Source organism: Streptosporangium sp. G12, from assembly GCF_052983175.1.
Window position 1 is genome coordinate 113,775 of record NZ_JBRIQO010000017.1, and the last position, 57,284, is coordinate 171,058.

Genomic DNA, 57,284 nt, shown 5'->3' on the forward strand with positions numbered 1-57,284 from the left:
GCCTCGCGTAGCTGCTTGAGCGTCTCCGCCTGCCCTCCGCCCATGTGGGCCAGGATGCTGGCCCTGCGCAGGTAGCCGTCGTCCGTGGGGCCGCCGCTGTCGGTCATCATGGCCATCATGGGCTGGGCGATGTCCAGCCCGCCGTAGTTCTGGGCGGTGATCGCGGCCACCGCCTCCCGGGCCTCCCCGACCTCGGAGCCCGCCGTCCTGGCTCGCTCGGCCGCCTGCTCGGCGAGCTTCTTGACGCGAGCCGTCTTGACCAGCTCCCCGTTGTACGACTCGACGAGCCGCTCCGCCTGGGCGACCAGCTCCTCCAGCCTGGCCTGCGCCTCGGCGACCAGGACCGTGGTCGAGCCGAGCCTCTCACCGCGCTCGCGGGCCAGCGCCCGCGCTTCGGCCACCTCATCGGCCGACGGGCCCGACACGCCGCCCGGCGCGGCGTCGCCCGGTCCCGGCCGGCCAGGAACAGCGCCGGCGGGGAGCCCCGGCCCGGCGATCAGGCAACAGGCGAGGCCCGCCACCGCGGCGGCATGACGGCGCCGTCTGACTGAATGCATGCGTCTCCCCCCGGAGTCCCCTTGAATACCGCGTGTCGCGGTCTCACCGCGTGTCGCGATCCCGCCGCACGACGCGGCGCGTCGCCGCCTGCCAGGCGGCGGCCTATCTCAACATTCCCGCTCGTCACTCTCCGCACACATGCCACTCACACCCCGTAGTCACCGCCCGCCACAATACCCCCGTCGGCAAGGGCCTCGGCCCCCGTATCTCACACCCGATCTCCTGTACGGCGGGTGCGCGGCGGTTTTCTCCCCGGACGTCCGTACGGCCCGCCCGGCGGAGGTCCGGGGCGGGCCGAGAGCAGGGGCCGGAGAGCAGAGAACGGAGTTCGAAGTTCGGAGAAGGCACGGGCCCGGGAATGGGGACGGGGACGGGGAGGGCAAGGGGCAGAAGAGCAGGGGGCGGGGAACGGGGAGGCGGCGGCAGACCGGTGAAGCCGGTCAGATCGATCAGGCCGGTATGGCCGCCGCCCCGGAGGGGGTGGGAGACTCCGGCCGCGAGGGCGGGGCGGCGGGATTCGTACCGGTGGAGGCCTGCGGGGAACCCCCCGAGGACCGGCCCCGGCCTGGATCGCCCGGCGACCGCCCCTGACCCGCGCCGTCCGGGGTCCGCCCGTGACCCGAGCCGTTCGAGATCCGTTCCGGGCTCTGGCCACCCGGGCTCCCCCCGCGGCCCGCGCCGTCCGAGGCCCGCCCCGGACCGGCGGGGGCCGGTCGGGAATCGTCGGGGACCTGCCGCGGACCGGACCTCGGGTGACCGGGGTTCGCCCGCGGGCGTCGCGGATCGGCGTGCGACGGCCGGGGGTTCGCCCGCGGCGGCTCCGGATCGGCCCGCGGCGGTCGAGGGACCGCGCGCGGAGGCCTGTGCTCCCCTCTCGGGGGCCTCGGATTCGCCCGCGGAGGTGCCGGGTCCGCCTGTGGGGAGCCCGGATTCGCCCGCGGGGGCGTCGGGCCCACCGGCCGGTGGGTGAGCCCGCAGCGGCGGGAGGAGTGTCCGTGGTGGTCGCGGGACGGGGGGTGCCTGTCCGGCGTGCCGACCCCGGAAGATCCCGGCGACACGGGCGACACGGGCGACACGGGCGACACGGGCAGGGACGGCTGGGCCGGGTTCTCCGCCGGAGCGGCCGGCCGGTCGGCCGGCCCGTCGGCCGAAGGTCCCTCACGGGCGGGATCGGCCGCTCCGTCGCCGGACGAGCCGTCACCCGGCCGCCGGGGCGAGGCCTCCGTCCAAGGACCGGCCAGGTCCGGCGTCCCCGTCTCGTCGTCCCCGAAGGCGGGTCCGGTGGCACTGACCGGCTCCGTCATCCCGAGCGAACCGATCCGCTCGACGGCCATGCCCTCCCCGACGGGTTCCAGCGGCGCGGACGTGCCGCCCCGCCGGGACTCCCCCGGTATCCGGGTGTCCGGAGGCTCCGCCACCGCCGGGAACGTACCCGAGGCGACGCCGGGACCCGCGCCTCCCGGGTCGGCCACCGACTGGGCGAGGACCAGGGCCAGCGCCGTCACCGCGGCGACCGCGGCCGCCGCGCCGGCCAGCGCGTGGGGCCGGCGGCTTCCGCGCCCCCTGCCGACGGGGAACCCGGCAGCGTCGAGGGGGCCGGCCAGGCGGGCGACGTCGCGCCGGTAGGGGACCCGCTCGGGGTCGGTGAAGTGGCTCATCACCCACTCGCGCAGCGTGGGCGGGAGCGCGACCAGAGGGAGCAGGTCGAAGACCTTGGCCGCGGAGACCTGCCTGACCCGGTGCGGGGCGCAGGTGTCGCAGCGGTTCACGTGGCGGATGACCCGCTCGCGCGCCTCCGGCGTGAGCTCACCGGTGAAGCCGGTGAGCATGCGGGCCCGGCTCGCGCAGTCGTAGGGCCCCTTGCGGACGAGGACCTCCGCGGTGACGACGTCGCGCAGACGCTCCCTCGCCGACTCGTACAGCGCACCGGCGACCTTGGGGGTGACGCCCAGGACCGCGGCGAGGTCGATGGGCCCGAAGCCGTGCCGGCAGCTCAGGTCGAGGACCTCATGGTCGTCGGCCGACAGGCTCCGGGTGGCGTTCCACGCCATCACCCGCAGGTCCGCGTCGCCTCCGGCGGCGAACACCGGGGCGGGGACCGGCGAATCGCGCCCCCCGGCGAGATGACGCCGTACGCACTCCCCCCGAGCGAGTGCGTACAGCCACGCCTCCAGCCGACGGGAGTCGGCGAGCGCGTGAACATGGGCCTCGGCGGCGATGAAGGTGCCGAGGAGCGCCGATTCCGCGGCGTCGGAGGTGGCGAGCATTGAACGGCAGTATCGGTAGACGCTTTCCGCGTATGAGTCGTAGAGATCGGCGAGGGCTCCGGGGCTCCTCGCGCACAACGCCGCGACCAGGACACTGTCAGTCATGTAATCGAAGGTAAACGCCGGGTAACCGGAAATTCCAGCGATTCGCGTACGGTGACTCCGACTGTCTTCGTCACGTCAACGATTCGAGTAAAAACCTGCCACTAATAGCAATCATAAATATCGATAAATAGCCATTTAATCGAACTAATCGTGCCTATTGGTACGCCGAGGAAGGACCGCCGGCCGTGGGCGGACGGTCACGACGAGCGGTCACGGATGAAGGGCCCAGGACCGACGGTCACGGACGAGCGGTCATGGACGGACGGCGCCCGCGAGGGGCGCCTGCCTGCCCCGGTCCTTGACGAACGGCGGCATCTTCGGCTTGACCGTGTTCAGGGGCAGCGAACCGCCGAGGGCGAGTTGCTCGAAGGGGCGGCTGCTCGACCCCCAGGTGCGCGCGGTCACCTCGGCGGAGGCGATGTCGCGGGTGTCCTCGACGCTCTTGATCTGCAGGATGAACCGGCGCTTCTGGCCCGCTTGGACGTTGTCCACGAACGTGCTCCCACCGCCGAGCAGCTTGCCCCGTTTGTCGCGCAGGAGCGCGGTGACGGCCAGGCTGCGGGCCGGTATCACGTACGGGGTGCCGACGTAGCCGGTGACGAGATAGTCGCCGTCGGCCGTGCGGTCGGTCAGCACCTCGCGAACCGGGAAGGGCTGGAAGGCCGAGACGATCCGGCCCGCCTGGTGCCAGCGCGCCGGGCGGTACGCGATGCTCACGGCGGCGGGCTTGTCCTGGGTCACCACCTGGCCGGTGAAGGGGAGCGTCCCCGCGGGGGGCACGGCGTCCAGCGGCTGTTCCAGCCGGACGACCTCCTTGCCCTCGGAGTTCTTGGCCACCACGGTGGCCACGACGTGCTCGCCGAAGTGCCACGGGTTGGTGTTGGCGAGCACTCCGGCCCAGTTCACCACGTACCCATCATCGCCCTTGATGATGGACGAGGCCTGCTCCCTGACCGCGATCGGCTGGAGCGCGGCGGCCTGCTTCGTCTCCTCCTCGTCGTCGGTGCATCCGGCGCATCCGACAAGGAGGAGGAGTGCGAGGGCGCCGACGATTCGGGTGCTGTGCGTCACCTAGCCGTGATAACCGGTGACGGCCTCCCGCCCACCTGGACACGCCGGAAACGGCCCGAGTCTTTACCTCTGCCGGACAACTCTGGCCTCATCCCATACCGGTTCGGATGATTCGTAGACCTTCCCATCCGCGCCGAAGACCAGATACCGGTCGAAGTCATCGGCGAACCAGCGGTCGTGGGTGACGGCGACCACGGTCCCGTCGAAGGCGTCCAGCCCTTCCTGGAGAGCCTCGGCACTGGCCAGGTCGAGGTTGTCGGTCGGCTCGTCCAGCAGCAGCAGGGTGGTGCCCGACAGTTCGAGCAGCAGGATCTGCAACCGGGCCTGCTGGCCTCCGGACAGTGTCTCGAAGCGCTGCTCGGCGATGGTCCCGGCCAGCTCGTAGCGGGACAGCACCTTCATCGCCTCGTTCTTGAGCCGGGCGTGCTCGGTCATCACGATCTCGCAGGGCGTCCGGCCGATGAGCTCGGGGCGGGCGTGCGTCTGGGCGAAGTGGCCGGGGACGACCCGGGCGCCGAGCCTGGCCACGCCGGTGTGCCTGACCTCCTCTCCGGCGATCAGGCGCAGGAAGTGCGACTTGCCCGAGCCGTTGGAACCCAGCACCGCCACCCGCTCGCCGTACCAGATCTCCAGGTCGAACGGTTTCATCAGGCCGGTGAGCTCCAGCTTCTCGCAGATCACCGCCCGCTTGGCGGTCCGCCCGCCCTTGAGCCGCATGCTGATGAACTGCTCCTTGGGCGCCGCCTCCGGCGGCCCGGCCTCCTCGAACCTGCGCAGCCGGGTCTGGGCCGAGTGGTAGGCGGCGGCCATGGTGTCCATGTACTTGGCCTTCTGCTTCAGCATGAGGACCAGGCGCTTGATCTTGGCGTGCTCCTCGTCCCAGCGCTTCTTCAGCTCGTCGAGGCGCTCGTTGCGCTCCCTGCGCGCCTGCGCGTACGAGCGGAAGCCCCCGCCGTGGACCCAGATGTTGCCGGACTCGACGGTGATGATCCGGTCGGCCGCGTTGGCCAGGAGCTCCCTGTCGTGGCTGACCAGCAGCACCGTCTTGGCCGTCTCGCGCAGCGCCCGCTCCAGCCAGAGCTTGCCCGGCACGTCCAGGTAGTTGTCCGGCTCGTCGAGCAGCAGCGTCTGGTCGGGCCCCCGCAGCAGCGCCTCCAGCACCAGCCGCTTCTGCTCACCGCCCGACAGCGTGTTGACCTCGCGGTACTTGCAGTCGTCGTACGGCATGCCGAGGGCGGCCATGGTGCAGGTGTCCCAGAGCACCTCGATGTCGTAGCCGCCCGCGTCGGTGTAGTCGGTGATGGCCTGCGCGTAGCGCATCTGCGCCTTCTCGTCCTCGCGCTCCATCATCACGAGCTCGGCGGCGTCGAGCCGCTCGGCCGCCTCCCGCACGCGCTGCGGGGCGACGCTGACCAGCAGGTCGTGCACGGACCTGCCGTCGCGGATGCTGCCGATGAACTGCCGCATGATGCCCAGGCCACCGGAGCTGGCGACGCTCCCGTCGACCGGCTGCAGGTCGCCCGCGATCAGCCGCATCAGGGTCGTCTTGCCCGCCCCGTTGGGCCCGACGAGTGCCGCCTTGACCCCCTCGCCGACCCGGAAGGACACGTCGTCCAGCAACGGCCGCCCATCCGGCAGGACATATGTCAGATGACCGACCTCAACATGTGCCACTGTGCTTCCCTCTTTCCAAGTCCCCGCGCAGGCTACATGCCGGTTTCAGGTCCGGCATCCCCATTCCAGCCGGTACGGCCTGGCGATCCGGTCGTCATGCCCACGGCGAGCAGACGCCCCGGTACTCGGCGGTTCGTCGCGCTGTCGCGACGATCGGGCACGTCATGAGCTCATCCTGAGCCCGGATGATGTCCGCTACCCGGGGACGTACGGGGTCACTGTCGCGGGCCGCACGATCAGGCACGCAGTCTGAGGCCGCTTCCGCGTCGATCGGTAACCGCAGTTCAGAGCCGTGTCCGTTGGATTTTCGCTGTTTGCCGCGGGACCCCTTGTCAGTCCGTCGACTCCGCCATATGGCGCAAATTTCGCGAACTATCCCTTCATGGACACAAGTAATTAAATACACCCAAGGCGCCTCATTGAGATTTTTGTCAGAAAAAGATGGTCAACCAAAATCATTATCGGTATTACTACTTTCAGTTACGGAACGCCCGACACCAGGACAAGGCCGTACGTTTATCCATCGGTCCGAAAATGTTTAAAATGAGGTATTTATTTCGTCAGCGGCGCTGATTACTCTCCCGATCATGGGTTCTCAACGGGAGGAAAACCTTTGTCACTGAAACTGCGTCGCATCATGTCGGCGATCGCCGCGGGGGGACTCGTCGTCCTGGCGATGGCGAGTCCGGTGGCCGCATTCGCGCCGCCGTACATCGACGAACCCACCGGTCCGTACCCACTGCCGGTGGACGCCGACGTGCCCAAGCGCGGCTGCACCACGACGCTGTCCGACCCCAAGAACGCGAGCGGGAGCACCCAGGCCGTCCAGGTGATCTACGCCTGGCACGACGGCGGCGGGAACAACTACGAGACCCACGTCGAGCAGATCGCCAAGCTGGTCGACCGGATGGACCTGGAGCTGGACGAGTCCACCAACTACGACCAGCACCTGAAGCTGAGCTGCCGCACCGGCTACGACACCAGCACCTACTCCGGTTACGCCCGCGCGCTGGTGATACCGGAGAAGATCGAGGCCGGCGTGATCGGCGGCGAGACCACGATCGACAAGATCACCGATGATCTCGGCGCGGCGGGGTACGACAACGCCAACCGCAAGTACCTGGTGTTCGAGGACTTCAACGGGACCGCGACCGCCTGGTGCACGACGACCTGCGCGGCGACCGCCGACGAATGGTCCAGCGCCACCCAGCTGCACGAACTGATCCACCTCGGCGCGGACGGTTTCTACGTGGACCATCCCAAGGTCACCGAGGCCGTCGACCACCTCAGCTATCCCGACGTCATGTCCAACCCGAGATACGACTGGCAGCTGGACCATGACTTCAACAACTACTACGACCCGAGCGAGACCACGGCGACCTTCTACACCGGCAACGAGGCCGGTGACACCCGCAAGGTGAACGTCGCGGCCTGGCCCTACTTCACCACCCCCACCTGCTGCGACATCGGCTACAGCAACGACCTGCTGACCGCGCAGGAACGCACCGTCGAGGCCGACGCGCCGTACGCCGCCCCGACCGGGTTCAGCGTCTCGGGCGGCGGCTGGATCCAGGTGACCCCGCCCGGCCCGACGTCACAGATCTCGGCCAAGCACTACGACGGCCGCCGGTCGCTCACCATGAACGTGCAGTCGCACGCCGTCGGCGTCGTATCGGTAACCCGCAAACCCGCGGTGACCGCCGGCCAGCCCTACAAGTTCTTCGCCAAGATGACCACCGCCACCTCCGGCAACGTGAAACTGCGCCTGTCGTGGTACAACTCGTCCAATACCCTGATCTCCACCAGTGACAGTTCGACCATCGCGCTGACCAGCACCTGGACGGAATACCGGCACAGGGCGACCGCCCCGGCCGGAGCGGCCAGCGTCCAGATCTCGGTGGTCAGCCCCGCCGGCCAGACCTTCGCCTACCAGCTCGACGCCCTCCAGCTCAACCACTGCAACAACGGCAAGACCACCGACGGCTGCCGCCTGGACACCTGGCAGTGACCTCCAGGTGACGAACTGACCCAGCGCCTCCCGGCGGTGACCCGGTACACCGGAGCCCGCCGGGAGGCGCTACGTCGACCCTTGTCGCGACCGACGAAGTTTCCCCGACACCCGGTTCTCGGCCGCCACCCCTCCATGTGGAACAGCGCTCATGATCCGGAGACGTTCGACTCCGGGGACCGGGGATCGAAGCGCCGGAGTTCATGGGGCCACGGCTTGTAAGCGGGCTGACCAACTTCAACGTGCCCCACGACGATTCCTCTCCAAAGGTCCTCGCGCAGGGGACCCGCCGGTTTCCGGATCAGGCGTCCCGACATCGGCGCCGGCATCGGCCCCCACGCTTCTCACTCCGGCTTTCCCCGGTTCTCTCCCGCCTTCGCCCTGCCCGGCCTCGGGGAGGGGGTGGGCGCCCACATCGACGCCGGGCAGGGCCGAGCAGGGCAGGACCGGGTAAGGCCGAGGCCGGCGGGCCGGGGCCGGGGCCGGGGCCGGGGCGGGGGCGCGGGCGCGGGCCGGAAAATGCGATGGGAAACGGTCGGTGCCCGGTGATAGAAAACAGGTTCGCCCCCCATCCTCGATCTGCTCGGGAGCGAGCTTGTGGTCACCAGCAGTTCGGAGTTCTCCGTATCCGGCCGCCCGTACGACAGGCGGGGTCCGGTGCGCTGGCTCTGGTCCCATCTTCGCCGCCATCCGCTCCAGCTGACCGGCTTCCTCGGCGCATCGCTGATCATGGTCGTGCTCAACGCCATGGTCCCCGGGCTCACCGGCGCGGCCTTCGACGCCGTGCTGGGTGAGGACGGCGGCGGAGCGCGGGCACTGGGCGCGATCTCGCTGGGACTGCTCGCGATCGTGCTGGCGCGCGGCGCCTTCGACCTCGTGGCGCGGCTGGGCAGCGAGGTCCTGGCCAAGCGGCTGGAGCGGGACGCCAGGGACGAGCTCTACGTCAGCCTGCTCGGCAAGAGCCAGACCTTCCACAACAGGCAGCGGGTCGGCGACCTGATGGCGCGGGCGGCCAACGACATCCGGCAGCTCTCCACCATGATCAGTCCGGGCGTCGACCTGATCGTCGACTCCGGCCTGAGCGGCCTCGTGCCCCTGGTCTTCATCGCCACGATCGATCCGCGGCTGCTGCTGGTGCCCGGTGTCTTCGCGGTCGCCTTCGTGGTCGCGCTCCGGCACTACATGAGACGGCTCAACCCGGTGGCGACCCGCATGCGGGAGCAGTTCGGCGATCTCAACGCCGGGCTGAACGAGGCCGTACGCGGCATCGAGGTCATCAAGGTGACCGCTCAGGAGGAGCAGGAGCGGCGGCGGTTCCGGAAACGGGCGCGGCGCTATCGCGACTCCTTCGTCCACAACGGCCTGGTCCAGGCCCGCTACCTGCCGACCCTGCTCTTCGCCTTCGCGATGGCCGGCTCGCTCTGGCACGGCCTCCACCTGCACGCCGCCGGCGCCGTCACGATCGGCGAGCTGGTCGCCTTCATGGGCCTGGTGGCCATGCTGGGATTCCCGACCAGCATGTCGATCTTCACCTTCTCGCTGGCCCAGATCGGCATCGTGTCCTCCCGCCGGATCCTGAGCATCATGAACACCGAGACCGAGCTCGGGCAGCGCGCCGACGGCCACGCCGCGCCGATCGGCGGGGCGATCGTCTTCGAGAACGTGACGTTCGGCTACGGCGAGGACGACCCGGTGCTGCGCGATGTGACGTTCACCGTGCGGCCGGGCGAGACCGTGGCGATCGTCGGCGAGACCGGCTCGGGCAAGAGCACCCTGGCGAAGCTGGTCCCCCGGATCTACGACGTCACCGCGGGCCGGATCCTGGTCGACGGTGTGGACGTCCGCGAGTGGGACCTCGACTCGCTGCGCTCCCAGATCTCCACCATCGAGCAGGACATCGTGCTGTTCTCCCGGTCGGTGGCCGAGAACATCGCCTTCGGGCTGGGCCAGCGGGTGGAGCGGGACGCCGTCGTCCGGGCGGCCGAGGAGGCCCAGGCCGCCGAGTTCATCGGCGAGCTCGACGACGGCTACGACACGGTCATCGGTGAGCGCGGCATCACCCTCTCCGGCGGCCAGCGCCAGCGCCTGGCCATCGCCCGGGCCCTGCTGACGGATCCGGCGATCCTCGTGCTCGACGACTCGACGAGTGCGATCGACTCCGCCACCGAAGACAGGATCCAGCAGGCCATCGGCCGCGTTCTCGACGGGCGCACCACCCTGCTGATCACCCACCGGCTCTCCCAGATCCGCTGGGCGGACAAGGTCCTGCTGCTCCGCCGCGGCGAGCTGGTCGACTACGGCACGCACGACGAATTGCTCACCCGGAGTCGTCTCTACCGGCGGATCTTCACCCACTACGACGAGGCCGACGAGGCCGACGGCACCGACGGCACCGTGTCCGGCAACACCACCGACCTGGCCGTGGTCCTCGCGGGCGAGCAGGGAGCGCAGGGCTGATGGGCTTCATCATGGACGGCCTCGACGCCGAGGACTACGACCGCACCTACAGCGATCGCGACCTCCTTCGCCGGATCATGTCCTACTTCCGGCCGAAGCTGGGATCGATGATCCTGGTCGCAGTCATGATCGTGCTGTTCTCACTGAGCCAGGCGGCCATGCCGTTGCTGGTCAGCTGGGGTGTGGACGGGATCGAGGACGGCACGATCGACGAGGTGGGCTGGCAGCTCACCGCCGGCCTGCTGCTCGCCGGGGTGCTCGGCTGGCTGTTCAACTTCGTCCGCCAGTGGCACAGCGCGAAGGTCACCGGCGACGTCGTCCTGCATCTCCGCCAGGACGCGTTCGACGCCGTGCTCGAACGCGACCTGTCGTTCTACGACGAGACCCCGTCAGGAAAGATCGTCAGCCGGGTCACCTCCGACACCGATGACTTCGCCACCGTCTCCACCCTGACGATGGACCTGATCAGCCAGGTGCTGATGGTCGGCTTCGTCACGGTCCTGCTCTTCCTGCGCAGCGTCGAGCTCGCCCTGCTGACCCTGCTCGTGGTGCCGATCGTTATGGGCATCGCCCTACTGTTCCGGCGGGTCGCCCGGAGCAGCACCCGCAGGGCGCAACGCTCGCTGAGCCGGGTGAACGCCACCCTGCAGGAGACCATGGGCGGCATCACCGTCGCCAAGAACTTCCGCCAGGAGCAGCGGGTCTACGACGAGTTCCGCCCCATCAACCGGCAGAGCTACCAGGTGACGCTCAGGCAGGGGTTCGTCTTCTCCGGCATCTTCCCCGTGCTCTTCCTCGTCGCCGGGCTGGCCACGGTCGCGCTCGTCCAGCTGGGCGGCACCACCGTGCTCGGCGGCGGCCTGTCCGGCGGCGACTGGTTCCTCTTCCTGCAGGGCGTCTCGCTCTTCTGGTTCCCGCTCACCTCCATCGCCGCGTTCTGGTCCCAGTTCCAGCAGGGCCTGTCCGCGTCGGAGCGGGTCTTCGCCCTGATCGACGCCCCGCCCCGGGTCGTGCAGACCGATCCCCAGCCGGTCGGCAGGCTGGCGGGCCGCATCGAGTTCCGCGGTGTCACGTTCGGCTACGAAGCCGAAAGCCCCGTGCTGCGTGACTTCGACCTCACCATCGAGGCGGGCGAGAGCGTCGCACTGGTCGGCCACACCGGTGCGGGAAAGTCGACGCTCAGCAAGCTGATCACCCGGTTCTACGAGTTTCAGGACGGCCGGTTGATGATCGACGATCGTGACGTCCGCACGCTGGACCTGGCCGGATACCGGCGGCAGATCGGCGCGGTGCCGCAGGTTCCGTTCCTGTTCAGCGGCACCGTCGCCGACAACATCCGCTACCCGAGGCCGGAGGCGGGCGACGAGGAGGTGCTCGCCGCGGCCGCGTCGGTCGGCGGGGGCGACTGGATCGACGCCCTGCCCGACGGCCTGCGGACCGACGTCGGCGAGCACGGCCGCGCCCTGTCCATGGGCCAGCGCCAGCTCGTCGCGCTGGCCCGCCTGCTCATCCAGAATCCGGCGATCGTGGTCCTGGACGAGGCCACCGCCAGCGTCGACCCGCTGACCGAGGCCCAGATCCAGGAGGGTCTGGACCGGGTGCTGGCGGACCGCACCTCCATCGTCATCGCGCACCGGCTGTCCACGATCGAGCACGTCGACCGCATCATCGTGCTCGATCACGGCCGGATCGTCGAGGAGGGTGACCACACCACGCTGCTGGCTCGCGGTGGTCACTACTGCCAGGTCTACAACACCTACTTCCGGCACCAGTCTCCCAACTACCGGCCCGGTTCCGGGTTCGTCTCCGTCGCGGGCTCCGCGTGATCGAGGCCGCTCGGCATCCTCTTCGGCACGGTGGACCTGATGTGGGACCGGCCGGCGGCGGAGGCCCGCACCTGGGTCGAGACGCTGCTCGGCCAGGACGACCGGCGATGTACACCACGATCCGCCCGGTGAGCGCCCTGTACCCCGGGGGCACTCCGTCCGGCCAGGCCGTGCTCCGGCGGGCGGCGGGGACGCTGACCGGCGGGCGGGGACGCTAGCCGGCGGGCTCGGCGATCAGCGCCGTGCCGACGCGGCGGAAACCGAGCCTGGCGTAGATCCGGGCGACATCCTCGTCTCCCGCCGACAGGAAGACGGTCTTGACCCCCCGGGAGCGGGCGTCGGCGATCAACACCGCGGTGACCGCGAGCGCGAGGCCGCGACGGCGGGCGGCGGGCAGCGTGCCGATCCCGACGATCTCGCTCACCTCCCCGACCTGGTTGTGCTGGCCCGCGCACAGCGCCGTACCGCCCTCGACAGCCGCGGCGATCACCGTCAGCCCCGCCCGGACCCGGGCGGCGCCGCTTTCCAGGGAGCCGTCACCGGTGCGGGCGAGGACCGCCTCCGCCAGGTCCGCCGTGTCCGCCGCGCCGACGCGCGTGCCGGGCTCGGCGAAGGCGAGGTGGGGGACCACCAGCGCGGAGGGCAGCACCGGGTCGTCCGCCCCCAGGACCCGCACCGCCAGGTGCCCGGGCGCTCCTTCCGGCGCGACCGGCGCGACGTCCGTTCCGAGCACCATCAGCGGGTGCTCGTGAACCGTGAGCCCCGCCTCCTCGACCGCGGCGCGAAAGGCAGGCGTGGTCTCGGCCACCCACTCGAAACTTTCCGGGATCCCGAGCTCGCGCTGCCGGTCGCGGACCCGGGCCACGTCGTCGGCCCGCACCGGGCCGGACCACCCGGAAGCCGGGCGGGCGTAGAAGGGCCACCCCACGCCCTCCCGTACGAACAGGGTGAGCGGCCCGTGGTCCTCGACCCTGGCCTCGCGTCGCGGAACCGCGTCGTAGTAGTGCTCGATCAGGTCCAGCAGGGCCCGGGAGCCTTCGGTGGCAGTCATGTCCCGCATCCAAACAGCGACTCATGGACCGACGCCACTGCATTACGTGCCGGTCACGGCTGCCGCTGCGAGGGCGGCGGAGCCTTCAGGCTCGCTCACCAAGCCCGTAAATATCCCCTGAACATGCATTGAAAACGCCTAAATACCTATTATCGGTTCATGCAGCGGAAAGAGCCCTTTCCGCATCAATGGTCACGATCGAGGCACATCCCCGCGAGCATCCCGCCATCGGGAAACCAGCCCATGCTTACGACAGAAGCATCTTTGTCACCTTATTATTGGTGATTTATATCTTTCGCAGGCCGCATAGCGAGCGATGATGTTGCGATGAGTGGCAACAAGAAATGAACAACGGCGATGAGAACAGCGGCGACGTACGGCGGCGACCACTCCTGTTCGTCAGCTCGCAGTCCCCTCCGGGACCGCTACGTGACCTCAGAGACCTGCTGCACGAGCTGTACCTGGAAGCCGGCGCCCCCACTCTCGACGACATCGCCGAGGGAGTCTCCGGCGACATCCCCGGCCCCGGCGCCCCCGGACGCGACACCGTCCGCCGGATACTGGCCTCGGCGGAGACGCCTCCCAGCCAGGCCGACCTGACGGCGGTCATCACCGTCCTGGCCCGCCTGGCCCGGCGTGATCCCGCCGACGCCGCCGACCGGGGTCGCGAGATCTGGCGGAGGGCCCGCCTGGGTTCGCCGGCCGGACTGCCGATCCGCTCGCTGGCCGACCCGTTCTCGCTGGGGGTGCACCGGGCGATCGAGGCGGGCGCGCAGGCCGCCGGAATGGCCGGCCTGCCCGCCTACGTCCCGCGCCCCCATGACGACCACCTGGCCGCCGTCGTACGTCGGGCGACGGCCGGACGCAGCGCGGTCGCGATGCTGGTCGGCGACTCGTCGACCGGCAAGACCCGGGCCTGCTGGGAGGCCGTGCGACTGCTGCCCGGCGGATGGCGGCTGTGGTGCCCGGCCGATCCCGGCCGTCCCGAGACGACCGCCCTCGCCCTGAGCTCCCTCGCGCCGCGGACCGTCGTGTGGCTCGACGAGTCGCAGTCCTACCTGCTCACCCCGGCCGGCGGCATGGGTGAGCGCGTCGCCGCCGGGCTGCGGGCACTGGTGAGCGACCCGGAGCGCGGCCCGGTGCTGGTCCTGGGCACCCTCTGGCCCGAATACTGGGCCGCCCTCACCGCGGCTCCCGCAGCGAGCGGCGGCACCGACCCCCGTACCCAGGCGCGGGCGCTGGTGACCGGCGCGGCCATCCACGTCCCCGGCCGTTTCACCGGCCCCTCCCTGGAGGCGGTACGCGGCGCGGCGGGCGGCGATCCGCGCCTGGAGCGCGCGTACGCCGGGGCCCGCGACGGCCGGATCACCCAGTACCTGACCGGCGTGCCCGGCATGGTGGAGCGCTACCGCAACGCGCCCGCCCCGGCCAAGGCCGTGATCGAGGCCGCGATGGACGCCCGGCGCACGGGGCACGGTCCCGCCCTTCCGCACGCCCTCCTGAAGACCGCCGCGTTCGACTACCTGACCGACCACGAGTACGGCTCCCTGCCCCGGGACTGGTTCGAACGGGCCCTGGCCTACGCCTGCGGTGCCCACGGCCCCCTCACGCGCGTCCGCCCCCGCCACGACGAGCCGTCCGCGCACCCTCGCTACCGGCTGGCGGGCTACCTGGAACAGCTCGGTCGCGCCGAGCGCCGTACGCGTCCCGCTCCCGCGGCCCTGTGGGACGCGCTGGCCTCCCACGCCGACCCCGAGGACCTGCCGCGCCTCGCCGCCCAGGCCCGGGCCCGCGGTCTCTACCACCACGCCCTCCTGCTGTACGGGGCCGCCGCCACGGCCGGCGACCCCGACGCCCCGAGGCAGGCGATCGCCCTGCTCGGGGAGACGGGACGTACCGAGGAGGCGCTCACCTGGCTGCGGATCCACGGCGGGCCGGACACCGCCCGGGCCATCGGCCGGCGCGCCGCCGTCCTCCACAGGGCCGGACACCGCGAGAGGGCGATCGCCGCCTATCTGCGCGCCGCGGAGGCGGGAGACGCCGATGCCCCGAGGGAGGCGATCGCCCTGCTCGTGGACGGGGGAAGGGTCAAGGAGGCGCTCACCTGGCTGTGGGCCCACGACTGGTTCGGCGACGCCGGCCTTCCCGTCTGGACCGCGGCGCTCCTCGACAGGGCGGGACACCACGAGGAGGCCCTCACCGCCTACATGCGCGCCGCGAGGACCGGGAACGTCGACGCCCCGGAGTGGCTGGCGTCCCTGCTGTACAGGACCGGCCGCAGGGAGGAGGCGATCGCCGCCTGCCGTCGCGCCGCGAGAACCGGCGACGGCCACGTCCTCAAGCAGGCCGTCGCCCTGCTGCGGGAGATGGGACGGACCGAGGAGGCGATCACCTGGCTGCGGATCCGCGCCGAGACGGGTGACACCGGTGCCCTGTGGGAGGCGGTCGAGCTGCTGCGGGAGTCGGAACGGGCCGAAGAGGCGATCACCTGGCTGCGACCCCGCGCGGAGAAGGGTGACCACCGCGCGATCTCGAAGACCGTCGAGCTGCTCCAGTACACGGGACGGACCGAGGAGGCGATCACCTGGCTGAGCGCCCGTGCCGAGACCGGCGACACCTACGCCTACTGGCGATCGATCGGCCTCCTCCGGCGGACGGGACAGATCGAGGAGGCGATCACCCGGCTGAGGGCCCGTGCCGAGACCGGCGACCGACTGGCGCTCGAGGAGGCGGTCGAGCTGCTGCGGGAGTCGAACCGGTCCTGGGAGGCGATCACCTGGCTGTACTCCCGCGCGGAGACCGGCGACCGCCCCGCCCTCGATCTGCTGCCGCACCTTCTGGAGAGGGCGGGGCGGACCACGGAGGCGATCGCCGCCCACCGGCGCGCCGCCGAGGCGGGAAACGCCGGTTCGCACTGGTCGATGGCCGCCCTGCTGCACCGGAAGGGCCACCTGGAGGAGGCCCTGGCCGCGTACCGGCGTGCCGCCGAGACCGGGCACACCGGCGAGGGCTGGCGGATGGTCGAGCTGCTCCAGGAGACGGGCCGTACGGAGGAGGCCCTCGCCGCCTACCGGCACGCCGCCGACGCCGGGAACGCCGACGCCGGCTGGCGGATGGTCGAGCTGCTCCAGCGGGCGGGCCGTACCGAGGAGGCGATCACCTGGCTGCGGGCCCGCGCCGAGACCGGCGACACCGACGCCCTGTGGAAGGCGGTCGAGCTGCTCCAGGAGACCGGACGGGCCGAGGAGGCGATCACCTGGCTGCGGGCCCGCGCCGAGACCGGCGACGTCGGCGCCCTCGGGCGGTTCACCGCCCTGCTGTACCAGCTGGGCCGTTCTGCGGAGGCGGTCACCTGGCTCCGGGCCCGTGCCGAGACCGGCGACACCGACGCCCTGGACCACGCGGTCGACCTGATGTACGAGACGGGCCGGGCGGAGGAGGCCCTCACCTGGCTGAGCGCCCGTACCGAAGCGGGCGACGTCGACGCCCTGACCTGGACCGCCGTCCTGCTGCGCGAGACCGGCCACCCGGACAGGGCGGTCCTCGCCCACCTGCGCGCCGCCGAGCTGGGCCTCCCCGGTGCCCTGCGACAGGCGATCGGCCTGCTGAGACGGCTGGGCCGCGTCGGCGAGGCCGAACGGCTCCGGCGGTACGGGATCACTCCCGGCACGACGTGATCCCCGCGTCGAACCGGGCCGCCGGGGTGCGTGCGTGGCGAGGCAGGCGGCAGACCGGTCAGGAATCGAGAAGCGCGCACCCCCACACCGCACCTAGCGTTACCTGCATGAATATCACCATTCACGCGAGTTTCCTGCCGCACGACGACCCGGACGCGTCCCTGGCCTTCTACCGCGACGTTCTTGGTTTCGAGGTGCGCAACGACGTCGGATACGACGGGATGCGCTGGATCACGGTCGGCCCCGCCGACCAGCCGGGCATCTCCGTCGTCCTGCAGCCGCCGGTCGCCGACCCCGGCGTCACGGACGACGAGCGCCGTACCATCGCCGAGATGATGGCCAAGGGCACCTACGCCGGCATCCTCCTGGCCACCGACGACCTCGACGGCACCTTCGAGCGGGTGGAGGCCGGCGGCGCGGAGGTGGTCCAGGAGCCGGTCGAGCAGCCGTACGGGATTCGCGACTGCGCCTTCCGCGACCCCGCGGGCAACATGATCCGCATCCAGGAGCTGCGCTGAGCCGAATCCCGTGGCCCTTCTGACGGCCGCCGGAGGCCGGATCACCGTCATCGCGGCGGAGGCACCCGGGGGCGGGTGTTCCGGCTACTTCATCGGCCCGCCCCCCTGCAGTCAGCGCGATTGCCACGGCAACCACCGAAAGGAGCGTTACATCAATGAGCGCCGCATCGAAAACCGACGACAACGAGCAGGACGCGCCCGCAGAGGAGGGATTCTCCGATGTGGAGCGTGCCGCCATCAAGGAGCGCGCGGCGGAGCTGAAGAGCGATGCTCGCCGCGGCCGGGGCACGGGCAGGGCGGCGGCCGATGAGCGAGCCGTGCTCGCGAAGATCGCCGAGATGGCGCCGCCGGACCGCGCGCTGGCCGAGCGTGTGCACGCCGTCGTCACGGCCGCCGCCCCGGAGTTGGCGCCGAAGCTGTGGTACGGCCAGCCCGCCTACGCCAGGGCGGGGAAGGTGGTGTGCTTCTTCCGCAGCGGGCAGGCGGACAAGGAACGCTACTCCTCGCTGGGGTTCACCGTGGAGGCGAACCTCGATGACGACGATGGCATGTGGCCGACGGCTTACGCCCTGACGACGTTGAGCGAAGCCGGCGAGGCGGCGCTCACGAAGCTCGTCAAGAAGGCCGTGAGCTGAGGTCCACGTATCGGGCGAGCACCCCTGTCGCCTCGCGCGGTACGTCTCCGACGGCACGGCGGTCCCGGGCCGGGGAAGGGACGGGACCGCCGTGACCGCTCAGAAGCGGCCGGTGACGGCCGGAGGGAAGGCGGGTGCCCACCGCTGGAGGAGGGCGGTCATCTCGGCTTCGCGCATCTGTCCTTTGAGGCCCTCGACCGTACGGTCACAGATGAGCGGTGGTTCTGGGGTGGGCCAGGTGGCGATGGCGTGGAAGAACCGGCTGCCGGTTCCGTGGAGGACGGACCAGCCGGGCCAGGTGATCTCCAGCGTCGCGGCCTCGGCACGGGCTTCGTGGTCCCAGGTGTAGTGGGGCGCGGGGGCCGCGGCCTGGCCGTCGCGGTGGCGTCCGCGAGGGAGAGAGGGCCGTCGCCGGATCATGAGATCACCTGCCCGGTGGCCTGCTCCCGCGTCTGCCCGGCGGCGGTCCCCGTGACAGCGGTCCCTGTGACAGGCGAGGCCGCTGAATAAGATCACGCGAGTGTCCACGATGTCCAGATGTTCCAGCTCGGGTCCGGCACCGTCGAACAGGACGGTGCCGACCCGAGCAAGCGGATGACGTGCGGCCTCAGATGATCGACCAGGCCGGTCCGCAGCGCCTGCCGACGCCGCCCTGACTCCCCGTCAGCCGTCGCCCTCGCCGAAGGGGTTCTGGCCGCCACGACCGTTGCCGTTGCCGCGACCGCCGGGCCTGTCGAAACCGCCGGAGTCGTCGGGGCCGTTGAGCTCGATGGAGTCCCCGTCGTCGTCCGACGGGGGCGGCGCGGGCTGGCAGCTCTGGCCGCAACCGCCGAACCGCTCCGTGTTGATCGGGGTGAACGACGTCGGCTCGACGTTCTTCAGCGCCGCCAGCATCGTGTCCTTCCAGATCGGACCCGGGATGCTGGCGCCGAAGACCGAGCCGTAGTAGCGTCCGCCGATCGTGACGCCGTTCAGCTTGTAGTCCTGCGAGCCGCGCGGGTCGCCGATGCTGACCGCGCCGGCCAGGTCCGGGGTGAACCCGGCGAACCACGCGGTGGCGGAGCTGTCGGTGGTGCCGGTCTTGCCCGCCGCGTCGCGGCCGATGCCGCCGACGGCCCGCATCGTGCCCTTGGTGAACACACCGGACAGCACGTCGGCCGCCGCGTCGGCGACCTCGGGGTCGAGCGCCTGGCGGCACTTGGGCTTGTAATCGGTGGCCTTGCCGTTCCTGTCGGTGATCCGGGTGATCGCCATCGGCGAGCAGTACTTGCCGCGCGCGCCGATCGCGGCGTACGCGTTGGCCACGGTCACCGGGTCCATCTCGTTGGTGCCGAGCGTGAACGTCGAGAACTCCAGGAGGTCGAGCCCGTCGGAGCGGTGGATGCCCAGCGATTTGGCGGTCTTGATCGTCTCGCAGAGGCCGACGCGCTGCTCCAGCGCCATGAAGAACGTGTTCACCGAATCCCAGGTGCCGGTCTGCAGGCTCTTCCAGCCGGGGTTGCCCTCGTCGTTGGTGACGGTGTGCGACGGGTCGCCGATGTTCTCGCCCTTGCAGTTCTGGAACGCCGAGTAACCCGAGGCGCGGAAACCGGCCCCGGCCGACAATCCGTCGTTCACCTTCATGCCCTGCTTCAGCGCGGTGAGCAGGGTGAACGTCTTGAAGGTCGAGCCGGCCTGCAGGCCGACGCCGCCGCCGTGCGCGGCGTCCGCGACGAGGTTGTAGGAGATCTCGTTCCTGGCCTTGCTCCGGCCGTACGGGCGGCTGGCCGCCATGGCCTTGATCGCTCCGGTACCCGGCTGGACCAGGGCCTCGGCCGCCACCGGCTTGTCGGAGGGGTGGACCCACTTCCTGATCGCCCTGTCCGCCGCCGCCTGCATGGTCGGGTTGATCGTGGTCCTGATCGTCAGGCCGCCGCGGTTGAGGAAGTCCTCGCGGGCCTTGGCCGTCTTGCCGAAGTCGGGGTTGCGCAGGATCTCGTTGCGGACGTAGATGCAGAAGTACGGGTAGTCACTGGACTCGCAGCCACCGGGAAACTTCGTCCCCTTGTAGCCGAGCTTGGTGGCCTTCGCCTGAGCTGCCTCGGCCGGGGTGATCTTGCCGAGTTCGGCCATCCGGTCCAGCACGACGTTGCGCCGGTGCAGCAACCGCTCGCGCTGCTTCCTGCCCAGGTTGGGGTCGGTGGCGTTGGGGTCCTGCACGGCGCCCGCCAGCGTCGCCGCCTGCGGCAGGGTGAGCTCGCCGGCCCCGACACCGAAGAACCGCTTGGCCGCCGCCTCCACACCGTAGGCGCTCGCGCCGAAGTAGGCGATGTTCAGGTACTTGCCCAGGATCTCGTCCTTGGTGTACTTCTCCTCCACCGCCATCGCGTGACGCAGCTCGTTGAGCTTGCGCGCGTAGCTGGCCTCCAGCGCCTTGCTCTTCTCCTCGTCGGTGTCGGCGGAGTTGAGCAGGACCTGCTTGACGTACTGCTGGGTGATGCTCGATCCGCCCTGGCTCACCCCGCCCGCGTGCAGGTTCTTGGCGAACGCGCGGATCGTGCCCTCAAGGTCGATCGCGCCGTGCTGGTAGAACCGGTAGTCCTCGATCGAGATGATCGCCGTCTTCATGACCTCGGCGATCTGGTCGAGGTTGACGACCTCGCGGTACTCCTCGTAGAACCGCGCGATCTCCTTGCCCCTGGCGTCCTGCACGATCGAGACCTCCGCGGGCGGAGGTTCGACGAGGTCCTCGGGTTTGAGATTCAGCTCGTTGGTCGCCGACACGAAGCCGAGACCCACGCCTCCCACGGCCGGCAACGCGATTCCCGCGACCAGCAGACCCGCGGCCGCTCCGATGGCGGCGAGCCGCCCGATCTTGGACGCGACCCCCGACTGTCCTTCACCCCGTTCAGCCATAAGCCATAGATTATGGGGTTTTCAAGGTGCTCCTCGCACGCGTTGCGCGATGCGCGGTCATCTTCCGGGGCGGCTCAGAGGCCCCGGCGGCCGCATCTCCCCCGCGGAGCACCGGCCCGCCACGTCGCCATCGGCTGTCGGGCCCGACCTCGTCGGAGATCCCCGCGTCGGCCGGGCTCGGACGACGGCCGAAGGATCTGCAGCTCCTTCGGCTCATCCGGCGAGGATCAGCTCAGCCGGGCGTGCGCGTACGCGGTCATGGCGTCGCTCATGTACGCGGCCAGGCCCTCGGCGATCCGCTCGTGGTTCGCCCTGAACTGTTCGTCGTCGGCCTGCATCCGGCCCAGGTGCGCGTACTCCGCCGCGGTCGGCGTCCAGAACCGGGCCATGTGCCGGTAGTGGACGTCGAGCTCGGCGAGAACCACGGGGTCGTCGGCGGGCGTGCCGGCGGCCATGAGCTCGGCCATCCGGATCATTCCCGCCGTGGCCTCCCGCCCCATGCGGTCGAGCTCCTGCGGAGTCACGGTGTCCAGGAGCTCCTGCTGCCCGGACCGTTCCCAGTGCTCCGGCCACCGCTCGCGGGCCTGCGCGCCGTACCGCGCCCCGTCGAATCCCTCGAACAGATTCTCCGGCCTGCTGATTTTGGACATCTCACCCTTCCCTTCGCTCTTCTGGAGTTCGGTGATGGTGCGAGCCACCACGCGGGCCACCGCGTCCAGCCGGTCACGCTCTCCCAGCAGCCGCCGATGGTGCTCGCGCAGTGCCGCCACCGGGTCGGTGTGCCGGTCGACGATCTTCTTGATCTCGGCGAGGCCGAGGTCGAGCTCCCGCAGTACCAGGATCTGCTGCAGTCGCAGCAGCTGGTCCTCCTCGTAGTGGCGGTAGCCGTTCCCGCCGACCCAGGCGGGTGCCAGCAGCCCGATCTCGCCGTAGTGGCGCAGGGTCCTCGACGTCACTCCCGACATCCGCGCCACCTGTGCGATCGACCACGCCATGGCCTGCCACCCGTTCCCACCGTCACCGAGCCGGATCTTCCGGCTCGTCCATGACGCTAGATGTTGACGCAGCGGCAAAGTCAAGCCGGGAGCGGCAGGTCGGACGACGTGCGAACGCCATACCCGAGCCGGTGGGCTCGTGTCCTGGCCGGGTGGCGGGGAGGGCTCACTCGCCGGGCGGGAAGTCAGCGGAGCGGCTCACCTCCGCCCACCGCGCGGCCTCGGCGGCGCGGGCGCGGGACGACTTCTCGGCCAGGTCCACCGCGTCCGATCCGAGCAGCAGACGCAGTGGCGGCTCGTCGAGGTCAACGGTGTCGAGAATGATGCGCGCCGCTCGCACCGGGTCGCCCGGTGCCATCCGGTCGAAGCCCGCGCGCCGCCGGTTCATCGCGCCGACGGTCTCCTCGTAGTCCGGTCCCACGGCCGGGATGCGCATGGACGACCCGGCCCAGTCGGTGCGGAACCCCCCGGGCTCGATGATGGTGACCTTGACGCCCAGCGGCTTCACCTCGTTGTTGAGCACCTCCGAGAAGCCCTCGACCGCGAACTTCGCGGACTGGTAGGCGGCCAGGCCGGGGGACCCGCCCACGCGCCCGCCGATGGAGGAGAACTGCAGGATGTGCCCGGAACGCTGGGCGCGCAGCACCGGCAGGGCGGCCTTCGTGACATTGACGACGCCGAAGAAGTTGGCCTCGACCTGCGCGCGGAAGTCCTCGTCCGGGGTCTCCTCGATCGGGGAGGAGTTGGCGTAGCCGGCGTTGTTCACCACCACGTCGAGCCCGCCGAACTCGTCGACGGCCAGCCGTACGGCGGCGCGTGCGGCCCCGGCGTCGGTGACGTCGAGGGCGAACGTACGCACGTGGTCGCCGTACTTCCGCACGAGGTCGTCGAGCTGTTCCGGCCGGCGGGCGGTGGCGACCACCCGGTTTCCGCGCTCGAGTGCGGCCACCGCGAGTTCACGTCCGAAACCGCGTGAACTTCCGGTGATGAGCCAGGTCCTGATCACTGTGCCTCCTTCAGGCAGGGTGTCATCTATATGTCACACCAGTGTGACACTAAAATGAGTTTGTGCCTCACACTTGTGTATGTCAAGTAGACAGATGTCACACCTCAGTACACTGGCGGGATCATGAGAGCTGATGCCGCCCGCAATCTCGCCGCGGTCCTGCATACGGGTGCCCGCCTGCTGGCCGAGGACCCGTCGACCAGCATCGGCACGATCGCCGCCGAGGCCGGAGTCGACCGGCGGACCGTCTACCGGCGCTTTCCCACCAAGGAGGCCCTGCTCGCGGCCATCTTCCAGGCGAAACTCGACTCCTCCGAGCGGGTGCTGGACCAGGCCCGGCTCGTCGAGGCCCAGGTGGCGGTGGCGCTGCACCGGTACGTGGAGGGCATAGTCCCGGTCAGCCGGGAGTGGCCGGTGGACGTGCGCCGGATGATGCGCGCGAATCCGGCCGCGAGTGCCCGCAGGGAGGAACAGAGCGCGCGGCTCGACAGGTTCGTCCAGCGGGCGGCCGACGAAGGCCTGCTACGCGCCGACGTGCCCGCCGACTGGGCCCGCGCCATGCTGGATCACCTCGTCGACACCGCCGCTCACCGGTTCCCCCTGCTCGAACCCCCTCAGGCCACCGATCTCGTCGTCGACACGCTGCTCAACGGCGTCGGACGGCGATAGCCGCGGATCTTTCGTGCTCCGGCGGAACAGCCGGGTGGTCGCGCTTCACGGGCACTTCACCGCCGGCCCCGGTCGAACCGTGAACCGCGGTGACAGCCTGGACCGGACGCCCCCTGACCCGACTTCACGCGGCGGGGTTCGATACCTCTCCCGGCCCGCTGATGATGTCCGGACCTACACGGATGCGGGCTTGAGCTCCGTCAAGCCGTAGCCGAGCTGGCTGTACAGCTCCAACTGGTCGTAGTATTCCCGGTGCGTTTTTATCTTGTCATTCTCGACGAAAGTCGAGCATGTGGAGCGGACAGTGATGCGACGACCGGTTCCTTCTATTTCGCGCCCATCCGGCAGGAGATAAGGTCCAGAATGCGTCCCGGTAACCGTCCATTCCGTGACAGCCGGGTTGTCGTGTTCATCGATCTCGAACCACGCCGCCAGATGCAGGTCCGGGAAGCCGACGAACAACTGCTCGTAGAGCCAGGCGATCTGTTCCCGGCCTTCCATCACGCCCGATGGTGCGACATAGACGGCGTCCGGAGCGTAGCAGTCGAGCACCTCTTGCAGGTCGTGAGCGTTGATCGCCTCACACAATCGGTGCTTGAGGTCCCAAAAAGTGGACATGGTCGCGCCTCACCGGCGTTGGGGCCGCCCAACGCCCCTGAATGAATCGAGATGAAAATGCCTCAGCGCCTATTCGGTGAATTAAGCCTCATAGAATTCAACTATTAACCCTTTATGATATCCACCGAGGGGTCAGCCGCCGATCAAGTCGGCACCATACCCATGTCAAGGAACACGTCCCGGCCCACACCGACGGCAACAAGGGCAAAGGCGCTTGCCGCAGGGGCGACGGCGCCTGTGAGATCGAACGCCACGATGCCGGTTTCCCACAGAGCGTGTAAGCCTCGGTGATGCCCCTGCAACGTCTGACACGACGTTCGGCGAGGCTTCCGTCGCATCGCCGTCTGATACAGCCGGACACGTGTGATGATGCGGTGCGGCTCGGCCGCGTCTGCGACGACGACGTACTCGGTGACGCCCAAGATCCCGTCCTTGCCGAGCGGAACCCCGCGCCGCTGCGGCCACTGGACGGAGGCGGTGCGACCGGAGACATCACCTCTCGTCTCGTTGATCTCAACGGATAGTGCGACAACCGCTGAAAACAACGTCGGGCTGATCTGAGCACCGGCCAGGGGTTCCGCGACCCCTTCGGAGAAATAGCAAGGCCATCCCTCCTCTTCGGGTTCACTCAAGGGGCTGCCCCTGCCGCTCTCGGCGATCGAGAACATCGGCGAGGGTGGCGACGGGCAAAGTGCCCTCCAGCGCGGCCTTACGGATCTGGTCGGCTTCGGGATCCTTGTCGAGCATCGCCTCACACCATCAACGGCACAGGATCACCTCCGCCTGATCCAGAGGTGCTGTGCCCGACTCCCGGTAGAACTCCATCCGCCGACCACCTTGACCAAGCAGGAACAGCTCGCCCTGGTTTACGGCGCTGATGGGTATGCGCTGATGGCGGCCGTGTATGCGCCGTTCTCCCCGGCGTGGCTGCGGCACCTGCCCGCCGTCGGCGCATTGCGGGTCATGCTGATGCCGAGTTAACCAGCAGGGCCCGGCGATGGCCTTGACGAGGTGGCCGGTTTTGCCGGGGCTGCAACATGGGTTTCCGGAGAATGCGTCGGCGTTTGAGCTGGGCGTTCACACGTTCTCCGGGTCCGCGGAGTGTGGCGTGTGAGCGGTTGGCTCATTTCTGCTGTTCGAATTTGTTCCTTTCCTTGCTCTTGTACGGGGTGATCACCGTCCGGGCGCCCGCACCTTGATAGGCCTTGTCGACCGGAGTGGGGATCCCGTGCGCGTCCAACGCGTGCGTGATGCCCCGGATCCGGGCGGCGGTGCTTGGCAAAGCAGTAAGGGCGGCCGGCCCGCATTCGATCGGTGCGGATGAGTAGACCAAGACCAGTAGCGCCTGCCACCCAGGATTGAGCAGCCGCCATGGCGACCCGATCGCTTTGCGCCGCCGGCGGATCAGCCCGGCCACGTAGTTCAGCGTTGAACGCGGCAAATCCACGGCGGCACGGTAGAAAAGCACTCGAAGCTCCTGGTCCCGACGGCCTGGTTGTGGTGATCAACCCGTCTACCAGGAGCTTTCTACATTCGCCAGGCGAACACCGAGTCCGCGGTCACCCCGTGATCAGCAGACCGTTACAGGAGGATGAAAATCGTTCAATGCGCAGCTGAAGAGTCGGCGGATCCTACGGAAACCACGCTGCCGCCCCGAAAGAGCAGGTCGACCGGTCAAGGCAATTCACGTCCCGCGGATCCGTGAAGCAGGCTGAAAAGCGCTCGGTACGCGACCCAAACACCCTCACGAAACGTCGAGGTTAGTTTGCCAGGACTACCTGCCGGTAACGGCTTTCTTATGCGCTTGGCCGCCCAAGGACGCCCTCAAGCGATGATCATCACTTTTCCGCCATGTCCAGAAGCGGACAACTAATGGCATGTGCCATCGGCCGGAATTATGGAGGCCTGTAAATATATATCCGCAGGTCAAGCTCCAGCGACCGTTATTACCTCCCCGTAGACGCGAAGCCGGAATACCGGCGTGCGGCCGATGCTTTACCAGCTCTAATAACTGGAGTCAAGTCATTGATTAACCACTTAATGCATGGAATACCGGATGCATCCAAACAAGCGTCCCACAGAGGAGCATTCCGGTGGAAATCCCCCCAACTGCCACAAGATCTCTGCGATCCCCCCGTCGTCTGGCAGTGGCGCTTTGCACCACCCTCGTCCTTGTCGGGATGGGCGCCGGGCAGGCCGTCGCGGCCCCCGCCCCCGCCCCCGTCAAGGACACCACCACCCGGCCCATCGAGCCGGCCGGCGCGATCCCGGGCGGTTTCGCCTCCTGGAAGGACCTGCTGTCCACCCAGGAGAAACTGGTCAAGGCCGCCGACCGCGTCACCGCCGCTGTCAAGGCGCAGGGCGGCGCCGGGTTCGCCGGCATCGTGGCCGCGCCGGAGAACCATGAGCTGCGCATTTACTGGAAGGGGGACACCCCCAAGCCCGTCCGCGACCTGTTGGGCCAGGTGCGCCAAGAGGTGCCCGTCAGCGTCCTGTCCGCCGCCTACTCGGCCCGCGAGCTGGATCGGGAGATGAAACGCCTGGCCCGCACGTCCGGCGACGTGATCACGGCGATCGCGCCGAACGTCGACGGCTCGGGCCTCACGGTATCGGGTGCCGACTACGGCCTCACCCGCTCGAAGGTCGCCGACTCGGCGGTGCCGGTCACCGTGGAGGTCGGCGTCAAGCCGACGCTGGCCACCCGCTGGGACGACTCCCCGCCCTGGTGGGGCGGCGCGGCCTGGCGTAACGCCAGCACCGGCGGCGGCTGCTCGACGGGCTTCGCCGTCACCTACGGCGGGACGAGCAGGATGCTGTCCGCGGGCCACTGCGGCAACGCCGGCCAGACGGCCACCGACCCGACCGGCCAGGTGATCGGCTCGATCTCGCCGGACAACAACGGCCTTGACGTGCTGCTGATCAACGGCACCTCCGCGGGCCGGGTCTACAACAACAACCCCGGCTCCATCTCGCCGGAGTTCAGCAACTCGGTCATCGGCACCTCCAGTTCCTACGTGGGCCTGTGGGTGTGCACCTCCGGCGCGTACTCGGGCACCAACTGCAGCATCCAGGTGCAGCAGGTCGGTGTCACGATCAATGTGGGCTACCTGATCACGGGCACGGTGCGGGCCGAGCAGTCGGCGCACACCAACGCGGTCGGCCAGGGCGACAGCGGCGGCCCGGTGGAGGTCATCAATTCGGCCAACACCACCCAGGTGTACGCGGCGGGCGTCAACACCGCGATCGACAGCAGCACCGCGGTGCCCTGCACCGGCTATGTGACCAGCGGCCGCATCTGTGCCTGGCGGATGTACTACGCGCCGTGGAGCAACGCGACCGCCGCTTTCCCCGGTATCGCCATCACCCTCGGATGATCCACGAGATCTGATTCGAGCGATCAGGGGCCGGTGCACAGGCGCCGGCCCCTGATCGTCGCCCGCACGCGGCCGACCAGGCCCCAGCCGACGTGGACGAAGTACTGATCGGCCGTCGCTTGCCGGAAATGCCGAGTTCGTCGCTCAGGAGGATCCAAAGGTGAACAACCCCCCGAGAAACCACAGGTCACCTCGATTACGTTACCTCGCCACAGCGGTCGGCGTCATGATCGCCACCGCCGGGATGGGCACCGCCCAGGCCGCCGGCGCACCGGACCCGGTCAAGCCCTGGACCACGGGATCCGTGGAGCACACCGGGCCGGTGCCGGGTGGCTACGCCTCGTGGAAGGACCTGCTGCTCGATCAGCAGAAGATGGTCAAGGCCGCAGACCGGATCACCGCCGCGCTGGCGGACGGCGGCGACGGCTACGCCGGCGTCATCGCGGCGCCGGAGAACCGCGAACTGCGCGTGTACTGGAAGGGCAAACCTGCCAAGGCGATCAACGACCTCGTGGGCCGGTTGAGGCGCGACGTGGCGATCAGCGTCCTGCCGGCGCGGTACTCGGCGCGTGAGCTGGAGGGTGAGGCGAATCGTCTCATCCGGGCGAACCGCGATCTGATCACCTCCATCGAGCCCCTTCAGGACGGCTCAGGCCTGAAGGCCACCACTGCCTCGGCCGGCGCGGCCCGCGCGGCGATCTCCGGCGCGGCGGTGCCGGTCACCCTTGAGCACGGTGTGCAACCCAAGGTGGCCAGCCGCTGGGACGACAGCCCGCCGTGGTGGGGCGGTTCGGTGTGGGGCACTCCGTCACCCGCCTGCACGACCGGTTTCGCGGTGACCTACCAGGGCGTCACCAAGATGCTGACCTCGGCGCACTGCGCGTCGGTCGGCCAGACCGCTGCGGATCCCACCGGCCAGGTCATCGGCACCGTCACGCACAGCAACTCCTCCCGTGACGTACTCCTCATCGGCACCAGCGCCGGGGGACGAGTCTTCAACAACCCCGTCAGCAGCGTCGCCACGGAGTTCAGCAGCAGCGTGGTCGGCCCCACCAGTTCGATCGTCGGCCAGTTCGTCTGCACCTCCGGCGGCTTCTCCGGCACCAACTGCACCATCAAGGTCACTGCGGTCAACGTCACGATCAACGTGGGCTGGCTGATCCAGGGCACCGTCCGCGCCGAGCAGCAGGCGTTCGCCAACGCGGCCGGCGGCGGCGACAGCGGCGGCCCGGTCGAGGTCACCAACCCGGCCAACACCAACCAGGTTTACGCCGCCGGCACCATCACCGCCACCGACTTCGGCACCCAGGTCCCCTGCACCGGCTACCGGCCCACCGGCCGCGTCTGCACCTGGCGCATCTACTACTCCCCGTGGAGCAACGCGACCACGGCGTTCCCCGGCATCGCCATCATCCCTGGATGACCGACCTGACACCTTTCTGAGTCGAGTGATCGGGACCGGGGCCAAGGCTCCGGTTCCCTTTTGTCGTTCCACCCGAACGCTTCCGTTTCATCGACTCCCGCAGGGAGGACCTCACCGATGAACACCTCCCGACGAACCTCGCGGTTACGTCATCTGGTCGTGGCAATGGGAATCGTGCTGGTCACGGCCGGGATGGGTACCGCCCGGGCGGCGAGCGCGCCGGGCCCGGTCAAGCCCTGGACCACGGGATCCGTGGAGCACACCGGGCCGGTGCCGGGTGGCCGCGATCGGCGAGGGCGACAGCGGCGGTCCGGTCGAGGTCGTGAACCCCAGCGACAACACCCGGGTGTACGCCGCCGGTGTGGCCTCCGCCTGCGACAACGGCACCTCCGTACCGTGCACCGGTTATGTGACCGCCGGCCGTACCTGCGCCTGGCGCATGTATTACTCCCCGTGGAGCAACGTGATCGCGGCCTTCCCTGGAATGACCATCGTCACCGAATGATCGGCGGGATTGGGTGTGACATGCAATGACCGAAAAGGGGTCGGCGCTCAGCGCCGACCCCTTTTTCGCGCCATGAGCCGATCGTTCCCCGGAAACGGCGGGTCACCTTTCCAAGCTCGGTTCGAACGCATCCCGTCCACTTTTCGTTCTACTGTTTGTCGGACAATACGATCGGAGGCGTCCTCATGAATGCGAGGCGTCACATCCGCACCACGGCCACCGTCCTGGGCGCGGCCCTATGCCTGGCCGCCACCATGGCGGAATGCGCGGCCCCCGGCGGCGACACGGCCGCGACCCCCGAAGGCCCCACGCCACCCGTTCCCCAACCCACCGCCGCGAGTTCCACGCCCACGGGCCAGGCCGAGGCGCCCTTCCTGGCCGACCGCGTCGGCGAGTACCTACGCCAGACCTACCCCGACCAGTACGCCGGGATAACCATCGACGGCTCCAAGCTGATCGTCTACCGCGTCCCGTCCTCCACCCTGGACAGCGCTCTGCGCAGCAGGTTCCCCTCCGCCCCCGTCGAACTCCGCGACGCTGCCCACTCCGCTCGCCGCCTGGAGGCCCTGGCCCAGCGCATCACCGACGACATCGACTACTGGACCCGCAAGGGTGTCCCCATCACCACGGTGGCCGCCCGCTTCGACGGCGCCGCCGTAGAGATAGGCACCACCGACCTCCAAAAGGCAACCGCCGAACTCCCCGAACGCTACGGCCCCGTCCCCCTGCGATTCACCGAAGCCTCCCCCACCCTCCTTCTCCCCACGACGACCCCCACCTAGCCTCGGGCTTTCACCTGGCGGCGGGGAATTTGATCGTTTAAACCAGTGAAGAAACTCTGAGCCATGGGTAGTAGTTGCTCTTGAACCGATAGTACGAATGACGATATATATCAAGTATGGCATTACGTGAGCAGAGCTACCTGATCCTGCTGGCCCTGTCCCACGGGCCGCTCCACGGCTACGGGGTGATCAAAGCAGTGCAGGAGCTGTCCGAGGAGCGGGTACGCCTTGGCGCGGGCACCCTCTACGGCGCCCTGGATCGGCTGGCGGGCGACGGACTGGTGGTCGTGGTCAAAGAAGAGGTCGTCTCCGGCCGCCACCGCCGCTACTACGACCTCACCGGCCACGGTCGTCAGGTGCTGGCCGAGGAGACCGCCCGCCTGACGCGCCTGGCCGCCACCGCTCAGCGCCGCCTGCGCCTCCAGCCCGGGATGGGGATGTGATGACCTCCGACGCCGCCACCGCCTACGAGCGCCGCTGCCGGTTGCTGATGCGCCTGGCCTACCCGTCCCGTTTCCGGGAGTTTCGCGGTCCCGAACTCCTGAGCACCTTGATGGACCTGGCCGAGCCGGGCCAGAGCAGCCCGACTTTGCATGACGGCTTGGACGTACTCCGCGGCGGGCTCATGCTGCGCCTGCGCGAGCGTCCGCCGATAGGGCACTGGCTTCTCTACCGATGGGTTGGCATCGAGGTGCCCTGGAAATATCGCTGGTGGGCCAGAGACGATATCCAAGGACGGTTCTTCTATGAGCGGTATGTAGCCTCCACCATGCTCTGGACGAGCCTGTGTTTAATGCTAGGCCAGTTGGTTGTGTCGCCCGTGACCCACCTGTTTTTCATAGGCCAACTGGGAGCATATGTAGTTGTCTACCTTTTTCTACTGCCGACCAAGGACCGACTCAAACGTAAATGGCTAGCCAGACATGAGTTTCACCCTGACGGCACCTCCCATGTTCCGATTCCCCCAGAAGTCCGCCCTGATGGCAAGGCATGTGAGCCTAAACCGCATGATATATAGAGGGCAAAATCCAAGCCAGTAAAATACTCAGCGTCTCCTTCCACCACAGCCGCATCCATATTGAGTTTTTCGCTTGCCTACACCGAGTAGCAGAAATGCCGAGCGAGCACGCGTTTTCAGATCATGAGGGCGATGCCGTTGTCGGCGAGTTCTTCGGGGGTGAATACCGCGCTGGTGTCGTCGGCGAGTTCGGCGTGGCCTCCCAGCCGAAGGTGAAGACGAGACGTTCGTACGGCACGAACTCCACGAACCGTCCGCGCATCACCGGGCGTGGACCCTCGTGCATCGCAACCTGCAAGGTGCCGCCGGGGCGGGCGTCCAGCTCGGCCGTTCCCCACCATCGCGCCAGGCGTGCCGGGTCGGTGAAGAACCGCCAGATCGTCTCGGGACGCGCACGGATGTGCAACGTCTGCTCAATCGTCCTGCTCACAACGATCCCTTCACGTCCTGGGCACCGGTGTGCGCGCGTTCTTCTTGCTCGGCTTCGTACTGGAGGCGGCTGAGCGAGGTGGACCACATTGTCTCCAGGAACGTCACCGCCTCGGCCAGCCCCTCCGGACGTAGCCGATAGAAGCGGCGGTTGCCTGCGCGGCGGACGTCGACGAGGCGGGCTGCTGTCAGCGTTCGCAGATGCTGGGATACCGCAGGGCGACTGATCTCGGGAAAGCGCTCGGCGATCTCGCCTGCCGATACCTCGCGATCCCGCACCAGGACGAGGATGGCGCGGCGGGTCGGGTCCGCCACAGCGCGAAGCGCGTCGTCCATGGGCCACCGCCTTCGTTTGCGCACTGCCGGGACAGTATGTAAGTGTTTAAGCAACATCTTACACACTATCGATGACGAGGATCCGCCATGTCCGGAGACGACAACACCCGTGCCCCGCGATCGGAGAACCAACGCCTGAATGCGCTGGTTGGTCGTTGGCGTTCGCAGGGGCGTATAGCGGCCACCGCGATCGACCCGGCGATCCGCATCGCCGGGTCGGACACCTACGAGTGGCTGGCGGGCGAGCACTTCCTCATTCACCGTGTGGACGTGCGCATGAATGAAGAACACGTCGAGGTCATCGAGATGATCGGGCCCTACGATCCAGCGAGCCGGACCTATCCCATGCGCTCCTTCGACAATCAAGGCAACTTCGTCACCATGCGGGCAAGCGTCGACGACGGGGGTGTCTGGACGTTCGCCGGCGAGACGGAGCGGGCGACGCTGGTGATCGCCGAAGACGGCGATTCCATGACGGCCGAATGGGAGCGCACTGACAACGGCTCAAACTGGCGGCACTGGATGGACATGAGCTTCACGAGGGCTCCCAGTCCCAGCGCCATCCCTCGCAGATCGGTCTGAGCGAGAACTCCCGTTACCCGGCGCTGGCCTGCTCGACCTTCGCGCCGGCCGGTAGGAATCGGTTCCGGTCTCGATGATCGCTCCGCCGAAGGTGAGCCGGTCAACGATGGCCGTAAAACTCATCGACACGAAATCGCTGTGATCAGGGGCGTTGCCGAGTCTCATCGACAAACGTTGCCGCTAGACGCGAACAGAACCACGCGGCGCGTTCCCGGCGCACAATCGAGGCAGCGAAGGCCACGCTGACCTGGGTTGTTTCCCCTCGAGGCCCGTCCGGTCCGCAGACCTTCGGGCGCATCGCTGCGAACTTTCTTCTGGCGGCGTGTCAAGAATGCTCGACCGGCGCCGACTGATCAGTGAACAACAACGAACCAGGGAGAGATCGTGTCCGCTGTCAGCCAGTCCACGAACAAGCAGACCGTCGAGCGGTACATCGACGGGTTCAACAAGTCCGACCACGAGCAGATCCTTTCGTGCCTGACCGACGACATCGAGTGGACCGTGTTCGGCCACTACCGGATCACCGGCAAGGAGGCCTACGACGCCAACGTCGAAGGTCCGGACCCGGTCGGCGTTCCCCCAAAGGTGACGATCACGCGGATGGTCGAGGAGAACGACGTCGTCATGGCGGAGATGGCCCTCGAAGCACTCCAGAAAGACGGCACCGTGATGCGCGCCGCGATGGGCGAGGTGTTCGTGATGCGTGATGGTCTGATCCGCGAGCGCCGGGCGTACGTCGTGCCTCTGACCGAGAACGACTACAAGTGACGGACAGTCACGCAGCGGTGCTCTCTTCCTCGTTCCGATTCACTCCGCCTCCGCACCCCGACTGCTGAGCAGATCACCGGGGGCGGTCGCCGGGCCCCAGCAGGCTGGTCAGCTCGGCGACCGCCTCCGGCGAGGGACGGAAGTGCGGGTGCCGTTAAGAAATGTGTCACCAGCCGCCAAACGCAACGTCTCTGCAAGTCAGGAAGGTATGCCTTCATCGAGGCATCGACCCGTCGCAGCTCCTCGATGCAAGCCGCTGACCCCCATCTTCTCTCTCGTTGGCGGCTGGTGACACATTTCTTAACGGCACCCCAAACAAGCGAGTTCACCTCATACATCACATATAAAACGATCCTGTCATGCCCGTCGACCAACATCTGCTTGCGCTGTTCACCGTGACCGCGATCATCGCCATGATCGCTCCTGGACCGGACATGTTGTTCGTTCTAAGGTGTGGGATGGTCCACGCGCCGGCTTGCTCGCCACAGCCGGGGTGGCAACGAGCGAAGCCATCCACATTGCCGTGGCGGCCGCGGGACTGACCGCCCTCTTCGCCGCGGTGCCGTTCGCCTTCACCGTGCTGCGCATCGCCGGAGCCGCTTATCTGATTCCACCCCGCGGCTCTGGTGCTGATCCCCCTCGCCTCGGACGGCGGGTGGGTCGCCGTGATGCTCATGACCCTCGCGCAGTTCGGTGCCGGGTTCGGCCTCATGCTGTGCGACATCACCGGCAACTCCATCCTGCAAGCGCTGACGCCCGAGCGTCTCCTGTCACGGGTACAGGGCGCCTACCTGACGTTCAACGCCGGGGTCCAGGCCCGTCGGTGCGCTCGCCGGCGGCGCGCTGGGAAGCTGGCTCGGCCTGCGGCCCACAAACACCGATACCTCCACGCCTACCCTCGGTCGGCCATCCCGCATCCAACGCGATCTGCCGCAAGCTCGGCTTCTTCCTCCTGGGCGAATGCGACTTCGAATACCCACCGGGAACCACCATGCGCTGCAACGACTGGCGCCTGGACCTTTGAGACGATCCGAGAGACTGCAGCAGAGGACGGTGCCTTCATCTGCGCGCTGGCCCGCGACAGCGACCTGTGGGCCGACCCGATCTGGGTCGTCGATTCCACCCCCGTCGAATGCGGCCGCTCGCGCCCTGCCACCCGGCGCTCGAACCTGGCCGGCTGGGCCGGCTACGGCTACTGCCGCTCCCATTCCCGCTACTTTTGGGGTCTTCGCCTGCACCTGGTCTGCACCCCGGCAGGCCTGCCGATCACCTGGGCCCTGGCCACCCCGAAGCTCGACGAGCGCCAGGTGCTGATGGCGATGCTCGATCACGACCCGCACCTGATCACCGAACGCCCCGGCCTGCTGATCATCGCCGACAAGGTGTACGTCTCCGCTGAACTCGACGCCTACCTGGTCGAACGAGGTGTGCGACTGCTGCGGCCCTCCTACCGCAACCTTGCTCCCCGGCCCGGTGAGCAGTTCCTCAAACCGATCCGCCAGCTGATCGAGTCGGTCAACGACACCCTCAAGGGCCGGCTCGACCTGGAACTGCACGGCGGGCGCAGCCCGAGCGGCGTCGCGGTCCGTGCCGCCCAGCGGATCCTGGCGTTGACCGCCGCGATCTGGCACAACCGCGCCACCGGCCAGCCCGTCACCCGGTCACTGATCGCCTACGACCGCTGACAGGACTTCGGACTTACTCGTCTAGGTCACGCAACTCGCTCAGCCCAGCGTGAAGGGTCGCGTCCTTATCAACCCCCTTGTTTTGGCACACGCCCTCAAGCGCCCGCCTTGCAGCAACAGCTGCTGCTTGCAGCCACCCTGTCTGAAGTTGATGTTCGGCTTCCTCCATGTGCCGACGTACACTCCTCGGAACCGCAGGGTGAAGCATCCGCTTCTCCTCCCTCGGCCAAGTCAACTCAGGGTCTCCCCAGTACGCCCCGCTCATGGACGCCTCCGCGATTGGGGGACCGCTGCTCCACAGGTCGAGCGTCGACCTCGGCGTTAGCAGGGGTGTTAGCAAAAGGCCCCCACCGGAACCCGGTGGGGGCCTCTGACCTGGAGCCGCCTTGGGGAATCGAACCCCAGACCCCTTCATTACGAGGGAAACCAGGAGGGGGCGGGACCTTGGCTTACACCCGCCCCCACCTGCGCATACGGTCCACGGCAATCCACCGTCGTCCGTGGTTGTCCGGGGTCGTTGTCACTCAGTTAGTCACCCAGAGATTCACCTGTCCAAGCCGGTCAGAGCGCACTTCCATCCGCACGACCGGCGGCTGTGAGCGCCTCTTTCAACGTGACGGCCTGTGGTGACTTGCGTCCGGCAAGCAAGACCGCGACGTCGACCAGTTCCTTGCTCGCATGGCGGTTCAACGTGACGGCGTCGACCACGACGGGAAGACTCACCTGTAGGGCCGCTGCCGCGTCTCCTGCCTCGGCGTGTGCCTTAGCCAAGCACGAGCCATACCAGGCGCGATCGCGCTTGTAGCTCTCCGGCAGGCCGGACAGTCCATCCGTCAGCAGGTCGATTGCCTTCGGCCAGTTGGCAAGGTGCAGCTCGGTCATGCCGCGCTGGAGACGGAACCACGTCTCGTCGTAGAAGTACATCCACACCGGCTCGTCGTCGGCGTGCTCGGCGGCTCGTCGGATCAGTGCCTCGGCTTCGTCCAACAGCGTGCGTGCTGGTCTGGCGTCACCTGCGAGCGCGTGGCCTCGGGCTGCCATCTGCGCGGCCATCCCTCGTACCCCCGGCGTCACCCGGCCGTCGTGCCAGCGGGCCGCGTCGGCGAGCCGGACGCACCTGCGGGCGTTGCCCGCACTCCATGCCTGGTGGGCCTTCATGCTGAGCGTGGTGGTGGCCATGTTCACGTCGCCGATCTCCAATGCCCAGTCATGAGCGCGGTCATACCAGGCGAGCGCGGCGGCCTGGTCGTCGACGTCCAGGGACATCCACGCAACGAACTGGGCATACTGAGCGGCCAGGTCAACCACCGTGTCGGCGAGCGAGCCACGGACGTGCTGAGCCAGTTCGACCACCACGCCGAGTTGCTGGCGCACGATCCCGAGCAGCGGGCGCGAACCGATGGTGTCTTCGACCTTGCGGTGTTCGGCCAAGCAGGTGTCCAACCACTTCACGGTCTGCTGATCCACACGGCTCGGCTGCTGAAGGGTGCGGGTGATCCGTTCGAACATGTCCGCGTCGGGCGCGATGGTCGGCAACGGCAAAGCGGGGATCGGAACGCTCAGAACCTCGGAGGGAGTACGGTCCTGAACCGTCTGCCGATCGCCGAACAGCTCGGCTTCATCGATGTCGAACGTCCGGCAGTACAGAACGCGATAGGGGTCTTTGGGCTGGTGCCTGCCCGCCTCCCAGTCCTTGATCATGCGAACCAAGGACTCCCGTTCAGGGAAGCGCTCACGAGTGCGGGCGTCGGCGGCCTCGGTGAGTTGCTTGGCCATGTCCCGCTGCGTCCACAGCCGTTGCCGTCGTTCGGCGCGTAGCCGTACGGCCCAGCCCGGAAGATCGCGCATCGCGTACTCCTCAGGGGAGAGTCGGGGATCCGCTCGTCTCCCCCAGTCTCCCCCAGTCGCACTGTCAGCGGGCGTGTCTGCGGCGATGTGATGGAGAGACCGTGCAAATGGCGGGACCCGCAGGCGATCTCAGCGCCGTACGGGTCCCTTGATCGCACACTGGAGGTGCGACCCATGGACAACTGTAGAGCCGTCCCACCCGCCGTTGACGAGGCGACGGTGGAGAGCCACGACAAGGCGCTGGCCGTCGTTCAGCGGCTTCTCACCGAGCGGGGAATCCGTGCTCACCGCCACCACACGATCAGCCTGGGGCTGTTCGCCAACAGCGCGGCTGCCTGGCCTGACCAGCCGCCGCTTCGGTCGTGGATGGAGCGACACCCGCCGGAACTGACCGTGAAGGGTCCGCAGGGCTGGTGCGAAGCCACAGTGACCATGGGTCCACGCTCGGGCAGCTACCTGGTCTCCCTGCGCGACGGCTCCGCCCTACAGGCGGTGAGGAGCGATCATCCCGAACAGGTGGTTGCCCTGATCGTCGCGGCTCGGGGAACGTGACCGTGTACGGCTGGGTCATCTTGGGCGATGCCGCCACCAAGAGAGTCAACGGCCAAGAGGTCATCGTCACCGCCGGTAAGTCGGGTGACATCGGGGTGGCCATCAAGGCGTGGGAGGACGCTGAACGCCACCGGATGCTGTACGAACTGGGCAACCTCGGTCGCCTGGTCGATGCCGCGATGGCCCGCCTCCAGGTCCACCACCGCACTTCGGACAGTCGCGGAAAACACGTGCTGCGAACCGACGACATCAAATGATCACCGGTCGAGTGCGGCGATAGACCTCCCGTGGTCACGTTGCCGCACTTGGCTGGCAGTGGCCGTGAGCAGGTGACCGTGTCATTCGGTGGCAACCTGACCCGGAGCGCAGTGCCGCCAGGCGCGAGCACCGGAAGCAGGGCGGCAGATTCCTTGATCACCGCTATGGAGGCGTTGCTGATGATCGCTGAGTGGAGACGGCCGGCGCAATGCCGGATGGCACCCCGTAGGGGCCGCGAAGCGGTTGGGCCGGCGGTCGGAGCGGCAGGCGGCAGCGCGTACCAGGGGCGGCGGGTGCGTTCGGTGCGGCGGGTGCTCGGTGTGGTGGGCGGCGGGCTTACGCCGTGCCGTCCCGGCTGGCGCGGGCCGGGACCGGCCGCCAGGGCCGCACGCCCGGCCCGCTGGCCGTGCCGGGACGGCGGGGCGTGTCCCACCGTGCGGCGGCGCGAAGCGCTGGCGCCTTGAACCAGTAAAGAAACTCTGAGCCACCCCACAGCCAGCGCGTTGTCCTACTTCGGCTGATGCTTGACAGTGCGGCCTCGGTTGATGGTTGACATGATCAATTCGGAGTCGTGCCGGGGTGCGACTCGCGACAGAAGAGGATGTCGCAGAACTCGTCAGCACAGCCACCGGTCGAGGACCGCGGGCCAGAAGTGGGTTCGGTGATCGCCGACATCGCCGTATGCGGCCGGGTCGAGGCGTGCGATCTGCTCCAGCAGATCGGCGAGCTCGGCGAGTGCCAGCTCTTCCATCGTTTCGTCCTCGTCCCAGTGCTGGATTGCTGTCGAGCCCGCCAGCCATGTGCCGACCAGGTGCAGCGAGCACAGCCAGTGGTTGATTGACGAGTTGACGAACCTGGCGCTGCCGCCCGATGTCTCCAGCTCCAGTACACGCCCGGTCTCCGGCACGGCAACGTATGTCCAACCCGGCTGCTGCCGGTCGAGGCTGTATCCCGCAAGCCGGTACATCGTCGGCTCCGCCCTGAACGACACCACGTCAACAATGCCGTTCAGCAGCGGCACGCCGCAGGAGACCAGCGCCGCCTTCTGCTGTTCAGGGAGCCGCCACGGGGCCATATCCACCGCGGCACATAAGACTCGTCCCACTCCGGCCCACGCCTCAAGCGCATGGGCGGAGGGAGGGCTCGGAAGATCGCTTGCCACCATGCTCGACGAGACTAACCGACGCCCATAGCGGCCGTAGCCTGCGACAACCAGGCCGGGTTCACGCGCGCTCATCGGCATGAGCGGAAGCGTCGCCGGGCGGCATGATGGCCAGTCCGCGCACGGTGGTCAAGGAGGTCAACCGGCTGCGGGCGAGCGGCCACATCGACTACAGGATCTAGGCCAGGTGGAAAGCATCACCCGAAGTCAATTCGTCAACCATCAACTGAAGATTGACACCACAGCCAGCGCGTATGTCGATCTTCGAGGCGCATCTGCTGGAGGTCGAACGATCAAAGCCAAAGAGTACGCCAACAGGCATCATTGACCGCAAGGCTCATCACCCAGCGGGGCTCAACTCCAGGAACAGCAATGCTTTCGACCCGCCTCGCGTCCGAGCGTCTTTGAGCACCTTTTCATCATGCGGCTCCATGGGTCCAACAGACTCGACGAACTCCACCCCATAAAGCGACAGTTGCACGTCTTCTCGTTGGCTCAACTCCATGGTGACCGATTTGGGAAGTTGCTGATCGATGATCGACCACCCGCGCTCTTGTAGGAGACCACTCGCCTTGCTTAGCGCCTGCCGGGAATCGGGGCTTCCGACGTCGATTATCAGGACCTCCCTGACCAGAGTCAGACCGTCCCAGGTGACCTCGGCCTTGGTCTCTGCCAGCACTCTTACGGTGCTGCGTACGTCGCGGACAACGCCAGGATCAACCCGCTCCTCTCTGGGGAACAATTCCGAGCGGCATCCGGAAAGAAGGAGGAGCACACAGAAGGTGGCTATAGCTGTCCTAACAACTTGAGCTGCCTGCTTCAACCTGTTGACTCCAATTCCCTCATGCCCACGACGGGCAAGAGCCGTTTCCCCGCCAGCGATATACCGCAGTTTCCTAGTGGAAGATCCCCGATGACTCTATCCGTTCCTGTGGAGTTGACCCGGTTTGGTGGACACCTGATCTCTGAGGAACCCTGGTTCCCAGAAGAAGGAGTTCACTGTGCCGAACAACTATCCGCCGGAGTTTCGTCGGCAGATGGTGGAGCTGGTGCGCGCGGGACGGTCACCGGAGGAGCTTGCCAAGGAGTTCGAGCCCTCTGCGCAGTCGATCCGCCTCTGGGTGCGCCAGGCCGACCTTGATGACGGCCGCCGCGCCGATGGCTTGACCAGTGCCGAGAAGGACGAGCTGGCCCGGCTGCGCCGCGAGGTCAAGCTTCTCCGGGAGGAGAAGGAGATCTTGCGTAAGGCTGCGGTTTTCTTCGCGCGGGAGACGGATCGGCCGAGATGAGGTTCCGGCTGATTCATGCGGAGAAAGACCACCATGGTGTCTCCCTGCTGGCCCGGGTGCTGGGTGTGTCGCGCCAGGGCTACTACGCCTGGGCCAAGCACGGGCCCTCACGCCGAGCTGTGGAGGATACGCAGCTCACGGTGAAGATTCGCCATCACCATGCGGTCTCTGGTGAGATCTATGGGGCGCCACGGATCCACGCTGATCTCCGCGAGATTGATGGCATCCATATCGGGCGCAAGCGGGTGGCCCGGTTGATGCGCGCTGCCGGGCTGGCCGGGGTGAGCCGCCGTAAGGGTTGCCGCACCACCAACACCGACCGGCAAGCGGTCGCGGCCAGTGACCTGGTACACCGGAAGTTCACCGCGGCCGAGCCGAACCGGATCTGGACCGCCGACATCACGTACGTGCCGACCTGGCAGGGCTTCCTCTACCTCGCAGTCGTCTTGGACGTCTTCTCCCGCAGAATCGTCGGTTGGGCGATGGCCGAGCACATGCGCACCGAGCTGGTCACCGACGCGCTGGCGATGGCGATCGTTCAGCGCCGCCCCGATGCCGGGGTAATTCATCACAGCGACAAGGGCGGTCAATATACCTCGCTCGCCTTCGGCCGGCGCTGTGAGCAGGCCGGCGTGCGTCCCTCGACCGGCCGCACCGGCACCTGCTTCGATAACGCCATCACCGAGAGCTTCTTCGCCTCCCTGGAGTGCGAGCTGATCGACCGACGCACCTTCCATACCAGGTCAGAGGCCGAGCGCGCTGTCTTCGCCTACATCGAGGGCTTCTACAACCCACGCCGCCGTCACTCCGCCAACGGACAGCTCAGCCCCGCCGAATACGAACGACGTCAAGCCCTCAAGCCCATCCACGAAGACAACTATGCTGCCGCGTAGCCGAAAGCCCTGATGTGTCTACCGAACCGGGGCAACTCCAGCCGGCAGCTTCACCCACATCCGCGACACCGCCACCGAACACGGACAGTCCGGCCCGATGGCCTGGGCCGTGGCCGTCTGCGTCGACCTCACCTGTGTTATGGCCGCGCGGGAACGGCAACGCGACAAGAAGAACGGACGGGAACGGAGCGGCTGGATCTCCTGGCCCACCCTCGTCCTCATCGGCGGGATCACCCTGATCCCTGGCCGCGAACCTCGCCCAAGCCCACCCGTCGGCCTGGGGATGGATCACCGCCGCAACCCCGGCAGGGGCGTTCCTGATCGCGGTCTCCATGTTGGAGCGCCGCGCCTCTGAACCCCGTCCCGAACCGCCCCCGGTACTCGTTCCCGCCGCGGACGCCGTACCGGAAACCCTCCCCGAGAGCATCCCCGGACCCTCGGCGCCTGCCCTACTGCCCAGCCTCGCCGTCCCCGGTCAGAACGAACCCCAGAACGAACAGAACGGCGCCGAGAACGGCCAGAACGAAGCCAGTACGACCGGTGCGCTGCTCGACTACGCCCGCCGCGTCGCCGATGAACACCACGCCCGACACGGCAGACCCATCACCCGCGACACCCTGCGTGCCCGCCTCGGAGTCTCCAGCCAACTCGCCTCCGACCTCCTGCGCTCCATGCGCGACAGCCCCGAACCCGCCTGACAGTGAAGGACACCCCCATGAACACCACCGACCACCGCACCGCGGTCATCACCGGACTCCTCGACCTGGCCGCCTTCCTGGAAGCCAACCCCGACGTCCCCGTCCCGACCCTCCCCAAGCTCCTCCACTTCGCCGCCGGAACCGACCCCGACATGTGCGCCGAGATCGACGCCATCGCCGAACTGCTCGGCACCACCATCGACCCCGGCGACATCGGTTACGGCCACTACCGGACCTATCGCACCTTCGGGCCGGTCGAGTACTCGGCCGTGGGCATCCTCGCCCGTGCCAAGGCCCGCTATGACGCCGAGAGCTCCTACTTCGGCTGCGTCGCCCCCGACCCCGTCCCCTCGTCCCGTACCGCCTGACCAGAGAAGAGACCCCCATGCGCATCCGCATCGACGGCACCTACGCCGAAATCGTCCACGCCGCCAACAAGATCCGCACAATCCTCCCGATCGGCTCCGTCTCGCCGGTTCTGCCGCTGCGCGAACGGCCCCACACCTGGCGCGTGTTCCTCGACACCGCGCCCAAGCGCACCGGAAGGAGGTGGATCACGTGACCGACGACCAGGACGCCCCGCTCGTCGACATCGCGCCCAAGCGCTGGCTGTGCTGCCACTGCGGAGGAACCGGCGTCGACAGCCACTCGGAGACCTGCGAGCACTGCGAGGGCCTCGGCTTCAGCTGAGAGTTCTCAGCGCCCCCGGCGTGACCACACATCCGCCAAGACGTCCGCCACGTCGGGGGCCATCCCACACCGAACATCCACAGCCCGGAAGGGACACCCCCATCATGCCAAGCACCTACGCGGTAGCCGGGATGATCACCCGGCTCCACGACCCTCAATACGCCCGCTGGGCCTCCCAGATCCGTCGAACCGGCGGCTGTCGACAGCCCATCCACCTCCGCGGCCACGTCCACCACCTCGACCCCGCTACCGGCAAGCGCCTGCACAGCTACAGCACCGCAGGCGAACCGGACGGCATCCTTCGCGTCCCCTGCAAGACTCGGCGCGCCTCCCGCTGTCCGGCCTGCGCCGAGACCTACCGGGCCGACACCTACCAGCTCATCCGTGCGGGCCTGGTAGGCGGCAAGGGTGTCCCGGCCTCGGTCACCGCGCACCCCTGCCTGTTCGTCACCCTCACTGCCCCCTCCTTCGGCACCGTCCACACCCGGCGGGAGAAGAACGGCACCGTCCTGCCGTGTCACGCTCGACGCGATGCGGCCACCTGCCCACACGGACGCGTCATGTCCTGCACCGCCCGGCACGGAGCCGACGAACAGCGTCTCGGTGAGCCGCTGTGCCCGGAGTGCTACGACTACGCAGGCTCGGTGCTGTTCAACGCGATGTCCCCGGAGTTGTGGCGACGCTTCACCGAAGCTCTTCGCCGACGCGTCGCCAAAAACGCCGGACTGACACAGCGGGAGCTACGGGAACAGGCCGTCATCTCCTTCGCCAAGGTCGCCGAGTACCAGCGGCGCGGGGTCGTCCACTTCCACGCGGTCATCCGCGTCGACGGTCCCGAGGGGCCGACTACCACTCCGCCCGTCTGGGCGACAGCCGACCTGATGACCGACGCCGTACAACACGCCGCCTCCGCCGTCGCGGTCACCGTTCCTGCGGTACCGGGCGAACCCGCGCGAGCCTTCCAGTGGGGCGCTCAACTCGACGTCCGCGAGATCACCATGACCGGTGACCTCACCGAGCAGGCCGTAGCTGCCTACATTGCCAAGTACGCCACCAAAGCCGCCGAATGCGTCGGCACCCTGGACCGGCGCATCAACCCCCTCGACGACCTGACCGCCCTGCCGATCCGGGACCACGCCCGGCGGCTCATCGCCGAGTGCCTGCGCCTGGGCGCCTTCGACGAACTGACCGAGTTCCGGCTCATCAAATGGGCGAACATGCTGGGCTTCCGCGGCCACTTCTCCACCAAGAGCCGCCGCTACTCCACCACCCTCGGCGACATCCGCCAGGAACGCACCGACTACATGCGCGGTGAGGCGATCAGCACCGGACGGCTTCCGCTCTTCGACGAGGACACCGTGCTCGTCGTCTCGCACTGGGAGTACGCCGGACAGGGCCACTCGGTCGGTGACGCCCTTTTGGTAAGCGCCCTTACCGGAAACCATCTGCCTGCTCTCTCCGGGGGCGGCTCATGACCCGACTCCTTCTCACCATCCCTGAAGCTGCGGCTGCCCTGGCGGTCTCCCGGAGCAAGCTCTATCAACTGATCGCCTCCGGCGCGGTCACCTCAATCCGGATCGACGGCTCCCGACGTGTCCCGGTCTCGGCTCTGCAGGACTACATCACTCACCTGACCTCGGCGGAGCGTGCGGCATGACCAACCCCCTCGTCGGCACCCCTGACAAGCCGAACAAGAAGAGCGCCCCCAAGCTCCGCGACGGCGTCATGAAGCGCGGCAACACCTGGTCATACGTGATCCGCGTCAAGGACCCGGAGACGGGCGAGAGCAAGCCGAAGTGGGTGGGTGGCTTCGCCACTGAGGAAGCTGCCAAGGCCGCTCGTGACGAGGCACACGTGAACGCTCGGCGCGGTGAGTACGTCGACCGGAACGAGATCACCGTGAGCGCGTACCTCGATGACTGGATCGAGGATCACGCCATGGAGATCAAGCCGGGGACGCTTGAGGACTACCGGATCACCATTCGCCTCTACATCAAGCCCCACATCGGAAAAACAAAGCTTCAGGCGGTCCGGCCTGCCACGATCACGAAGCTTTACCGGGATTTGCTAGCCAGAGGCGGACGTGGCGGGAAGCCGCTGGCGGTGTCCACCGTCGTTCACACTCACGCGATCCTGCGTCGGGCCTTCCGTGACGCTGTCGAGGTTCACGAGTACCTCAGCAGTTCACCCGTCGACAAGGCCAAGCGTCCCCGCGGGGACTGGCGGGAGCCAGGCTTGATTTGGACCCCGGCCCAACTCCGGACGTTCCTTGCGCTGGCCCAGTCGCATCGGCTCTATGCGTTCTTCCACCTGGCGGCCTACACGGGTGCCCGGCGGGGTGAACTGCTGAACCTGCGGTGGCCTGACATCGATTTAGAGAGGAAGCAGATCACCATCAAGGGCTCAACGGGCATAGTGGAAGGAATTCGCATCGAGGGCACTACCAAGAGCGGCCGGACTCGGGTTGTGACCATCGACGAGGGCACGGTGACCGTACTCCGGGAGCATCAGAAGGTCCAGGAAGTCGAGAAAGCTCGCGTCGGTGATTCCTGGAAGGGCTCGGACGACGGTCACGTCTTCACGACCGCCTGGGGCGGCTCTATCTACCCGACCACTGTGACGGCGCTGCCGGGCAAGCTCATCGGGATGTACAACGAGCCGGAGAACAAGGACCAGACCCCGGCTGAGCCGCTCCCCTACGTCCGCCTCCACGACCTTCGTCACATCCACGCCACCACGCTGCTTCTGGCTGGCGTTCCCGTCCACGTGGTCGCGGCCCGACTGGGGCATGCCGACCCAGCGATCACCCTGCGTGTCTACGCCCACGTGATCCGCTCAGCAGAGACCGCCGCCGCTGATGTCTTCGCCAAGGCTCTCAGATAGAAAATAACTAGGTCTCCTAGACAGCCCTGATCCTGCCTCCTGCAGGGTCAGGGCCAAGCAGTTCCTCGGATCGAGATGAACCCGCTGGCACGATGAGACGCTACATGCGGCAACGGACAGCAGATGAAATGAGACGAGTAAAAAATCTAGCCATACCGTCTACCTGGCTGCATGCCAAAGTGACGGCATTGGGAGTTTACAAATAACTATGGCTCCATCTGGCAAGAAGAGAAACCCCTTCACGCCGTCTACCCGCCTGCGCGCTCGGGTGACAGCATGTGGGGAGTTTTAAACTAACTCCCGCAGTGCAACTCGGAAGTCGGATACGGTGGACAGCGAAGCCCCGAAGCACTGTGAACAGCTTGGAGCCCCGAGCGGCCGGCTGGCCACGTCGGGGCTCCGCGGGTGGGCCCAGCTAGGTTGCCGCTATCTGGGCCCACCCCTGTTGAGGAACCAGTCCGCAACTGCGATGGCCGCTCGCAGAGCGAGCCACCACCAATCCGTGCGCACCAACTTCCTCTCCATCCGTTTCGCATGCTTCGCCACGGGCGTCCCCTCCTTCGTATGAACCGGCTTGTTCCCTGGTCGGGGAATCGACTCCGGTCCCCCAGTCGATCCCGCGGGATAACGGCTGGAGGTGAAGAGGCTGGCATAGCGTTCTCGGACCGAGACGAAACTACCAGCGTTCCACTGGTTGGCGCAGACATGCTAGGAAAAATGCTTACGACACTTCCTGTTGTATTTAACAACATGGTTGTTGTGACTCAGTTGTATTCGTTGGAACGCTGCGATGTGCCGCCCGCTCAGTGCCGAAACCGCAAGTCAAGCAAGCCGGTCCATCGAGTTGCGATATCGCAGCGACAGCGGAGGCTGGTTCCAACCGGGCAATCCAAAGCGTTGTCTCAGGATCCCGCCACCACGGCAAGCAGATTCGGCTCAGAGGAGGAGCAGAGGGCGCGGCAAGAATCCCACCTCTGGCGACAGGGAAAAACTGGCTACTGTCACACTTCTTGGTCAACGTCGATCACGTGACGTTCGGTCAGCTAACGTGCCGCATCGTTCGAGCTGATCGGATCCGCAACCTCGGACAGCGCCACCGAATCCACAGCACTGTTAGCAAGGGTGTTAGCAAAAGGCCCCCACCGGAACCCGGTGAGGGCCTCTGACCTGGAGCCGCCTTGGGGAATCGAACCCCAGACCCCTTCATTACGAGTGAAGTGCTCTGGCCGACTGAGCTAAGGCGGCGTGCCGTGTTTCACCACGGCCTACGGCAGTCTACAGGCTCCCGGGGCCTTCCCGCGCCCTGGAATCAGCTGATCTTGGGGCACCGGGTTCCGTCCTTGGGAACGGTCAGATCGATCAGGTAGTCGTCCACCAGGCGGTCCACACATTCCGAACCCGTCAGATAGGCGGTGTGCCCGTCACCGTCGAAACCGACGAGGACGCCGGAGGAGAGCTGGGAGGCGAGAGCCTCGGACCACTGGTAGGGCGTGGCCGGATCGCGTTCGGTGCCGACGACCATGATGGGCGGGGCTCCGGGAGCGTCGATCTTGGCCCGCGGGCCTCCCTTGGCCGGCCAGTACGCGCAGGGCAGCGAGCTCCACATGACGTACGCGCCGAAGAGCGGGGCGTCCTTGGCCGACTCCCTGGCCGCCGTGGCGTAGGCGGCGGAGTCGCGGGGGAAGGGGGCGTCGACGCAGTTGACGGCCAGGTTGGACTCGGTCTGGTTGGTGTACTCGCCGTTCGCCTCGCGGTCGATCAGCAGGTCGGCCAGGCGGAGCAGGGTGGTGCCGTCGCCCTTCAACGCCTGGCCGAGTGCCTGGCGGAGAACCGGCCAGGCCTGCCGGTCGTAGAGCGGGGTGATCAGGCCGAGGGTGGTCCAGGCCTCGGTCACCGTACGGCCGTCGCCCGTCGCGTTGGTCAGGGGAGCCCTGTCCGCGCGGCGGAGCAGAGCGGCGATCTCCGCGCGGGCGGAGCCGACGGATCCGCGGAAGGGGCAGTCGGTGGTCGTCAGGCAGTCCCCGAGGAACGCGTCGAGGGCGACCTCGAAACCGCGTGCCTGCGCGGTGTTCAGCTCCAGCGGGCCGAGCGAGGTGTCCACGGCGCCGTCCAGGACGAGGGCGCGTACGCGGGCGGGGAAGAGGTCCGCGTAGGCGGCGCCCAGCTGGGTGCCGTACGACTTGCCGAGGTAGGTGAGGCGGGAGTCCCCGACCGCGGCGCGCAGCAGGTCCATGTCCCGGGCGGCGTCGGTCGTGCCGACGTGCGGCAGGAGCCTGCCCGAGCGGGCCTGGCAGCCGGAGGCGAACCGCCGCGAACCCTCCTCCAGCATGGTGACCTCCCCCGGCGAGTCGGGCGAGCTGTCGAGGCCGACGTAGGTGTCCAGCTCGCTCGTCGACAGGCACCGGACGGGCGCGGATCCGCCGACCCCGCGCGGGTCGAAGCCCACGACGTCGAAGCGGTCCCGTACGGCCTTGCTCACCGCCGTGCGGGCACCTCGCGCGTACTTCACCCCGGAGGCGCCGGGTCCGCCGGGGTTGAGAAGGATCGAGCCGATCCGGTCACCCGAGGCGGGCAACCGGATCACGCTGAGCTCGATCTTCTCGCCGTCCGGCTTGGCGTGATCGAGGGGAACCGGGAGCTTCGCGCACTCGAAACCGTCCCCGCACTCCTCCCAGCCGAGCGACGTTTTCCATGCCTCGCCGCCGCCCGTACCGGTGCCGGAACCGGCGTTGGCGTCGGTTCCGGTGCACGCGCTCGCCAGCAGGGTCACCACCGCCGCCAGTACGGCGACCACCTGGGATCTCACGCCTTGTCCGCTCCGTAGTCCGTGGGCCGGGATCGCACGCGGGTCCGGCGAGGGGAGCCGACGCGCGCGGAGAGGCTGACCGCTCGCATCCTACGCCCGCCCCGGGCCCCGCGACCGCGCATCGCCCAAGCGGACACGCGGGCCGCGAGCGGCCACGTGGCACGGATCCCGGGAGGCCGTGCCACACCGTTCACCAGAGCAAAGACCCACAGGCGTCCAAGGGGTCATGGCCCGGGCGGGCCTCGGAAAACCACGGTCACCCCTCCGGTCCGCCGTCGGCGACCTTCACCGCGTCCCCGTACGCCGCGTCGTGCTGCTTGCGCGGGGAGCACACCGACGCCGACGGGCACGCGCAGCGGCGTCCGCCGTCCTCCAGGCGGACCACGACGGAGTCGGAGGGTACGTTGCGGCCCACGACGGTTCCCGCCCCCTCGGGGGTGTCGACCTTCAGCCCGACGCGGGGCATCCTGCTGTGCGCGTCGAGATAGAGCGGGTGCTCGTACTTCAGGCAGCACATCAGCCGCCCGCACGCCCCCGCGATGCGCAGCGGGTTGACCGGCAGGTCCTGGTCCTTGGCCATCCGGACGGAGACCGGCTCGAAGTCCTTGAGGAAGGTGGCGCAGCACAGGTCACGGCCGCAGGGGCCGATGCCGCCCTGCAGGCGTGCCTCGTCGCGGGGGCCGATCTGACGCAGCTCCACCCGGGCGCGCAGATTGCGGGCCAGGTCGCGGACGAGGGCGCGGAAGTCGACCCGCTGGGGGGCCGAGAAATAGACCGTGTAGACGTTCTCGGCGTCCGTGTAGTCGACGCCGACGACCTTCATGGGCAACGTGTGCCGCTTGATCAGGCGTTTGGAGACGCTGCGGGCCTCGGCGCGCCGCCGCTTGTTGCCCTCGTCGCGGGTCAGGTGCTCCTCGTTCGCGATGCCCGCGCACACCGGCAGCCCGCCGACCTCCTCGCTCGTCCACTGGGGCGCCCAGACGCACTCGGCGACCTCGGGCCCGGCGTCGGTGGGAACCAGCACCTTGTCTCCGACCTTGGGACTGTGCTCACCGGGATCGAGGTAGTACAGCCTGCCGTAGCGGGTGAAACTCACCGCCATGATCATGCCCATATGGCTCCAAACCTGGGGGTACGGCTCGTGCTCACCCTACGCGTCATACCCAGGGACGCGGAGGGCCGCCCGAAGTCCCCGCCGGCGGCGGCGACGGGCCCCGTACGCCTTCCGCCTGGCCTGCACGTTCTCTCTCGTCCCCTGGAAACTCGTCCCCTGGAAACCCATCCCCCGGAAAAGGGACTCCGTCGGCGCCGCGACACCCGCTCGCGCGACGTCGCGGCGCCGACGCGGTCCCTGGCCAGGGGCTCCCCGTGGGAGAGCATTTCGATCACTGGGTCGGGGGTTCCTCCCGAAGATGACAGGGTCACGTCACGGAGACGCCCCGCCGGGCCATCCGCCGTTCCGGTCAGCGGCCGAGTTCGGCGAAGGACTTCTCCCAGCGGTCGACGATCACGGAGATGTCGTAGTTCCTGGCCGTCTGGAGGGCGTTCTCGGCCATCCGGCGGCGCCCCTCCTCGTCGTCGATCATCTGGATCAGCCCGCCGGCCAGGGCGTCCACGTCGTCGGCGGGGACCAGCAGCCCGTTCACCCCGGAGGTGATGATCTCGCGGGGGCCCCGGGGGCAGTCGAAGCTGATCACCGGCACCCCGGAGGCGAACGCCTCGATGATGGTCATGCCGAAGCCCTCGAAACGGGAGCTGACCGCGTGGATCGAGGCCTTGGCGAGCTCGCCCTCGATGTCTCCGGTGGGACCCATGAACGTGACGTTGTTGTGCAGGCGCAGCTTGACGGACTGCCTGACCAGCTTGTCGCCGACCCGGCCCTCACCGTAGATCCGCAGTTTCCAGTCCGGGCGTTCCCTGGCCACCCGGACGAACGCCTTCAGCAGCCGGTCGTACCCCTTGACCGGTACCAGCCTGCCCGCGGCCAGCACGATCCGGTTCTCCTGTCTGGAGCGCGGACGCGGCCCGCCGGGCAGCCCGTTGCCGATGGTGAACACCCGGGTGGACGACCCGTTGAGCATCTTCCGGTAGTCGTGCTCGTCGGCCTCGGTGAGGGTCACGACGGCGTCGAGCTTCGGGTACCACGTCCGGATTTCCTCGAAGATCCCGGGCTGGTGGGCCTCGAAGTGCAGGTGCTCCTGGGCGATCGTGATGACCCGCTTGCGGGCGTACCTCGCGGCCATGATGTTGAGCCCCGCGCGGGTGGTGACCAGCACGTCACTGCGGAGCCTGCGCAGCTCGCGGACGATGACCTCGTCACTCCAGGCGCTGAAGGAGGCGTACGCGCGCTCCTCGGGGTGGATCAGCGCGCTCTCCCGCGCGCCCAGCCGCTCGGCTTTCCTCGTGTACGGCCAGCGGACCCTGGCCCCCTCCCTCAGGTCCACCAGCGAGCGCAGGCGAACCTGCGAGCCCAGCGGCAGGAAGGGCCTGTCGACGTGCTGGAAGACGCTGACGATCTCGACCTCGTGCCGCTCCGACAGGGCGGTGGCGAGGTCGAAGGTGGCGCGGATGGTCCCGCCCATGCCGTAGGCGTTGAGGATGAGAAAGGAGATCTTCACGAGCTCGCCTCCTCGATGCTGAGCGCGACGGCGAGGCTGTCGGTCTCGGTGTAGTACGGCCGGACCCTCACCTGCCCGACACGCTGGGCAGGAAAACGAACTTTGGTCTTCTTATCCGTTATGTCATCAAGTCGGGTCGCCAGCGGCAGCCGCATTCCGGAGATCTCCGCGTAGAGGTCCCAGAAGACCCGGCGCCGCACCTGCGTCTCGGCCATCGGCGCGATCTCCACCCCTCCCTCGAACCACCGCCCCTGGAAGCTCGCGGGCCCGCTCACGGGCTCCGGCCCCCGGCGGGCCACCGCCACGAGCCTGGCCGCCCCCCGGATCGGATCGCCGTACGCGATGGCGCCCTCCACCTGGATCACGCCGTCCTCCGCGGTCACGCGGATCACCTCGACGTACGGCTCGACCTCGCGGACCCGCAGGCCCAGCGTGCCGAGGGAGGTACGGAACGCCCTGATCTCCCGGTTGCGGCGGGTCTCGGCGTAGGACCACAGCCCGTCGAGCGAGAACCCCGGATCGTCGGTGACGATGGGCTCGCCGCCGCGTGACGCCATCCAGACGCCCGCGGACAGTGCCGTCAGATCCGCGGCCCCGCACTCCTCACCGGTCTCCACGTGCCGCAGGACGATCTCCGCGCTGTTCCCGCCATTCCCGCCATTCCCGGCGTTCCCCTCGACCGGCTCGGGCCATTCGATCCTCAGCGTGTCGTCGTTGCCCACACGGCTCGTGACGGCCCGCCCACTCACGGACGGAATCACTCCGTGGCGTGCCCCAATGCTCACCAAGAGTCCCCCGGTCTTCTCTGCTCATCCCCGTAGAGCAGGACACTGTCCACTGATTCATAACGAAATAGCTTATTTTTGCCTGTTAATCCTAACGACCCACACTCGTACTTTGAGGTGACTTAGCGGTGAATGGTTCCATCTAATCGTAAACAGGCGGGTAGTGACCGCTTGGCGGTGGTCAGTACCCCCTTCTCACCAGCCGATATTCGCCGAGGCGATCCAGAAGAAACTCCGATGCGTCCGATACCGGCCAGAGCCGATCTCCCCGAGCTCCGCCTCCCGGCGAACCAGGAGATGCCCGTCCGAACCGTGGCATCCAGAAGTGCCCGCGAGACGGGGTGGCGGCAAAAGACAGGGTGTCGGTGAGACTCGTGTCACCGGGAACACGAGTCTCACCGACACCCCGATGTGGCCGGTCAGCTTCGCGGTTCGTCGCTCGATTGCGGGTCGCGGCGTTCCAGCGCGGCCTCGAAGGAGCGGAGTGCGGTGACGACGGTCGCGCGTTCGGCGGGTGACAGACCGCTCATGACGTGTTCCCAGGCGGTGGCGCTGCCGGACAGCCAGGCGCGGATCGGTTCGGCGTAGGCCGGGGTGATGGCGATGATGCGGCGGCGACGGTCGGCGGGGTCGGCGGTCCGCTCCAGGACACCTGGCCGCACCAGTTCGCTGACCATGAGGCTGACGGTCGTCGGCGCCACCTCCAGCCGATCGGCGAGCTCGTTCACGCCGGCGGGGCCGTCATATTCCAGGTGGGCCAGCAGGGCCAGGTGCCGGGGCGCCAGGTCGAGGTCCCGCAGCTCGGGCGGAATCGGCAGACGTTTGGCGCGGCCGACGAGCCGGGGCATGAGCAACAGCAGGGTGCGGACGGCCTCGTTGACGGCGATACCACCCGGTTCAGTGGACATCAGCAACCTCTCACCGATACCTTTAAGCTTAAAGCCTTTAGGGTCAAAGAAAACGAGGTCCACCGTGCCGCATCTGACCGCCCATCTTCCAGACGCCAGGCTAGCGGGCAACGAACCCGAGCTCGTGACCGCCCTGACCGAAGCGATCGTCAGCGTCTACGGCGAGTGGGCGCGAACGCTGGTGAGCATCCGGCTGTCCGGCGTTCCCGCGGGCCGCTTCGCCCAGGGGGGCGTGCCCGTGGACACCAGCGTCTCGGTCACGTTGGGCGTCCGGTCAGGCGCGTTCGAACGCCCCGACGCCGCCGAGATCACCGCCCGCCTCGGCGCCGCCCTCACCGACGCGATCACATCGGTCCTGGGCGAGGAACTCCGCCCGGGCACCATGGTCGAACTCCTCGCCTCCCCTCCTGAGCGGACCTTCGTCGGCGGCAACCTCGCCTCGTGACCGCTCCACGCCGGAACCGGGTCGACGTCGAGGCCGGCACGGCCCGGAACCGGGCCGGCTCACAGCCGGGGCCGGTGCAACGAGATGGTCATCGACTCGACCGCCATCTGCGGGCTGACGTTGGACGCCAGCCGCCTCCGGCAGCGCATGATCGCGTCGATCCTGCGCAGGGTGTCCTCCGGTGTGGAGGCGCGGGCCAGCTCCTCCAGGTCGGCGCGGCGGTCCTCGCTGGCCAGCTCCACGTGCGCGCCGAACTGCACCGCCAGCACGTCCCGGTAGAACGCCACCAGGTCGAGCAGGGACGCGTCGATGACGTCGCGCTTGGTGCGGGTCGCCCGGGACTTCTGCCGGTCCTCGAGATCCTTGAGCGCGCCGGCACCGCCGCGGATCAGGCCCCTGTTGAGCCCCTTGCCGGTGGAGCCCTCGCCGTAGACCTGGCGCAACTCGGTGATCTCCGACTCGTTCAGCACCGCGGTGACCGCGGCGGCCTCGTCCTCGGCGGTCTTCACCAGCCGCTCGGCGGCCATCACGCACTCCCCGATGCCGGTCAGCGACCGGGGGATGGACAGCACCGCCTCGCGTCGCGCACGCGCCTCCGCGTCCAGCGCCAGCCTGCGGGCGCGGTCGATGTGCCCCTGGGCGGCCCTGGCGGCGAACTCCGCCGTCACCGGCGGCACGTTCTCGCGCGTGGCCAGCACGTGGGCGACCGCCGCGGTGGGCGGGGTGACGAGCGTGACGAGCCGGCAGCGGGACCTGATGGTGATCATCATGTCGTCCGGAGAGGGCGCGCAGAGCAGCCACACCGTCTTCGGCGGCGGCTCCTCGATGGCCTTGAGCAGCGCGTTGGACGCCCCCTCGGTCGCCCGGTCGGCGTCCTCGAACAGCACGACCCGCCAGCGGCCCAGCGTCGGCGCCCCGGCCGCGCGCAGGATGAGCCGCCGGGTGTCCTTGATGCCGTACGAGAGCCCCTGCGGGCGGACGATCTCCAGGTCGGGATGGGAGCCGACCGCCACCTGGTGGCACATGTCGCAGTGACCGCACCCCTGGTCGGGGCAGAACAGCGCGGCGGTGAACGCCCGCGCGGCCTCCTCGCGCCCGGACCCGGGCGGCCCGGTGAACAGCCACGCGTGGGTCATTCCGGCGCCGCGCCCCCCGGCCAGCAGGTCGGCCCCGGCCGCCGCCGCCCGGCGGAGCGTCGCGGCGGCCCGCTCCTGCCCCACAAGATCATCAAAGACTCCCACGTCCCCCAACCTACCGCCGGGGACACGGGCTCAGTCGCGGATCGCGCTCCCGGCACGGCCCGAGCTCACCCGTACCGGCCACCGCCACACGGGCTCAGTCGCGGATGGCGGGCATGGTCCCGGTGACGTCCTCCGACTCCCGCGGCACCGGGTCGGGCAGGATCTCGCGGACCCGGTCCTGGATGATCGAGGAGATCTGGTTCTGGGGCAGGGTCCCGTCGACGACCAGGTAGCGGTCGGGCTCGGCGGCGGCCAGCGCCCGGAACTCGCGGCGGACGCGCTCGTGGAACTCCAGGGGCTCCGACTCGATGCGGTCGGCGGCCCCGCCCAGCCGGGCCAGCCCCACCGACGGCGGGGTGTCGATGAGCACCGTGAGGTCCGGAACGAGCCCGCCGGTGGCCCAGCTGTTGACCATCGTGACGTCCTCGGCCTCCAGTGCCCGGCCCGCGCCCTGGTAGGCGAGCGACGAGTCGACGTAGCGGTCGGAGATCACCATCGAACCCCGGTACAGGGCCGGGCGGATGACCTTCTCCACGTGCTCGGCCCGGTCGGCCGCGTACAGCAGCGCCTCGGACCTCGCGGACAGCCCCTGGTGCACCGCGTCGAGCAGGATCGCGCGCAGCCGCATCCCCACCTTGGTCGAGCCGGGCTCGCGGGTCTGCACGACATCGAAGCCCTGGTCACGCAGCCAGATCGCCAGCAGCCTGGACTGGGTGGTCTTCCCCGACCCCTCGCCGCCCTCGAACGCGACGAACATCCCGCGCCCCTGCTCGGCGCTCTCGGGGGCGAACCGCTCGCCGCGCACCGCGGCGATCAGGTCGGCGATGATCGAGACGCCCCTGCGGTCGTCCATCTGCCGCAACGCGACGATCCCGACGATAACCGCGAGCAGCCCGCCGACCAGCAGCACCAGGTTGGAGCCGTCGAACCGGTAGACCGGCTCCTGGCCGACCCTGATCTGGCGCTCGCCGAACAGGCCCGCCAGGGTCGGCGCGACCGCGACCACCAGCAGCAGGGTCACCCGGGCGAGCGACTGCAGGAAGGAGAACGTACGGCCCCGCAGGCTGTCGTCCACCTCCAGCCCGATCATGGTGTAGCCGATGATCCAGGCGATCCCGGCGCAGGCGCCGAGCAGCACGGTCAGCAGAACGACGATCACCAGGTTGTGGACGAGCGCGATCGCGACGAGGACCAGCCCGGCCACCACGATCGACAGGCCGAACAGCCTCCGCCGCGACAGCTCCCTCAGCAGCTTGGGCCCGAAGAACATGCCGGACGCCATACCGACGAAGACCGCGCCGAAGACCACGCCGTACGCCGCGTCACCGCCGCCCAGCGCGTCCACGTAGATCTTGGCCACCCCGACCACCGCGCCGCCGGCGGCGAACGCGCCCAGCATGCCGATGATCAGACCGCGGATCAGCCGGTTGCCGCCGACGAACCGCCAGCCCTCGAAGATCTGCCGCAGCACCGACGGCGTGGAGGTGGCCCGCGCGCCGCTCCTCGGGATGTCCTTGAGCGAGAAGATGATGACGGCCGAGACCAGGTACGCGAGCGCGTTGATGAACAGCGCCAGGTAGGTCTCGCGCTGGGCGAGGAAGGGCACCAGCCTGCCCAGGAAGTCGTCGGCGACCGACAGCAGCGCGAACAGCAGCGCCGCGATGGGCGCGGTGCCGTACGTGACCAGGAGGTTGAGCTGGTTGGCCTCCTCCAGCCGCTCCTTGGGCACCAGGTTGGGCACCGTGGCGTCCTTGGCCGGGACCCAGAAGAGGTTGACGCACTCGACCAGGAACGTGGCGATGATCACCCACTGGTAGCTGCCGATCAGCGGGATCGACAGCACCAGCGCGAAGCGCAGGAGGTCGCAGAAGAACATCGTCAGCCGCCGGTCGAACCGGTCGGCGAACGCGCCCGCGAGCGGGCCCAGCAGGATGGCCGGGAGCATCTTCGCCACGAAGACACCGCCGATGGCCAGGCTCTGGACCTTGTAGCCCGACGCCGCGGTGAGGTTGCCCGCGAGGGCGGTCAGCGCCAGGAGGTTGAGCCAGTCTCCCAGGCTGCACACCGACATCGCCGTCCACAGCTTGCGGAACGGGGCATTGGCCAGCACGTGGGAGGGCTTGCGTCGCGCGGTGCTCCGGCCAGGGGTGGTCATAGTGTCAGCGTATCCAGATGCTCGCTGGGCTGGGGAAAACACCAGCCAGGCGGAAATGCCCGGCTGCCCGTCGCATGAGGGTAATACGTCCACCCCGTACCTCGCAGGTCACCCCGGCGAAAAGAAGCGCCCGGGGCCGCTGTTTCCAGAGGTGCTCGTGGCGAGGGCACCGGCGCTCACGGCGGGATTGTCCAAGGCGCTCACCGCGAGGACACCGGAGGTGCTCGTGGCGGGATTGTCAGAGGCGCTCGTGGTGGACTTCCAGCAGGGTGATCTCGGGAGGAGCGCCCACCCGGACCGGCGGCCCCCAGAAGCCCGCGCCCCGCGTCACGTACACCTGGGTGCCGTCCACCTCGCCGAGACCGGAGACGACCGGCTGCTGCATCGGGACGACCAGGTTGAAGGGAACCATCTGGCCACCGTGCGTGTGGCCGGACAGCTGGAGGTCCACGCCGTACGTGGCCGCCTGGACGGCCTGGACCGGCTGGTGGGCGAGCAGGACGGTGGACCGGGAGCGGTCGCGGTCGCCGCCCAGCGCCCGCTCGAAGTCGGGGCCGTCCCCCGAGGCGACGCCGCCGAGGTCGTTGACCCCCGCGAGGTCGAGCACGGCCCCCCCGTGGGCGATCTCGACGCGCTCGTTGCCGAGCGGGCGGACGCCGAGCCCGCGCAGCTCCTCCATCCACTCCTGCGGGCCGTTGGCGGTGTAGTACTCGTGGTTGCCGGTGACGAAGTAGGCGCCGTAGCGGGATTCGAGGTCCTCCAGCGGCCTGGCCAGCGGGCCGAGCTCGGCCACCGTGCCGTCGACCAGGTCACCGACGACGGCGACCACGTCGGCCTTCAAGGAGTTGATCATGCGAACGATGCGCCGGGTGTGTTCCGTACCGGTGAGCGGGCCCAGGTGGATGTCGCTGACCACCGCGAACCGCAGGCCGCTCAGGCGCGGATCCAGCCTGGGCAGCACGACCCTGACCGGTTCGATCACCGGGTCGCCGAGAGCCGTCCCGACCCCGAGACCGACCGTGCCCAGCGCCCCCGCCCCGGCGGCGACCGCGGCCGTACGGGCGATGAACAGCCTCCTGCTCATCCCGGCCGGATCGTTCGCCCCGCCGGTGGCCCCTCCG

General features: G+C 68.4%; 53 protein-coding genes, 1 tRNA gene and 3 pseudogenes (2 of these 57 cut by a window edge). 29 read left to right on the top strand and 28 right to left on the bottom strand.

Features of this window, described 5'->3' with window-relative positions:
* From ACVCAG_RS25535 to ACVCAG_RS25550, 4 genes are all read right to left on the bottom strand, one after another.
* A protein-coding gene (locus tag ACVCAG_RS25535; protein WP_447190392.1) for an NlpC/P60 family protein crosses the window boundary here: on the bottom strand, positions 1-557 show its beginning. The gene continues 730 nt to the left of window position 1, outside the view; only the first 557 of its 1,287 coding nucleotides appear in the window; its start codon is at positions 555-557; its stop codon lies off the left edge, out of view.
* Positions 558-1,007: 450 nt separating this feature from the next.
* The gene (locus ACVCAG_RS25540; protein WP_447190393.1) at positions 1,008-2,930 is read right to left on the bottom strand and encodes a hypothetical protein; all 1,923 of its coding nucleotides are present in this window, start codon (positions 2,928-2,930) and stop codon (positions 1,008-1,010) included.
* A 252-nt stretch (positions 2,931-3,182) separates the two neighbouring features.
* On the bottom strand, positions 3,183-4,001 hold the full coding sequence (locus ACVCAG_RS25545; RefSeq protein WP_440086751.1) for a hypothetical protein: 819 nt from the start codon (positions 3,999-4,001) through the stop codon (positions 3,183-3,185).
* A 63-nt stretch (positions 4,002-4,064) separates the two neighbouring features.
* A complete protein-coding gene (locus ACVCAG_RS25550) occupies positions 4,065-5,675 on the bottom strand; it encodes an ABC-F family ATP-binding cassette domain-containing protein (protein ID WP_447190394.1) in 1,611 nt (536 codons plus the stop codon).
* Between the two features lie 613 nt (positions 5,676-6,288).
* On the opposite strand from ACVCAG_RS25550, the gene ACVCAG_RS25555 reads away from it, so the two are divergent.
* The 3 genes from ACVCAG_RS25555 (at position 6,289) to ACVCAG_RS25565 (ending at position 11,966) form a co-directional block, all read left to right on the top strand.
* Positions 6,289-7,683, top strand: coding sequence for a hypothetical protein (locus ACVCAG_RS25555; RefSeq protein ID WP_447190395.1), 1,395 nt, complete (start codon positions 6,289-6,291; stop codon positions 7,681-7,683).
* 597 nt (positions 7,684-8,280) lie between these two features.
* Positions 8,281-10,140 (top strand): ATP-binding cassette domain-containing protein, encoded by a 1,860-nt coding sequence (locus ACVCAG_RS25560; protein WP_440086754.1) that lies wholly within the window; start codon positions 8,281-8,283, stop codon positions 10,138-10,140.
* Positions 10,140-11,966, top strand: coding sequence for an ABC transporter transmembrane domain-containing protein (locus ACVCAG_RS25565; protein ID WP_440086755.1), 1,827 nt, complete (start codon positions 10,140-10,142; stop codon positions 11,964-11,966). The genes ACVCAG_RS25560 and ACVCAG_RS25565 overlap by 1 nt, the downstream gene beginning before the upstream one ends.
* 214 nt (positions 11,967-12,180) lie before the next feature.
* Here the strand turns inward: ACVCAG_RS25565 and ACVCAG_RS25570 are convergent, their stop codons facing one another.
* A complete protein-coding gene (locus tag ACVCAG_RS25570) occupies positions 12,181-13,017 on the bottom strand; it encodes a GNAT family N-acetyltransferase (RefSeq protein WP_447190396.1) in 837 nt (278 codons plus the stop codon).
* Between the two features lie 344 nt (positions 13,018-13,361).
* Here ACVCAG_RS25570 and ACVCAG_RS25575 point away from each other — a divergent pair, with 344 nt between their 5' ends.
* The 3 genes from ACVCAG_RS25575 (at position 13,362) to ACVCAG_RS25585 (ending at position 17,847) form a co-directional block, all read left to right on the top strand.
* On the top strand, positions 13,362-16,694 hold the full coding sequence (locus ACVCAG_RS25575) for a tetratricopeptide repeat protein (RefSeq protein WP_447190397.1): 3,333 nt from the start codon (positions 13,362-13,364) through the stop codon (positions 16,692-16,694).
* Between the two features lie 107 nt (positions 16,695-16,801).
* Positions 16,802-17,212 (top strand): VOC family protein, encoded by a 411-nt coding sequence (locus tag ACVCAG_RS25580; protein ID WP_440086758.1) that lies wholly within the window; start codon positions 16,802-16,804, stop codon positions 17,210-17,212.
* Between the two features lie 155 nt (positions 17,213-17,367).
* Positions 17,368-17,847, top strand: coding sequence for a DUF1801 domain-containing protein (locus ACVCAG_RS25585; protein WP_447190398.1), 480 nt, complete (start codon positions 17,368-17,370; stop codon positions 17,845-17,847).
* 99 nt (positions 17,848-17,946) lie between these two features.
* Here ACVCAG_RS25585 and ACVCAG_RS25590 read toward each other — a convergent pair whose 3' ends face one another.
* From ACVCAG_RS25590 to ACVCAG_RS25605, 4 genes are all read right to left on the bottom strand, one after another.
* Positions 17,947-18,267, bottom strand: coding sequence for a hypothetical protein (locus ACVCAG_RS25590; protein ID WP_447190399.1), 321 nt, complete (start codon positions 18,265-18,267; stop codon positions 17,947-17,949).
* A 243-nt stretch (positions 18,268-18,510) separates the two neighbouring features.
* The gene (locus ACVCAG_RS25595; RefSeq protein ID WP_440086761.1) at positions 18,511-20,742 is read right to left on the bottom strand and encodes a transglycosylase domain-containing protein; all 2,232 of its coding nucleotides are present in this window, start codon (positions 20,740-20,742) and stop codon (positions 18,511-18,513) included.
* Between the two features lie 227 nt (positions 20,743-20,969).
* Positions 20,970-21,737: a MerR family transcriptional regulator gene (locus ACVCAG_RS25600; protein WP_447190400.1), complete on the bottom strand. Its 768-nt coding sequence runs from the start codon at positions 21,735-21,737 to the stop codon at positions 20,970-20,972.
* Between the two features lie 166 nt (positions 21,738-21,903).
* Positions 21,904-22,743: an oxidoreductase gene (locus ACVCAG_RS25605; protein WP_440086764.1), complete on the bottom strand. Its 840-nt coding sequence runs from the start codon at positions 22,741-22,743 to the stop codon at positions 21,904-21,906.
* Positions 22,744-22,866: 123 nt separating this feature from the next.
* Here ACVCAG_RS25605 and ACVCAG_RS25610 point away from each other — a divergent pair, with 123 nt between their 5' ends.
* The gene (locus ACVCAG_RS25610) at positions 22,867-23,412 is read left to right on the top strand and encodes a TetR/AcrR family transcriptional regulator (RefSeq protein ID WP_447190401.1); all 546 of its coding nucleotides are present in this window, start codon (positions 22,867-22,869) and stop codon (positions 23,410-23,412) included.
* A 174-nt stretch (positions 23,413-23,586) separates the two neighbouring features.
* On the opposite strand, the gene ACVCAG_RS25615 is transcribed toward ACVCAG_RS25610, so the two are convergent.
* The 3 genes from ACVCAG_RS25615 to ACVCAG_RS25625 all read right to left on the bottom strand — a co-directional run bounded on the left by ACVCAG_RS25615 (position 23,587) and on the right by ACVCAG_RS25625 (position 24,777).
* Positions 23,587-24,030: an ester cyclase gene (locus ACVCAG_RS25615; RefSeq protein WP_440086766.1), complete on the bottom strand. Its 444-nt coding sequence runs from the start codon at positions 24,028-24,030 to the stop codon at positions 23,587-23,589.
* 143 nt (positions 24,031-24,173) lie between these two features.
* Positions 24,174-24,662, bottom strand: coding sequence for a hypothetical protein (locus ACVCAG_RS25620; RefSeq protein WP_447190402.1), 489 nt, complete (start codon positions 24,660-24,662; stop codon positions 24,174-24,176).
* Positions 24,655-24,777, bottom strand: a complete 123-nt coding sequence (locus ACVCAG_RS25625; protein ID WP_440086768.1) for a hypothetical protein — start codon at positions 24,775-24,777, stop codon at positions 24,655-24,657. Before ACVCAG_RS25625 ends, ACVCAG_RS25620 begins: the two co-directional genes overlap by 8 nt.
* 90 nt (positions 24,778-24,867) lie before the next feature.
* Here ACVCAG_RS25625 and ACVCAG_RS25630 point away from each other — a divergent pair, with 90 nt between their 5' ends.
* Positions 24,868-25,011 (top strand): hypothetical protein, encoded by a 144-nt coding sequence (locus tag ACVCAG_RS25630; RefSeq protein WP_440086836.1) that lies wholly within the window; start codon positions 24,868-24,870, stop codon positions 25,009-25,011.
* A gap of 15 nt (positions 25,012-25,026) precedes the next feature.
* Here the strand turns inward: ACVCAG_RS25630 and ACVCAG_RS25635 are convergent.
* A pseudogene (locus tag ACVCAG_RS25635) lies at positions 25,027-25,498 on the bottom strand (transposase family protein); the annotation flags it as partial.
* A 679-nt stretch (positions 25,499-26,177) separates the two neighbouring features.
* On the opposite strand from ACVCAG_RS25635, the gene ACVCAG_RS25640 reads away from it, so the two are divergent.
* The 6 genes from ACVCAG_RS25640 to ACVCAG_RS25665 all read left to right on the top strand — a co-directional run bounded on the left by ACVCAG_RS25640 (position 26,178) and on the right by ACVCAG_RS25665 (position 31,132).
* Positions 26,178-27,404, top strand: coding sequence for a hypothetical protein (locus ACVCAG_RS25640; protein WP_440086769.1), 1,227 nt, complete (start codon positions 26,178-26,180; stop codon positions 27,402-27,404).
* A gap of 160 nt (positions 27,405-27,564) precedes the next feature.
* On the top strand, positions 27,565-28,827 hold the full coding sequence (locus ACVCAG_RS25645) for a hypothetical protein (protein ID WP_447190403.1): 1,263 nt from the start codon (positions 27,565-27,567) through the stop codon (positions 28,825-28,827).
* Positions 28,828-29,104: 277 nt separating this feature from the next.
* Positions 29,105-29,332 carry a hypothetical protein gene (locus tag ACVCAG_RS25650; protein WP_447190404.1) on the top strand — a complete coding sequence of 76 codons (228 nt, stop codon included), beginning with the start codon at positions 29,105-29,107 and terminating at the stop codon, positions 29,330-29,332.
* Positions 29,333-29,517: 185 nt separating this feature from the next.
* Complete coding sequence (locus tag ACVCAG_RS25655; protein WP_447190405.1) at positions 29,518-30,114, top strand: hypothetical protein; 597 nt, start codon at positions 29,518-29,520, stop codon at positions 30,112-30,114.
* Positions 30,115-30,230: 116 nt separating this feature from the next.
* On the top strand, positions 30,231-30,557 hold the full coding sequence (locus tag ACVCAG_RS25660; protein ID WP_447190406.1) for a PadR family transcriptional regulator: 327 nt from the start codon (positions 30,231-30,233) through the stop codon (positions 30,555-30,557).
* Entirely contained in the window at positions 30,557-31,132 is a 576-nt protein-coding gene (locus tag ACVCAG_RS25665; RefSeq protein ID WP_447190407.1) for a hypothetical protein, read from the top strand. The genes ACVCAG_RS25660 and ACVCAG_RS25665 overlap by 1 nt, the downstream gene beginning before the upstream one ends.
* Before the next feature lie 121 nt (positions 31,133-31,253).
* Here the strand turns inward: ACVCAG_RS25665 and ACVCAG_RS25670 are convergent, their stop codons facing one another.
* Positions 31,254-31,562 carry an SRPBCC domain-containing protein gene (locus ACVCAG_RS25670; protein WP_440086775.1) on the bottom strand — a complete coding sequence of 103 codons (309 nt, stop codon included), beginning with the start codon at positions 31,560-31,562 and terminating at the stop codon, positions 31,254-31,256.
* Complete coding sequence (locus ACVCAG_RS25675) at positions 31,559-31,897, bottom strand: metalloregulator ArsR/SmtB family transcription factor (RefSeq protein ID WP_440086777.1); 339 nt, start codon at positions 31,895-31,897, stop codon at positions 31,559-31,561. The genes ACVCAG_RS25670 and ACVCAG_RS25675 overlap by 4 nt, the downstream gene beginning before the upstream one ends.
* A gap of 87 nt (positions 31,898-31,984) precedes the next feature.
* Between ACVCAG_RS25675 and ACVCAG_RS25680 the strand changes: the two genes are divergently transcribed.
* The 4 genes and pseudogenes from ACVCAG_RS25680 to ACVCAG_RS25695 form a co-directional block, all read left to right on the top strand.
* The gene (locus ACVCAG_RS25680; protein WP_440086778.1) at positions 31,985-32,479 is read left to right on the top strand and encodes a DUF1579 family protein; all 495 of its coding nucleotides are present in this window, start codon (positions 31,985-31,987) and stop codon (positions 32,477-32,479) included.
* A gap of 384 nt (positions 32,480-32,863) precedes the next feature.
* Positions 32,864-33,247, top strand: a complete 384-nt coding sequence (locus ACVCAG_RS25685; RefSeq protein ID WP_440086779.1) for a nuclear transport factor 2 family protein — start codon at positions 32,864-32,866, stop codon at positions 33,245-33,247.
* 451 nt (positions 33,248-33,698) lie between these two features.
* The gene (locus ACVCAG_RS25690; protein WP_447190408.1) at positions 33,699-34,271 is read left to right on the top strand and encodes a LysE family translocator; all 573 of its coding nucleotides are present in this window, start codon (positions 33,699-33,701) and stop codon (positions 34,269-34,271) included.
* Between the two features lie 37 nt (positions 34,272-34,308).
* Positions 34,309-34,932: pseudogene (locus ACVCAG_RS25695) on the top strand (IS982 family transposase); the annotation flags it as partial.
* Positions 34,933-34,945: 13 nt separating this feature from the next.
* Here ACVCAG_RS25695 and ACVCAG_RS25700 read toward each other — a convergent pair.
* Both ACVCAG_RS25700 and ACVCAG_RS25705 read right to left on the bottom strand, forming a co-directional pair.
* The gene (locus ACVCAG_RS25700) at positions 34,946-35,347 is read right to left on the bottom strand and encodes a DUF4145 domain-containing protein (RefSeq protein WP_440086781.1); all 402 of its coding nucleotides are present in this window, start codon (positions 35,345-35,347) and stop codon (positions 34,946-34,948) included.
* Between the two features lie 146 nt (positions 35,348-35,493).
* Complete coding sequence (locus ACVCAG_RS25705) at positions 35,494-36,780, bottom strand: helix-turn-helix domain-containing protein (RefSeq protein ID WP_440086782.1); 1,287 nt, start codon at positions 36,778-36,780, stop codon at positions 35,494-35,496.
* A 174-nt stretch (positions 36,781-36,954) separates the two neighbouring features.
* Here ACVCAG_RS25705 and ACVCAG_RS25710 point away from each other — a divergent pair, with 174 nt between their 5' ends.
* Positions 36,955-37,332: a hypothetical protein gene (locus tag ACVCAG_RS25710; RefSeq protein WP_440086783.1), complete on the top strand. Its 378-nt coding sequence runs from the start codon at positions 36,955-36,957 to the stop codon at positions 37,330-37,332.
* Between the two features lie 2 nt (positions 37,333-37,334).
* Complete coding sequence (locus ACVCAG_RS25715) at positions 37,335-37,589, top strand: hypothetical protein (RefSeq protein ID WP_447190409.1); 255 nt, start codon at positions 37,335-37,337, stop codon at positions 37,587-37,589.
* Positions 37,590-38,206: 617 nt separating this feature from the next.
* Here ACVCAG_RS25715 and ACVCAG_RS25720 read toward each other — a convergent pair.
* Together ACVCAG_RS25720 and ACVCAG_RS25725 are read right to left on the bottom strand one after the other, a co-directional pair.
* Positions 38,207-38,827, bottom strand: a complete 621-nt coding sequence (locus ACVCAG_RS25720) for an SUKH-4 family immunity protein (RefSeq protein ID WP_447190410.1) — start codon at positions 38,825-38,827, stop codon at positions 38,207-38,209.
* Between the two features lie 265 nt (positions 38,828-39,092).
* The gene (locus tag ACVCAG_RS25725; protein ID WP_447190411.1) at positions 39,093-39,575 is read right to left on the bottom strand and encodes a hypothetical protein; all 483 of its coding nucleotides are present in this window, start codon (positions 39,573-39,575) and stop codon (positions 39,093-39,095) included.
* Positions 39,576-39,789: 214 nt separating this feature from the next.
* Between ACVCAG_RS25725 and ACVCAG_RS25730 the strand changes: the two genes are divergently transcribed.
* The 8 genes and pseudogenes from ACVCAG_RS25730 to ACVCAG_RS25765 all read left to right on the top strand — a co-directional run bounded on the left by ACVCAG_RS25730 (position 39,790) and on the right by ACVCAG_RS25765 (position 45,205).
* Positions 39,790-40,934, top strand: a protein-coding gene (locus ACVCAG_RS25730; protein WP_447190467.1) for an IS3 family transposase whose coding sequence is annotated in 2 segments (ribosomal slippage) — positions 39,790-40,003 and positions 40,003-40,934 — 1,146 coding nt in all. Because the reading frame shifts where the segments join, the coding sequence is not laid out codon by codon here.
* A gap of 40 nt (positions 40,935-40,974) precedes the next feature.
* Positions 40,975-41,632 (top strand): annotated as a pseudogene (locus ACVCAG_RS25735) (DUF2637 domain-containing protein); the annotation flags it as partial.
* Positions 41,633-41,649: 17 nt separating this feature from the next.
* Complete coding sequence (locus ACVCAG_RS25740; protein ID WP_447190412.1) at positions 41,650-42,000, top strand: hypothetical protein; 351 nt, start codon at positions 41,650-41,652, stop codon at positions 41,998-42,000.
* A 17-nt stretch (positions 42,001-42,017) separates the two neighbouring features.
* Positions 42,018-42,194, top strand: a complete 177-nt coding sequence (locus ACVCAG_RS25745) for a hypothetical protein (protein ID WP_440086789.1) — start codon at positions 42,018-42,020, stop codon at positions 42,192-42,194.
* On the top strand, positions 42,191-42,322 hold the full coding sequence (locus ACVCAG_RS25750; RefSeq protein ID WP_440086790.1) for a hypothetical protein: 132 nt from the start codon (positions 42,191-42,193) through the stop codon (positions 42,320-42,322). Before ACVCAG_RS25745 ends, ACVCAG_RS25750 begins: the two co-directional genes overlap by 4 nt.
* A 104-nt stretch (positions 42,323-42,426) precedes the next feature.
* On the top strand, positions 42,427-43,797 hold the full coding sequence (locus ACVCAG_RS25755) for a replication initiator (protein WP_447190413.1): 1,371 nt from the start codon (positions 42,427-42,429) through the stop codon (positions 43,795-43,797).
* Positions 43,794-43,979 (top strand): helix-turn-helix domain-containing protein, encoded by a 186-nt coding sequence (locus tag ACVCAG_RS25760; RefSeq protein ID WP_447190414.1) that lies wholly within the window; start codon positions 43,794-43,796, stop codon positions 43,977-43,979. The genes ACVCAG_RS25755 and ACVCAG_RS25760 overlap by 4 nt, the downstream gene beginning before the upstream one ends.
* Positions 43,976-45,205, top strand: coding sequence for a tyrosine-type recombinase/integrase (locus tag ACVCAG_RS25765; protein WP_447190415.1), 1,230 nt, complete (start codon positions 43,976-43,978; stop codon positions 45,203-45,205). The genes ACVCAG_RS25760 and ACVCAG_RS25765 overlap by 4 nt, the downstream gene beginning before the upstream one ends.
* A 1,168-nt stretch (positions 45,206-46,373) precedes the next feature.
* Here ACVCAG_RS25765 and ACVCAG_RS25770 read toward each other — a convergent pair.
* From ACVCAG_RS25770 to ACVCAG_RS25795, 6 genes are all read right to left on the bottom strand, one after another.
* Positions 46,374-46,450 (bottom strand) — tRNA-Thr (locus ACVCAG_RS25770).
* Between the two features lie 64 nt (positions 46,451-46,514).
* Complete coding sequence (locus tag ACVCAG_RS25775) at positions 46,515-48,011, bottom strand: alpha/beta hydrolase (protein ID WP_447190416.1); 1,497 nt, start codon at positions 48,009-48,011, stop codon at positions 46,515-46,517.
* Between the two features lie 256 nt (positions 48,012-48,267).
* Positions 48,268-49,125, bottom strand: a complete 858-nt coding sequence (locus tag ACVCAG_RS25780) for a PSP1 domain-containing protein (protein ID WP_440086796.1) — start codon at positions 49,123-49,125, stop codon at positions 48,268-48,270.
* A 349-nt stretch (positions 49,126-49,474) separates the two neighbouring features.
* Complete coding sequence (locus ACVCAG_RS25785) at positions 49,475-50,629, bottom strand: glycosyltransferase (RefSeq protein ID WP_440086797.1); 1,155 nt, start codon at positions 50,627-50,629, stop codon at positions 49,475-49,477.
* On the bottom strand, positions 50,626-51,351 hold the full coding sequence (locus tag ACVCAG_RS25790; protein WP_447190417.1) for a hypothetical protein: 726 nt from the start codon (positions 51,349-51,351) through the stop codon (positions 50,626-50,628). The genes ACVCAG_RS25785 and ACVCAG_RS25790 overlap by 4 nt, the downstream gene beginning before the upstream one ends.
* Positions 51,352-51,833: 482 nt before the next feature.
* A complete protein-coding gene (locus ACVCAG_RS25795) occupies positions 51,834-52,322 on the bottom strand; it encodes a MarR family transcriptional regulator (protein ID WP_440086799.1) in 489 nt (162 codons plus the stop codon).
* A gap of 64 nt (positions 52,323-52,386) precedes the next feature.
* Between ACVCAG_RS25795 and ACVCAG_RS25800 the strand changes: the two genes are divergently transcribed.
* Entirely contained in the window at positions 52,387-52,767 is a 381-nt protein-coding gene (locus ACVCAG_RS25800) for a tautomerase family protein (RefSeq protein ID WP_447190418.1), read from the top strand.
* A 59-nt stretch (positions 52,768-52,826) separates the two neighbouring features.
* On the opposite strand, the gene ACVCAG_RS25805 is transcribed toward ACVCAG_RS25800, so the two are convergent.
* The 3 genes from ACVCAG_RS25805 to ACVCAG_RS25815 all read right to left on the bottom strand — a co-directional run.
* Positions 52,827-54,008, bottom strand: coding sequence for a DNA polymerase III subunit delta' (locus ACVCAG_RS25805; protein WP_440086801.1), 1,182 nt, complete (start codon positions 54,006-54,008; stop codon positions 52,827-52,829).
* A 94-nt stretch (positions 54,009-54,102) separates the two neighbouring features.
* Positions 54,103-56,163 carry a dTMP kinase gene (tmk, locus tag ACVCAG_RS25810; RefSeq protein ID WP_440086802.1) on the bottom strand — a complete coding sequence of 687 codons (2,061 nt, stop codon included), beginning with the start codon at positions 56,161-56,163 and terminating at the stop codon, positions 54,103-54,105.
* Positions 56,164-56,401: 238 nt separating this feature from the next.
* Positions 56,402-57,284, bottom strand: the 3' portion of a protein-coding gene (locus tag ACVCAG_RS25815) for a metallophosphoesterase (protein WP_440086803.1). The gene runs 506 nt beyond the window's last position; the window shows 883 of its 1,389 coding nt (coding positions 507-1,389); its start codon lies off the right edge, out of view; its stop codon occupies positions 56,402-56,404.

Bases quoted from the DNA above. Each gene is read 5' to 3' on its own strand.
- ACVCAG_RS25600 (WP_447190400.1), bottom strand. From the start codon at position 21,737: ATGGCGTGGTCGATCGCACAGGTGGCGCGGATGTCGGGAGTGACGTCG.
- ACVCAG_RS25585 (WP_447190398.1), top strand. From the start codon at position 17,368: ATGAGCGCCGCATCGAAAACCGACGACAACGAGCAGGACGCGCCCGCA.
- ACVCAG_RS25675 (WP_440086777.1), bottom strand. From the start codon at position 31,897: ATGGACGACGCGCTTCGCGCTGTGGCGGACCCGACCCGCCGCGCCATC.
- ACVCAG_RS25720 (WP_447190410.1), bottom strand. From the start codon at position 38,827: ATGAGCGCGCGTGAACCCGGCCTGGTTGTCGCAGGCTACGGCCGCTAT.
- ACVCAG_RS25590 (WP_447190399.1), bottom strand. From the start codon at position 18,267: ATGATCCGGCGACGGCCCTCTCTCCCTCGCGGACGCCACCGCGACGGC.
- ACVCAG_RS25570 (WP_447190396.1), bottom strand. From the start codon at position 13,017: ATGACTGCCACCGAAGGCTCCCGGGCCCTGCTGGACCTGATCGAGCAC.
- ACVCAG_RS25705 (WP_440086782.1), bottom strand. From the start codon at position 36,780: ATGCGCGATCTTCCGGGCTGGGCCGTACGGCTACGCGCCGAACGACGG.
- ACVCAG_RS25595 (WP_440086761.1), bottom strand. From the start codon at position 20,742: ATGGCTGAACGGGGTGAAGGACAGTCGGGGGTCGCGTCCAAGATCGGG.
- ACVCAG_RS25780 (WP_440086796.1), bottom strand. From the start codon at position 49,125: ATGGGCATGATCATGGCGGTGAGTTTCACCCGCTACGGCAGGCTGTAC.
- ACVCAG_RS25565 (WP_440086755.1), top strand. From the start codon at position 10,140: ATGGGCTTCATCATGGACGGCCTCGACGCCGAGGACTACGACCGCACC.
- ACVCAG_RS25710 (WP_440086783.1), top strand. From the start codon at position 36,955: ATGGACAACTGTAGAGCCGTCCCACCCGCCGTTGACGAGGCGACGGTG.
- ACVCAG_RS25700 (WP_440086781.1), bottom strand. From the start codon at position 35,347: ATGAAGGGGTCTGGGGTTCGATTCCCCAAGGCGGCTCCAGGTCAGAGG.
- tmk (WP_440086802.1), bottom strand. From the start codon at position 56,163: ATGACCACCCCTGGCCGGAGCACCGCGCGACGCAAGCCCTCCCACGTG.
- ACVCAG_RS25755 (WP_447190413.1), top strand. From the start codon at position 42,427: ATGCCAAGCACCTACGCGGTAGCCGGGATGATCACCCGGCTCCACGAC.
- ACVCAG_RS25575 (WP_447190397.1), top strand. From the start codon at position 13,362: ATGAACAACGGCGATGAGAACAGCGGCGACGTACGGCGGCGACCACTC.
- ACVCAG_RS25760 (WP_447190414.1), top strand. From the start codon at position 43,794: ATGACCCGACTCCTTCTCACCATCCCTGAAGCTGCGGCTGCCCTGGCG.
- ACVCAG_RS25680 (WP_440086778.1), top strand. From the start codon at position 31,985: ATGTCCGGAGACGACAACACCCGTGCCCCGCGATCGGAGAACCAACGC.
- ACVCAG_RS25745 (WP_440086789.1), top strand. From the start codon at position 42,018: ATGCGCATCCGCATCGACGGCACCTACGCCGAAATCGTCCACGCCGCC.
- ACVCAG_RS25765 (WP_447190415.1), top strand. From the start codon at position 43,976: ATGACCAACCCCCTCGTCGGCACCCCTGACAAGCCGAACAAGAAGAGC.
- ACVCAG_RS25610 (WP_447190401.1), top strand. From the start codon at position 22,867: ATGAGAGCTGATGCCGCCCGCAATCTCGCCGCGGTCCTGCATACGGGT.
- ACVCAG_RS25740 (WP_447190412.1), top strand. From the start codon at position 41,650: ATGAACACCACCGACCACCGCACCGCGGTCATCACCGGACTCCTCGAC.
- ACVCAG_RS25580 (WP_440086758.1), top strand. From the start codon at position 16,802: ATGAATATCACCATTCACGCGAGTTTCCTGCCGCACGACGACCCGGAC.
- ACVCAG_RS25625 (WP_440086768.1), bottom strand. From the start codon at position 24,777: ATGCTCGACAAGGATCCCGAAGCCGACCAGATCCGTAAGGCCGCGCTG.
- ACVCAG_RS25665 (WP_447190407.1), top strand. From the start codon at position 30,557: ATGACCTCCGACGCCGCCACCGCCTACGAGCGCCGCTGCCGGTTGCTG.
- ACVCAG_RS25660 (WP_447190406.1), top strand. From the start codon at position 30,231: ATGGCATTACGTGAGCAGAGCTACCTGATCCTGCTGGCCCTGTCCCAC.
- ACVCAG_RS25795 (WP_440086799.1), bottom strand. From the start codon at position 52,322: ATGTCCACTGAACCGGGTGGTATCGCCGTCAACGAGGCCGTCCGCACC.
- ACVCAG_RS25655 (WP_447190405.1), top strand. From the start codon at position 29,518: ATGAATGCGAGGCGTCACATCCGCACCACGGCCACCGTCCTGGGCGCG.
- ACVCAG_RS25540 (WP_447190393.1), bottom strand. From the start codon at position 2,930: ATGACTGACAGTGTCCTGGTCGCGGCGTTGTGCGCGAGGAGCCCCGGA.
- ACVCAG_RS25615 (WP_440086766.1), bottom strand. From the start codon at position 24,030: ATGTCCACTTTTTGGGACCTCAAGCACCGATTGTGTGAGGCGATCAAC.